The sequence below is a fragment of the Exiguobacterium sp. UBA1053 genome, assembly GCF_002316465.1.
In the GTDB taxonomy this organism is placed as follows: domain Bacteria; phylum Bacillota; class Bacilli; order Exiguobacteriales; family Exiguobacteriaceae; genus Exiguobacterium_A; species Exiguobacterium_A abrahamii.
Genome location: NZ_DCDO01000013.1, coordinates 692,059 through 749,729, shown reverse-complemented (window position 1 = coordinate 749,729; position 57,671 = coordinate 692,059). Strand labels below are relative to the sequence as shown.

The window sequence follows — 57,671 nt, the reverse complement described above, 5'->3', positions numbered from 1 at the left end:
TCCAAAGTGCCTACGACTTAAAGGACGGTAGTGATTTGAAGTTGACGACGAACAAATGGCTGACGCCGGACGGCAACTGGATTCACAAAAAAGGAGTCAAGCCGACGATCGAAGTCAAACAACCAGATTACTTCAACGTGACGAAGATCCTGACTGATCAGAAGTCGCTTGAAGTCGGTGATTATGGAAAATCGGTCGAAAACGCTCACTTAGTCCTCGAAGCGATCGGTTACGAGCCAAAAGGACAGGATGGGTATTTTGGTGACACGATGAAGCAAGCCGTTGAAGCTTTGCAAAAGGATGCGAAACTCGACGTCACTGGAAAAATCGATCAGCAGACAGCGGGTGAGATGGAGACGCGTCTCCTGAAGAAACTCGAGGACGACAAAAATGACGTCCAGCGGAAAAAAGCACTCGAGGTCGCTGCTCAATAATAAGGAATGGAAAGAGGTCTGAATGCGCGTGGAATTACTCGATGAAATTGGTTGGACCGCGATTAGTCTCATCGCCAGTCCGACCTTGTGGTTAGCACTCCTTGTCAGTTGGGTCATCGGCATCCGGCGTGTCAAACGGGAACGTGGACTATTTCGCTCCCGGACACACGGTAAACGAAGCGATGTCCTCGAAACACTTTTACCTGGGTTACTAATTGGTCTCGTCTTATCGGTCGTCAGTGGCTGGCTCGGATTGACGCTGACGCCGCAATACGCTCTGTTGTTACTCGGACTCTCGAGCGTCCTGTTGTTGGTCGGGATCGTTCGCTTGAACGTACCGCTCTGGCCGATCGTCTTGCTTGGACTTGCCGGCTGGTTCCTAATGGATTCACGTCTTGATCCGGTTCGAACGGTTGAGTCGAAAATGATTTTATTGCTTGCGACGTTAACGCTCGTCGCGGAATGTCTCCTCGTCTGGTGGCGCGGAAAGCGACGCCTGTCACCGTCACTCGTCGTTTCGAAGCGTGGTCGCTTCATCGGTGGGCTGTCAGCGAATAAACTTTGGCTATTGCCTTTGCTCGTCTTTGTTCCGGGCGACGTGCTTGAAGCCTGGTGGCCACGTTACAGCTTTCCAGAGCTCGTTCCGATCGTTCTCTGGTTACCAATCGGCTTCAGCTTCCTCTTTACGGGTAAGTTGCCGAAAGAATTGATGCGTCCGCTCGTCCAAGGACGTTTGATTACGAGTCTCGTCGCGATTCTATTGACGGTTCTTGCATACGTCACGGGACAAGCTGAATGGCTGTACGGGATCGTCCTGTTGCTCGTCCTGCACATCCTATTGCATCAGCGGGTCAAACGCTTGAACCGGGCACAGACACCATTGTTCCTCAATGGAACGCGTGGTGCCGTCATACTCGGAACGCTACCTGATAAACCAGCTGCCGAGATGGGCTTGATTCCGGGCGAAGCGATCTATAAGGTCAATGGTGAGAAGGTCGATTCGGAAACATCGTTCTACGAAGCCATCCAAAAACACAAACCGTATCTGCGTCTTGAAGTCATGAACCATAACGGCGACATCCGGTTTGCGCAACGTGCCTTCTATGAACAAGATCATCATGAACTTGGTATTCTGTTCGTCAACGAGCCGGTCCATGGTCGCACTAAAGTGCGGTCCTTGCATTAACGAGTACATCCCTGTCACGGAACAGCCGTGACGGGGATTTTTTTGTCGGCAGAAAAATCGAGGATCAACACTCGAAGCAAAAAGAAACTTTTGCATTTTCGAAAAAAAGGGTAACTTCCTAAAAGGAGCACTTCATAATCGAATGTTTGTTCGTAAAGTGGTACAATAAAAATAGATTTTTTACGTGATGAGGGGGAAGCAAACGATGGATTTTGAACTCGTTTCACCATTTGAGCCAGGCGGTGATCAGCCGACGGCAATCGAAAAATTGGTGACTGGGCTAAAACAAGGCGAACGACATCAGACGTTGCTTGGGGCGACCGGTACCGGGAAGACGTTCACGGTCTCGAACGTCATCAAGGAAATCAAGAAACCGACGCTCGTCCTTGCCCACAACAAAACACTAGCGGGACAACTCTACTCGGAGTTCAAGGAATTCTTCCCGAACAATGCGGTCGAATACTTCGTTAGTTTTTATGATTATTATCAACCGGAAGCGTATGTCCCATCGACGGATACGTTCATTGAGAAGGACTCTTCGATCAACGATGAGATTGATAAACTACGTCACTCGGCGACGTCCGCCCTGTTCGAACGGGAGGACGTCTTGATCGTCGCGTCTGTTTCGTGTATCTATGGTCTCGGTAACCCGGAAGAGTATAACAATCACGTCTTGTCACTGCGTGTCGGCAATGAGATGGGGCGAAACGAGATGCTCCGTCGTCTGATCGACATTCAGTATGAGCGTAACGACATCGACTTCCAGCGCGGACGGTTCCGCGTCCGCGGAGACGTCGTCGAAATCTTCCCGGCGTCACGCGACGAACAGTGTGTCCGGGTCGAGTTCTTCGGTGACGAGATCGAACGGATCCGTGACATGGATCCGCTGACAGGTGAGATCGTTGCGGACCGCGAGCACATCTCAATCTTCCCGGCGTCCCACTTCGTGACGGGGGATACCCGTCTGCAGAAGGCGATCGCGAACATCGAGAAGGAACTAGAGGTCCAGCTTGCGAAGTTACGTGAAGACAATCAGTTGCTTGAAGCGCAACGGCTCGAACAACGGACGAACTATGATCTTGAGATGATGCGTGAGATGGGCTATTGCTCCGGAATCGAGAATTACTCGCGTCACTTGAACTTGATGCCGGAAGGGGCAACACCGTATACGTTGCTCGATTACTTCCCGAAGGACTTCTTACTCGTTGCCGATGAGTCGCACGTCACGCTGCCACAAATTCGCGGGATGTATAACGGGGACCAGGCACGGAAACAAGTCCTCGTCGACCACGGTTTCCGTCTCCCGTCGGCAAAAGACAACCGTCCGTTACGGTTCGAGGAGTTTGAGGAAAAAGTCAGTCAGGCGATCTATATCTCGGCGACACCAGGACCGTATGAACTCGAACATTCAAAAGAGATGGTCGAGCAAATCATCCGTCCGACCGGTCTCGTTGATCCGACGATCGAGATTCATCCGATCACGGGACAAATCGATTACTTGATGGATAACATCCGTGACCGGGTAGCGAAGAACGAACGTGTTCTCGTGACGACACTGACGAAGAAGATGGCAGAAGATTTGACTGATTACTTGAAAGAGAATGGTGTCAAGGTCAACTATATGCACTCGGAGATCAAGACGCTGGAACGGATTGAAATCATTCGTGACTTACGACTCGGAAAATACGATGTCCTCGTCGGGATCAACTTGTTACGAGAAGGACTCGATATTCCAGAAGTCTCACTCGTAACGATTCTTGACGCCGATAAGGAAGGGTTCTTGCGGTCGGACCGCTCGCTGATTCAAACGATTGGTCGGGCGGCGCGGAACTCGGAAGGACACGTCATCTTGTTTGCTGATAAAGTCACCGATTCGATGCAACGCGCGATCGATGAGACGGAACGCCGTCGCGCGATCCAGATGGCGTTCAACGAAGAACATGGCATCACGCCGCAGACGATCAAAAAAGACGTCCGTGGTGTCATCAGTACGACAATCGAGAGCGACGACACTGTCGAAAAACTCGAGAAGTTCAACAAACTCAAAAAATCGGAGCGTGAAACGTTGCTTGAGCAGCTCGACCAAGAGATGCGTCAAGCGGCGAAAGACATGCAGTTCGAACGAGCTGCTGAGCTCCGCGACCTCATATTAGAATTGAAAGCAGGTGCCTAAGTTGGGAGAAAAGAAGAATCAGATTATCATCAAAGGCGCTCGCGTCAATAATCTACAAAACATCAATGTCGAAATCCCCCGCGATCAGCTCGTCGTCTTGACGGGCTTGTCCGGGTCAGGGAAATCGTCGCTTGCCTTCGACACGATTTACGCGGAAGGACAACGACGTTATGTCGAAAGTTTATCAGCCTATGCTCGTCAGTTCCTCGGACAGATGGATAAACCGGATGTCGACACGATCGAAGGACTGAGTCCAGCAATTTCAATCGACCAGAAGACGACGAGTAAAAACCCACGTTCAACGGTCGGAACGGTGACGGAGATCTATGATTATCTGCGTCTGTTGTACGCACGGATCGGTAAACCGATTTGTCCGAATCACGGAATCGAGATTTCGAGTCAGACGATCAGTCAGATGGTCGACCAAGTGATGGAGTTACCGGAGCGGACGCGTCTGCAAATTCTCGCGCCAATCGTTTCCGGACGCAAAGGAACGCACGTCAAGGTACTTGACGATTTGAAGAAGGAAGGTTTCGTCCGCGTCCGTGTCAACGGAGAGACGATGGATCTCGCCGAAGAGATCTCGCTTGAGAAAAACAAGAAGCACTCGATCGAAGTCGTCGTTGACCGTGTCGTCGTGCGACCAGACGTCGAAGCCCGTCTTGCGGACTCACTGGAGACTGCACTTCGCCTCGCGGACGGTCGGGTCATCGTAGATACGATGGACGGCAACGAATTGTTGTTCAGTGAACATCATGCTTGTCCAATTTGTGGCTTCTCAATCGGCGAACTCGAACCACGGATGTTCTCGTTCAACTCACCGTTTGGTGCTTGTACGTCATGTGATGGTCTCGGAACGAAGCTTGAGGTCGATGTTGATCTCGTCGTGCCGCATCCCGATAAGTCATTGAACGAAGGGGCAATCGTGGCGTGGGAACCGACGAGCTCGCAGTATTATCCACAATTACTCAAAGCGGTCTGTGACCACTTTAAGATCGATATGGATACACCGTTCGAACAATTGTCAGAAGAACATCGCGAAACGATCTTGAACGGAAATACGAAGGAAGAGATTCACTTCCGTTATGAGAATGACTTTGGGATGGTCCGAAATACGAACCTCTACTTCGAAGGGGTCCTCAATAACTTACAACGTCGTTTCAAGGAGACGTCGTCTGATTATATTCGGGAACAGATGGAAGGCTACATGGCGAAGAAAGCCTGTCCGACGTGTAAAGGACACCGCTTGAAACGGGAATCGCTCGCCGTCAAAGTATCCGATCACCATATCGGTGAAGTGACGAAGATGTCCGTCAAACAAGCGGTTATGTTCTTCGACGAACTGCCGGAGAAATTAAGTGAGAAGGATCAGACGATTTCGCGGATGATCGTCCGTGAGATTCACGAACGGGCGTCGTTCCTTGAGAACGTCGGTCTCGATTACCTGACGATCTCACGCGCAGCCGGTACGTTGTCCGGTGGGGAAGCGCAACGGATTCGTCTTGCGACACAAATCGGTTCGCGTCTGACGGGCGTCCTCTACGTTCTCGATGAACCATCGATCGGTTTACACCAACGTGATAATGATCGTCTGATCAATACGCTGAAGGCGATGCGTGATCTCGGCAACACGTTGATCGTCGTCGAACACGATGAAGACACGATGATGGCAGCCGACTACTTGATCGATATCGGACCTGGTGCCGGCGATCACGGTGGATTCGTCACGGCAGCCGGGAAACCGGAAGAGTTGATGCAGGATGCGAACTCGTTGACTGGTCAATACTTGTCCGGGAAGAAGTTCATTCCTGTTCCATCAACACGCAAAGAGCCAGACGGTCGGATGCTCCATATCCACAAAGCATCGGAAAACAACTTGAAGAACGTCGATGTCGATATTCCGCTTGGTCTGTTCGTCGCTGTCACCGGTGTCTCGGGATCCGGAAAATCGACGTTGATCAATGAAATTCTCTATAAGACGATTGCGCACGAGATGAACCGGGCGAAAGAAAAACCGGGTGCTCATAAAGGGATCACGGGTCTGGATCAAATCGATAAGGTCATCGATATCGATCAGTCACCAATCGGTCGGACACCGCGTTCGAACCCTGCAACGTATACGGGTGTCTTCGACGACATTCGTGACGTCTTTGCTTCGACGAACGAAGCGAAACTCCGTGGTTACAAAAAAGGGCGTTTCAGTTTCAACATCAAAGGTGGACGCTGTGAAGCGTGTCGTGGCGACGGGATCATCAAGATCGAGATGCACTTCTTACCGGACGTCTACGTTCCGTGTGAAGTCTGTCACGGGAAACGTTATAACCGCGAAACACTCGAAGTGAAATATAAAGGCAAAACGATTGCCGACGTGCTTGAGATGACGGTTGAAGATGCCCTTGCCTTCTTCGAGAACATTCCGAAAATCACGCGGAAACTGCAGACGATCGCTGACGTCGGTCTGACGTACATGCGTCTCGGTCAACCCGCGACAGAACTGTCCGGCGGGGAAGCACAACGTGTTAAACTGGCGTCCGAGTTGCATAAACGCTCGACTGGGAAGACGATCTATATTCTCGATGAGCCGACGACGGGACTCCACGTCCATGATATCGCGCGTCTGTTGAAAGTCTTACAACGACTCGTCGACAATGGTGATACGGTGCTCGTCATCGAACACAACTTGGATGTCATCAAGACGGCCGACTACTTGATTGATCTCGGACCTGAAGGGGGCGACGGTGGCGGAACGATCGTTGCTGCCGGTACACCGGAACACATCGCTGAAGTTGAAGCATCTTATACGGGACGATACCTCGCACCTGTCCTTGAACGCGACGCGGCACGAATTGAATCGTGAAACTTTTGTGGATGAGGATTCGTAGGAAGGAACTAAGGGAACTTAAACGAAAGTATCATGTAACACACGTTTGAGGTTCAAGAATAGGAGGGAACGGTTCATGAAGCAAGATATGCGTCAATTGATATTGGAGCAAGTCAAAGAAGGAAAGTTAACGATTGATGAGGCACTCGATAAACTCGAGCGGCTCGAAGCGATCGACGAACGTGCAACTTCTGCCAGTGAACATAAGTACGTCGATGAACCAGAACAATATGATCGGGTCGACCAGTATTCCGTCGATTCACTGACGACGAAAGTCATGTCAGCGTTCGATAATCTCGTCAGCCGGATCAAGGACAGTGATCTTTCGCTTAACCAGGCGTCCGGACCAAACGTCACCTACGTCAAACAATTCCCGTTCAGCGGTGAGACGGTGCACGTCGATTTGTTCAATGCGAACTTGGTCGTTGAACCGAGTGATCTCGAAGAATGCGAATTGACGGTGACAGGACGTCCGCTCCGCCGCCAACAGGTGACGGAAGAACAGGCGCTTGAGCAACTTCAAGCCGCTGTGCAACACGCAGTCTCAGCGAATACACTCTCGATCCGTTTGAAGGATAAGAGTGTCCGTGCGACAGTCCATCTGAAAGTACCACGCCGTCATTACGAATCATTCGTCTTACAGACGTTGAACGGGGAAATTTCGTTGACGTCGCTCGATACGACATCTGCTCAACTGATGACAGCAAACGGTCGAGTCAACGTCCGTGATCTGTTCAGTGAGGATGTCAAAGTATCGACAGCGAACGGTTCGATCGAAATCGAAGAGTCGGAGTTGAAAGTCTTGAAGGCGAAGACAGCTAATGGACAAATCATCACGACAGGTGTCTTCGAACGTTCAGAACTAAAAACGGCGAACGGAAACGTCCGCTGCGAGCTGAAGACCGTGCAAAACGCGAAGTTCAAAGCGTCGTCGCTTGCCGGAAGCATCGCCTTGATGTTGCCGCATGGTGCTGAAGTGTATGGGGAGCTTGAGACGAACTTCGGTGGTCTCAACTGCAACCTCGATGACATGGAATTAATCCGGGATCAAAAAGAGATCGTCAACCGGAAATTACATTTCGTATCAGGTCGCGGTCGCTCACCAAAAATCGAGGTTGAAGCCGATACGAAGACAGGTACAATTTCGGTCACGCATGGTGTTCACCTCAGCCCACAAGCGTTATAAGAAATAGATAACAGCTACTTGATTCTTAATCGAATCAGGTAGCTGTTTTTGTGTATCCTGCTTTTTACGCGACTCCTGCAGGAAAAAGCGCGGTGATCCGCGCTGTCAGAGACAAACGAGACCCGGCTACTCGTTCGTTCGAACGATGCAGCCGCGGCTCGTGTCTCGCCTGAGGAAAGCAAGTAAAAGAAAAGGATACATCGCTATGTTTTCCTTTAGATAAACAAACACCCATCCTCATAAGAAGATGGGTGTAGCCTACATCAATAATCGTAATCCTGATCCATCATCGGCTCGTCGAAGTTCATGTTCTCGATATTATTCATATCGTAACCAAACGAGAGTAAGGCAATGACACCGATGATTGCAAGAACGATCGAAACGAGAATCAGACCGATTCCGAGCCAACTCTTTCCGCGTGCGCGATTCCAATAGAAGATGATCGCGAGAACGTAGGAAATGAACGAACCACTGATGAAGATTCCGATGATCGAGATGATGAAGAATAAGAGGGCAGTTTGATCCTGATTACGCGAATACGCTTTCCACATATCAATTAGTGAGATGATGAGATAGACGAAACCAGCAATTGCTAGAACCGCAAATAAGATAATGACTAAAATCAATCCGATACCACCGCCTGACATCACGGCAAAACCTCCTTCAAAATATTAACTCTTTATTCCATTCCCAAGAAATCATGCTTCTAATCCAATTCCATGAATCCAATAAAAATATGGTACAATACTTCAAGTGAAAGGGGCTGACGAAGCGTGCAACCAAAAGTGCGAACAGCTGAAATCGTAAAACAATTCAATCTCCACATCGTCACGGGAGAAGAGGGCTTACATCGTCCGATTCTGACGGCTGATTTGTGCCGACCTGGCCTTGTGCTTGCCGGTTATTATGCCTATTACCCGGCAGAACGTCTCCAGATTCTCGGAAAAACAGAATTGACGTTCTTCAATAATTTAACGTACGAGGAACAACGCGAACGAGCGAATGTCCTCTGTACGGATGAAACACCTGGTATCTTGATCACGCGTGGATTCGAAGTACCGGAAGCGATCATCCAAGCCGCGGACGAGACGAACGTGCCACTGTTGACGACAAAAGGGCATACGACATCGGTCGAGTCACAGATCACGAACTTCCTCGAAGCGGAACTTGCGCCAACGACGGCGATGCATGGTGTCCTCGTCGATATCTATGGTGTCGGTGTCTTCATCAAAGGGGCAAGTGGTGTCGGTAAATCGGAAACGGCACTCGAACTCGTTAAGCGGGGTCACCGCTTAGTGGCAGATGACTCAGTTGAGATTCGTCAAACGGGTGACGGGATTCTCGTTGGGACAGCACCGAAGTTGATTCAACATCTGCTTGAGATTCGTGGAATCGGGATCATCGATGTGATGACGTTGTTCGGTGCAGGTGCGGTTCGCTCGCATAAGAAGATCAGCCTCGTCTGTAACCTCGAGATTTGGGATCAATCGAAAGTCTATGACCGCGTCGGTCTGGACCAAGAGACACTCCAAATCATCGATACGGAAATTCCGTTCCTGACGATTCCGGTTCGTCCCGGACGAAACCTTGCTGTCATCATCGAAGTCGCAGCGATGAACTATCGTCTGAAGAACATGGGCATCAACACAGCAGAAGAATTCGCGGGACGTCTCGCGCAAGCAATTGAAGATGGGAATGGTGGTCTTTGATGGGAACTTTAGCCTCTGTACAACCAACGTTTGACCGCGTGGCGATTGAACTCGGTCCTGTACCGATTTACTGGTACGGCATCGTCATCGCACTCGGCGCGGTCGTCGGTCTCCTGATTGCGATCTTCGAGTCGAAGCGGATCGGCTTCAACGAAGAGTACGCGGTCGATGTCGTCATCTGGTCGATTCCGATCAGTATCATCTGTGCCCGGATTTACTACGTCGCGTTCGAGTGGAACTACTATAGTCAACATCTTGACCAAATCATCAACATCCGCCAAGGTGGGATCGCGATCCACGGTGCAATCATCGGGGCGATTTTGACGGTCATCATCTATACGCGTAAGAAAAAGATCTCGTTCTGGCAAATCGCTGATATCTTGGCACCATCGCTCTTGTTCGGACAAGCTGTCGGACGCTGGGGTAACTTCTTCAACCAAGAAGCACACGGTGGCGAGACGACATGGTCGTACTTACAAGATACGCTCCACTTACCGAACTGGATCGTCAATCAGATGTACATTGACGGAACATACTATTTACCGACGTTCCTCTATGAAAGCATCTGGAACATCATCGGTGTCATTCTGTTGATCGTCTGGCGGATGAAGTTCAATCCACGTCGTGGGTATATCTTCCTCGGTTATCTCGTGTGGTATTCGATCGGACGCTACTATATCGAAGGTCTCCGGACGGACAGTCTGTTGATGGGAGATGGACTCCGGACGGCGCAAATCGTCTCAATCTGTTTGATCATCTTCGGTGTGATCATGATGGTCGTTCGCCGCAACGCCGTTCGTTACTTGGACGGTTCAAAAAAGGAGGCGAAGTAATCGATGATTCGCACATTACTGTTTGATTTAGATGGCACGTTGATCGACACGAATCCATTGATCTTAAAAAGCTTCGAGCATACGCTCAGTTACTATTATCCGGACCGGACGTTCACGGAAGCGGAACTGCTTCCGTTCATCGGTCCGACGCTAGAAAAATCGTTCTCGGCGATGAATGCGGAACAGTGGAAAGAGATGGTCGCTTTTTACCGGAGCTACAACATCGCGATGCATGACGCGCTCGTGCTCGAGTATCCAGGTGTGCTCGACGGCTTACGTCGTCTGCATGAAGCAGGCTACAAGATGGCGGTCGTCACGTCGAAGAGTCGTCGTGTCGCTCTCCGTGGTATCGAGTTATTCGGATTGACGTCACTCTTTGACGCGGTCATCGCAGCCGACGACGTAACGGAAGAAAAACCAGCCGTCGAGCCGTTCGAAAAAGCGATGCAGTTGCTTGGATCAACGGCAGACGAAACGATCATGGTCGGCGACAACGATACGGACATTCTCGGTGGTAAGAACGCGGGACTGAAGACAGTCGCGGTCGGTTGGGCGATCAAAGGACGCGCGTACTTAGAAGCCCTCGAGCCGGACGTCATCATTGATTCGATGGACCATCTTGCGGCTTGGCTGGAGGAACAAAATGGCACGGCGAACTGATCGGTTTCAGGTCGGCACGACGAATCCACTCTGGCACATGTACCGGACGGTGTCGTTCTTTAAAGTGATGTGGTGCTTTACGATCATCACGATCGGGCGGTTTGCTCCGTCGCTACGTTTCAAGAACGCGCTCTACCGGACATGTCTTCGAATGAAGATCGGGGAGAAGACGGCACTTGCCTTGATGGTGATGCCGGACACGATGTTCCCGGAGCGGATCACGATTGGTGACAATACGATCATCGGCTTCAATACGACGATTCTCTGTCATGAATATTTGACGACGGAGTATCGTTTAGGTGACGTCGTCATCGGAAGTAACGTCTTGATCGGGGCGAACGTGACGATCCTACCGGGCGTAACGATTGGAGATGGTGCCGTCGTTGGTGCCGGATCAGTCGTTCACCGAGACATTGCACCGAATGAACGCGTCTCAAGTCAGCCGCTTCGCCGGCACGAAATGTGACAAAACTGTGAGAAGGAAGAAGGAAAAAAGATGACGCACATCCGCTTTACGTATAAGACAGGAAAGTATTTCGGAAGATTATTCGCCGAACGTCCACAAGGTCTCGTCGTTGAGGTGTTGGCTGTTGAGAAGCATCCCGTTCAAGGAGATCTTCACCAACCGAACCAAGTCGATGTCCCGCTCTTCCATATCCGGACCGCCTTGCATAAGCACGAAAAGATCACGGTTTCGCCCGCAGTCGTTTATGCGTATGACGGAGAGATTCCGGATTATGCGACGAGCTTACGGCAGGCATATGACAAGGACGTGGCACGTCTTGAAGGACTGAATCCAGAGACGGATGCTTTTGTACGAAAATGCTTAGAGAATTACAAAGAACTGGAATCGATTTATGCGAAACGCTGGGGATGAACTCCGGCGTTTTTTTCTGTTGCATGCCTCCTAGAGATAGGGTATTCTTGTGTCTGCAACTACGAAACCAGTTTACTATTTATGGGGGCTTGAATCATGATGGAATTAACCAAATACAAAGCAGACCCCTTTGCGATAACAGCGCGCCAAGCGGAACTTTTTTATTTCCGCGGACGGAAGGCGCACCGGGAAGGGCGACTGGACGAAGCCGTCTATCATTTAGATGAGGCGACGACACTTCAGCCAGCGGACATCCGTTATTTGCTCCGTTATGCCCGTGTCTTATTCGAGACAGGAGAAATCAATCATGCGAATGATGTCTTGAAACAAGTACGCGCACTCGACGCATCAAATACGGAAGCACTCTTTTATTTAGCGAATAACTACGCACACGTCTCACTTTACGAAGAAGCGCGACAACATGCGATGGAATATTTAGAGCAAGCACCAAACGGCAAACACGCGGAGGCATCGGCCGCACTCGTGGAACTGATTGATCTCGAACAAGAGATGGAAGACGACGAAGAGGACGAATTGATTCGTCTGCACGGTCAGGCACAACGCCAGATCGATAAAGGCATGCTGTTCGCGGCACAGGAGACGCTGACTGGACTGATTGCCCAGTACCCGACGTTCTGGCCTGCCTACAACAACCTTGCGATCGTCGAGTTCTATTTAGGAGAGAACGATCAGGCATTCGCTTCCCTCGAACGGGTCCTTGAAGGGAATCCGGGGAATTTGCATGCCCTCTGTAACACGCTCGTCTTGCTACACGAGATGGGACAGGACGAAGAGGCGCACCGTCTCTCTCGTCAGCTCGAACACGTCCGTTCCGTGCACCTTGAGACACGTTATAAGGTCGCGTCGACATTAGCGATCATCGGACGATACGATATCGCCTATGAAGAGTTGAAGTTGCTTGAGCGTCGCGGTTACCGGGGAGACCCACTCTTTGGTCACTGGTTATCAATCTCTGCCTATAAAACAGGACACGTCGAAGAAGCAGCCGCTTTCTTGAAGTCGGACGAAGCACGAGCGTTAAAGGAAGAGACGGATACGTATGACATCCGCCACAACCTGCAGTTTCGCTCGGCACTCATCCAAGCGCTGAAGACGGAAGATGATGTCTCGCGGATTTTCACGGCACTTCTCCTTGGCAAACTGAACGATGCTGAAGCACGGCTTGCATTGTCGATGATGCCAGAAGTGACAGACCAGGAAGACGTCCTGTTACTGACGGAACAGATTGTCATCGAGATGGAAGGACGGACTGATGTCGTGGATGAACGCATTCACCGGGCATTGCAGACGATCCGTCTTGCGGAACGATTCGTTTCAGACGAAGAACGGATGAGTCTCGAAGGGGATTTTTATGAACGCTTCGCACAGCTCGTCTTAAGTGGGGAATCGTTCGATTCAATCGAAGCATCCGCGGCATCACTGCTTTATCTGTTCCATGATTTACGGGACGGAATGCTGATCGAAGAATGTGCATCACTCGTCGATTGTTCGTTCGATCACGTCGCATCGATGATCCGGACACATGAACGGATGCTGGCACCGCTACAAGCAAAGTGTTAGACGTTTAGGGGATTCTCACCTATACTCAAATTACAACGATTACGATAAATGGGGTGGAATCATGGCGGAAACAGAACAAAAAATTTATGACGTCATCATCATCGGGGCAGGACCTGCTGGGATGACAGCCGCACTTTATGCATCACGTGCGAACCTTTCGACATTGATGATCGAACGCGGGATTCCGGGCGGTCAGATGGCGAACACAGAAGATATCGAGAACTACCCAGGATACGATAGCATCCTCGGACCCGATCTCTCGCAAAAAATGTTCGACCACTCGAAAGCATTCGGCGCAGAATATGCGTACGGAGACGTTCGAAGCATCGAAGACGGTAAAGCATACAAAACGATTCATGCACACAACAAAGATTACTACGCACGGGCGATCATCATCGCGTCTGGTGCACAATATAAAAAAATCGGCGTACCGGGTGAAGAAGAGCTCGGCGGTCGCGGTGTCTCGTACTGTGCTGTCTGTGATGGCGCGTTCTTTAAAGAAAAAGAACTCTTCGTCATCGGTGGAGGCGACTCTGCGGTGGAAGAAGGCGTCTACTTGACACGCTTCGCGAAAAAAGTCACGATCGTACACCGTCGTGACGAGCTCCGCGCTCAAAAGATTCTTCAAAAACGTGCGTTCGACAACCCGAAAATCGACTTCATCTGGAACCATACGGTTAAACAGATCAACGAACAAGATGGGAAAGTCGGCGGCATTGAGCTGATCAATACAAAAACAGCTGACGTAACGACACATCCAATCGATGGTGTCTTCATCTACATCGGGATGAACCCAATCACTGGTTACGTCCAAGATCTCGGTATCTTGAACGACCAAGGCTACGTCGTGACGAACGAAGCGATGGAAACGAACATCAAAGGGATCTTTGCTGCTGGTGACGTGCGTGAAAAAACATTGCGCCAAGTCGTTACAGCAACGAACGATGGTTCGATCGCAGCGCAAAATGCACAGCATTTCATCGAAGCGTTGCTTGAAGAATTACAAGAATCCTCACACGCATAATATCGAACCAGTTTCATTGAAGGAGACTTCAGTGAAACTGGCTCTTTTTTTATGATATACTGAGAAAGAAGTGAAAAATACACACGGAACTGTTGTCTGGAGGGCGAAAAGATGGAACAGAATCAACCGCAACTTGTCATCATCACGGGTATGAGTGGGGCTGGGAAGACTGTCGCAATGAACAGCTTTGAGGACTTAGGCTATTTTTGTGTCGACAATCTACCCCCGACGTTACTGCCGCATCTCATCGAAGTCATTGGACAAGTGCGTCCTAAAATCGCCGTTGCCATCGATACCCGCGCGCGTGATTTCATCGACAGTTTTTTTGTCGTCTATGAGGATTTAAAGAAAACCGACTTACAAATCCGGATGCTGTATCTCGATGCACGAAATGATGTCCTCGTGCGCCGTTATAAGGAATCGCGTCGTTCACACCCGCTCGCACCGACGGATTCACCGTTGATCGGGATCGAACGCGAGCGGACGTTGCTCGAAGGATTCCGTGATAAGGCACAGATGCTGATTGATACGAGTGACATCAAGCCGCTTGCACTGAAAGAACGTCTCTTGAAGGAATTCACGGAAGGCACGCGGATTCCGTTCACGGTCAACGTCATGTCGTTCGGTTTTAAACACGGCTTACCGCTTGATGCCGATCTCGTCTTTGACCTCCGGTTCTTACCGAACCCGTTCTACATTCCAGAATTGCGTCCTAAGACAGGACTCGACGAGGAAGTCGCGTCGTACGTCATGCAGTGGCCGGAAGCGAAGCTGTTCTATAAAAAACTCGTTGACTTGCTCGAGTTCCTGATTCCACAATACGAGCGGGAAGGGAAGTCCCAACTCGTCATCGCCCTCGGTTGTACAGGCGGGAAACACCGTTCGATTACGTTCGCGGAAGCGATTAGTAAAGAATTTGCGACGCAGTATCACATCGAGACGAATCACCGGGATTATGTGCATGCGAAGGAGGAGAAGTGATGAAATGGGAACGTAAAGTCGTCGCCGTCGGTGGCGGGACAGGACTCTCGACGCTTCTTCGTGGACTGAAGCATTATCCGCTCGACATCACAGCCATCGTCACGGTCGCTGATGACGGGGGCAGTTCTGGTCGTCTGCGGACGGAATTCAACATGTTGCCGCCGGGCGATATCCGAAACGTCATCGTCTCCTTATCGAAGTCGGAGACGTTGATGGACCGAATCATGCAGTACCGGTTCGAGACCGGGGAAGGACTGCATGGTCATTCGCTCGGAAACTTGATGCTGACGGCAGCGACCCAGCTCTGTAACGGTTCGTTCGTCGAAGCAATCGGCGTCATGGGACAATTGTTGAACGCAGAAGGAAAGGTATATCCGGCGACGGAACGAACGATCACGTTATGTGCTGAGTTCGAGGATGGGACGATCGTCAAAGGCGAGTCGTTGATCCCGAAGGTCGGTAAGAAGATCGAACGGATCTTCCTCGAGGAACAAGACGTCCGTCCGGTACCGGAAGCGATTCAGGCGATTCTTGATGCCGACGTCATCGTCCTCGGTCCGGGTAGTCTCTATACGAGTATCATCCCGAACGTCCTGATCGATGAGATCCGGGAAGCGATCCAACAATCACTGGCTCCGGTCGTCTATATTTGTAACGTCATGACGCAACCCGGTGAGACGACGGCGTTCACAGCCAATGAACATTTAGCAGCACTCGAGCGCTTCCTCGGACAAGGCGTCGTCGATACGATCATAGTCAATAATGAATCGATCGATGCGAGTTACCTGAAGAAATACCAGAAGGATCACGCTGACATCGTCACCTATAATGAAAAACAATTCGAGCTCGCAGGCGTTGAAGTGCTAGCAGACGATATCGTCGATTACAATCATCACTTCATCCGTCATGACTCAGATGCCGTCGCAAGCCTCGTCATGCGAAAGGTGTTGTCGATTCGACGGATGCGTCAACTCGAAGGAAAGGAGGAGCTGACATGAGCTTTGCCTCAGAAGTCAAAAAAGAATTAACGCAGATTCCGATCACCGATCATGAGATGAAGGCGGAACTCGCGGCGCTTGCCCGGATGAACGGTGCGATCTCGTTCGGTCTCGGACGTGGTCTGACACTCGATATCTCGACCGAGAATGCCTCGATTGCCCGTCGGATCTACTCGCTTTTGAAAAAAGCATACGGGGTCCATCTCGATTTGCTCGTGCGGAAAAAAATGCGTCTGAAAAAGAATAACGTCTACATCGTCCGCGTCAAACAACAGGCGGATAAGATTTTGCAAGACCTCGGAATCCTCGGAGAAGGGTTCACGATGATTCGTTCAATCAGTGACACGATCCTCAACGATGAACGAAAAGCACGGGCGTATTTACGAGGGGCGTTCCTCGCCGGGGGTTCGCTCAACAATCCGGCGACGTCGTCGTATCACTTGGAGATCTTCAGCTTATATGAAGAACACAATGCGGCGCTCCGCGGTCTATCGAACGTCTTTGATTTGAACGCGAAAGCGATTGAACGGAAAAAGGGACACATCCTCTACATCAAGGAGAGCGAGAAGATTTCCGATTTCCTCAAGCTTGTCGATGCGACACAATCGATGCTACGGTTCGAGGATGTGCGGATCTTAAAAGACATGCGTAACTCGGTCAATCGTCTCGTCAACTGTGAGACGGCAAACCTCAACAAAACGGTCGGTGCGGCATTACGCCAAGTCGAGAACATCAAGTTCCTTGAGCGAACGGTCGGGCTCGATGTCTTACCGGATAAGTTGAAGGAGATCGCGATCTTGCGCGTGACACATCAAGACGTCACGTTACAAGAGCTCGGGGAGATGGTCGAAAGCGGCTCCATCTCAAAATCAGGGATCAATCACCGGTTGCGGAAGATTGATCAAATCGCTGAAAAAGTACGGAATGGCGAGTCGATGACAGGGGCCATATAAGAGGGTCGCTTGCGGGATGAACCATAGTCTACTATAATATATAGTCGATGCAACTAAATGTTCGAATTAAGGAGTTTTTGAAATGGCTAACGAAAAGAAACGTATTTCGCTGACAGTCGATGCGAAGTTTGATGAAGTGTTAACAAAAAAAGCAAAATCAATCGGTGTACCGAAAAGCACACTCGTTGCGTTCGCAACATCTTTATTCCTGAAACAATTACAAGCAGAAGAAGAGCTTTCGCCACATGCGAACGCGATCTACTCGCTGATTCGTGAAAACCACGATATCGTTTCAGACATCACAGATTTGATCGACTGATCATCGACCTCTCGTTCTATAAGGAACGGGAGGTTTTTTTGTATGCAACGATAAACGACAAGACTTTATGGATACAAAAAAAAGTGCCTCCCGAAGGAGACACTCTGGATGACTTATGCACGTTCCATGACGCGGTCGATGAGACCGTAATCAGCAGCAGCTTGTGCTGACATGAAGTTGTCACGCTCTGTATCGCGTTCGATGACTTCAAGTGGTTGTCCTGTGTTTTCAGCCATGATTTTGTTGAGGTGCTCACGCATTTTGATGATACGCTCCGCATGGATTTTGATATCTGATGCTTGACCTTGTGTACCACCGAGTGGTTGGTGGATCATGATTTCAGCGTTTGGTAACGCGAAACGTTTTCCTTTTGCGCCTGCTTGGAGCAAGAACGCACCCATCGATGCTGCCATACCGATACAAATCGTTGAGACTTGTGGCTTGATGAAGTTCATTGTATCGTAAATCGCCATACCGGCAGTGATCGAACCACCTGGGCTGTTGATGTAAAGCGAGATTTCTTTATCTGGATCTTCTGCTGCTAAGAACAGAAGTTGGGCAACGACTGAGTTGGCGACGTTGTCGTCAATCGCGCTCCCGAGAAGAATGATGCGGTCTTTTAGCAAACGTGAGTAGATATCGTAAGCACGTTCCCCGCGGTTTGTTTGTTCGATGACTGTTGGAATTAACATAGTCTTTGCCTCCTTATAGTTGGTATGTAGCTTCCTATTCGACTTATTCTTATCATAATCCTTTGGTCAATATTGGTCAAAAGATACGATGCGACTTTTAGGTATTTTTCCATTACAAGGGCAAATGAAACATATCAATATAGAAAAAAGGCAACGCCATTGCTGGCATTGCCTTGTGGTTGAATAAATGGTACACCCGGAGAGATTCGAACTCCCGACACCTGGTACCGGAAACCAGTGCTCTATCCCCTGAGCTACGGGTGCATCTGATGTACTGAACAATTAATAGTATAGCGACATTTTTTCAGAAAAGCAATAGGGAAGGATGACTTTTCTTTTCCTGAGCGGTTCGAGAAAGGTTCAGAGCACGTTTTTCAAAACGTTTCTTCTATAATAAGAAGTGGAGGAGGGGGAATCGATGGATCAACGCCAGGAACAGACGCAACAGATGACGTTATCGGCGTCACAACAATATCAGTTACATGTACTTGAGCAACCAGCAGCTGAGCTCGAGGAGGAATGGCGACGGTTGAAACGACGGTTGCATCGTCATTACCCGAATCAGGTTTCGCTAGAGGTCGAGCAGATGGCAGGACATTTGGCATCCTATGAAGACGAGCTTCTTGCACAAATACGTTTAGAATCAGTCAGACAGGAAATAGGATATATGGCGGAACAACTCATCGTGTATTTAGAAGCGGACGGTTTATTGCGGACATCGGACGAGCAGCTCGCTGCATCCTTCTCGACCGATGTTGCAACGATTACAGAAGCACGGGCACTCTTACAACAATGTGAACCAGTCGGCATCGCTGCCCGCTCGGAGCGCGAGTGTCAATGGTTACAGGCGATCGAGCTAGACGACGCGGAATTGATCGGACTAACGGATCGATTGCGACATGAACCGGCGAGTCAGGTGTTCGCGCAGTTTAGTGAACAGGATCGAGCGCGGTTGCGAAAACGATTGACGCGGCTGAGCCGGACACCGGATCTTCCAAAAGAAGAACGATTGGTCATGGCAGAAGCACGGATTCACCTGTTAGATGGAAAACTTCAGATCGACTGGATGACACTCGACACGGATCAGACGTGGCTCGGATTAAAAGAGGCAACGCCTTTTTTGCGCGCGTACGAACGACGCCGTGTCACGATGCATGCCATCCTCTCGATCTTGCTTGAGCGACAAGAACGCTGGTTCAAGGGAGAACTGCATCTTGAGCCATTGACGAAAAAACAAGTCGCTGAGGCGACGGGACATCATCCGTCAACGATTGGTCGAGCGATTGCTGCGAAGTATGTCGAGACGGTCCATGGTCTCGTTGCTTTAGAAGACTTGTTCGTCTCACGGACGACAACCGGAGATTCGAGTTTTTTAATTAAAAGGCGGATCGCCGAATACATTCAACACAGCGATCGTCCGTTAAGTGATCAGCAATTGACGGATCGCCTGCAAGCAGACGGTCTGACAGTCGCAAGGCGGACGGTCGCGAAGTACCGGGCAGCGCTTGGTTTAACGAAAAAAACGATGCAGCAAAGGAAGGCGCAATCAGAATGGGATTAAAACGACACAGACACTTAACACTCTATTCACGTCCGGGATGTACGCTATGTGAAGAGGCCGCCATCTTACTCGACTTCGTACTCGATGAGTTTCCGGAATGGACGTTCGAGGAAGTCAACATTGATCAGGATGAAGCGCTCAGTCTACGGTTCTTATACGAGATTCCGGTCGTCATGCATGACGAGGAAATCTGGAGTTATGGCAAATTCGAGACGGAAACGATAAGAAACCGCTTACTTCAAAAAACTTGAGAAACGAGACTTGCAAGGCGAGAAACGGACTGTTATGATAACGGTGTACCAAGTGGGACACGTTATGACATGCGGGACAGAAAGCGTCCAGCTACTTGAGAGGAGAGGGAAATACATGATTCGGCAGTTAGTCCAGATCCAAAAACGAATCGTGCCTGATCTGATCGAAGAAATGCAGACACGCTACGACATCCTTCATTACGTACGACTGATGCAACCGATCGGACGACGTACGCTTGCGACAAGCCTTGGCTTGACGGAACGCGTCTTACGGCGGGAAGTCGACTTCTTGAAGCAGCAAGACCTCCTAGAGGTCGCGACGCAAGGGATGTCCTTGACGGATGAAGGACGAAACGTTCTTCGCAGCATGCACAGCATCATGGGAGAACTCGCAGGGATCTCAGACATGGCGAAAGCCTTGAAAGAGAGACTCGGAGTACGGGACGTCGTCATCGTACCGGGTGATTCCGATGAGACCTTCTGGGTACAACGAGACATGGGGCGGGCGACCGTCGCACGACTCAAACGAGAGCTTTCTTCAGACCATCACAATACGATCGCTGTCACAGGCGGTACGACGATGGCTTCCGTCGCGGCGATGATGTCGCCTGATAAGGAACACCGTCCGATGACGTTCGTTCCGGCACGCGGAGGACTGGGAGAAACGCTCGAACTACAAGCGAACACAGTATGCTCACGGATGGCGTCACGCGCTCAAAGTGATTATCATCTGCTTCACATCCCGGACATGGTCAGCACAGAGACTTTCGTCAAGATGATCGAAGAGCCGAGCATAAAAAATGTGCTTCAAATGATTAAAGGTGCTTCAATCGTGGTACATGGAATTGGTGAGGCGAAAACGATGGCAAAACGTCGTCGCGCGTCTGAAGATCTCCTGACCCGACTGGAACATGAACAGGCAGTAGCGGAAGCATTCGGATATTACTTCGACCGAGACGGGAACATCGTGCACCGGGTCAAGACGGTTGGTCTTCAACTGGCTGACTTGAAGCAAGTCGAACACGTCATCGTCGTCGCAGGTGGTCATTCGAAGGCAGAAGCGATCAACGCCTATGTCAAACAGTCGCCGGACATCATCCTGATCACGGATGAAGGCGCAGCAGCTTCGATTTTGAAAGGGTAACCCCCTTTTGAATAATAGATAACTCGCTTTACATTAAAAGGAGGAAAATTATCATGGCAGTAAAAGTTGGTATTAACGGATTTGGACGTATCGGACGTTTGGCACTTCGTCAAATTCTTCAATTCGATGGAATCGAAGTAGTCGCGATCAACGACCTTACAGACACTAAAATGCTTGCACACCTTCTCAAATATGATACGACTCAAGGTCGTTTCGACGGCGAAGTTGAAGTACACGACGGTTACTTCCTCGTCAACGGTAAAGAAATCAAAACACTTGCTAACCGCAACCCAGAAGAACTCCCATGGGGCGAGCTCGGTGTTGACATCGTTCTCGAATGTACTGGTTTCTTCACAGACAAAGAAAAAGCTGAGCTTCACTTGAAAGCTGGCGCTAAAAAAGTCGTTATCTCTGCACCTGCAACTGGCGACATGAAAACAGTCGTCTTCAACACGAACCACGAAATCCTTGACGGAACTGAAACAGTTATCTCTGGTGCTTCTTGTACTACAAACTGTCTCGCGCCAATGGCTAAAGTTCTCCAAGATCAGTTCGGAATCGTTGAAGGTCTCATGACTACGATCCACGCTTACACTGGTGACCAAAACACACTCGACGCTCCACACCCTAAAGGTGACTTCCGTCGTGCACGTGCGGCAGCAGCAAACATCGTTCCTAACTCAACTGGTGCTGCAAAAGCAATCGGTCTCGTTCTTCCAGAACTTCAAGGTAAACTTGACGGATCTGCACAACGTGTACCAGTCGCTACAGGTTCACTCACTGAGCTCGTAACTGTACTCGACAAAAAAGTTTCTGTAGAAGAAGTCAACGCAGCAATGAAAGCAGCTGCTAACGAGTCTTACGGTTACACTGAAGACGAAATCGTTTCTTCTGACATCGTTGGTATCTCTTACGGATCACTCTTCGATGCAACACAAACTAAAGTCATGACAGTCGGCGACAAACAACTCGTTAAAACAGTTGCTTGGTATGACAACGAAATGTCTTACACTAGCCAACTCGTTCGTACACTCAAACACTTCGCAGAAATCGCTAAGTAATTCGAGCAATTAAATAGCAATTGAATAAGAGCGGAAACGATATCAGTCTCCGCTCTTATTGCGGAAAAAAGCGGGAGGGGCATTCGCCCCTCACTATACGTAAGAGACGGAGGACGAATGTATGAATAAGAAATCGATTCGCGACATCGATGTACAAGGAAAACGCGTATTTACACGCGTGGATTTCAACGTACCGTTGGAAGACGGTAAAATCACGGATGACACACGGATCCGTGCTGCACTCCCAACGATCAAACACTTGATCGACGGCGGAGCAAAAGTCATTCTCGCTAGCCACATGGGTCGTCCAAAAGGCGAAAAGAACCCTGAGTTCTCACTTGCACCAGTCGTAGCACGCCTCAGCGAATTGCTTGGTAAAGACATCAAGCTCGTTGAAGAAGCATACGGTCCAGTTGCAGAAGAAGCAGTCAGCAAACTCGAAAACGGCGATGTCGTCGTCTTAGAGAACGTTCGCTTCTACCCTGGTGAAACGAAAAATGACGAAGAGCTCGCTAAAGGATTCGCGAAACTCGCTGACGTCTTCGTCAACGACGCGTTCGGCGCAGCACACCGTGCACACGCATCGACAGAAGGTATCGCACACCATGTCGACACAGCAGTTGCCGGTCTTCTCATCGAAAAAGAACTTCAAGTTCTCGGTAAAGCTCTTTCTAACCCAGATCGCCCGTTCACGGCAATCATCGGTGGTTCGAAAGTAGCGGACAAAATCGGTGTCATCGATCACTTACTCGACATCGTCGATACGTTGATCATCGGTGGCGGCTTATCGTACACGTTCCTCACAGCTCGTGGTATCGAAGTCGGTACTTCACTTCTTGAGGTCGACAAAATCGACCAAGCGAAGGAATTCATGAAAAAAGCAGAAGAAAAAGGCGTTAAGTTCCTCATGCCAATCGACTGTGTCATCACGAAGGAATTCGGAGAAGAAACATATGTCGGACCACGTGACATCACAGAGATCCCAGCAGATCACATGTCACTTGATATCGGTCCAAAAACGGTTGAACTCTATGCAGAGGCAATCAAGAACTCGAAACTCGTCGTCTGGAACGGACCGATGGGCGTATTCGAACTCGATAAATACGCAAACGGTACAAAAGGTGTCGCGCAAGCTCTTGCGAACAGCGATGCGTACTCAATCATCGGCGGTGGCGACTCAGCTGCTGCGGCAGAGAAATTCGGTCTTGCTGACAAAATGAGCCACATCTCTACAGGTGGTGGAGCAAGTCTCGAATTCATGGAAGGGAAAGCTCTTCCTGGTGTCGAAGCGCTAAACGACAAGTAATCTAAGTTCACAAGGGAGTGTTTCTCAATGCGTAAACCAATTATCGCAGGTAACTGGAAGATGAATCTGACGCTCAAGGATGCAGTCGCATTCGTTGAGGAAGTCAAAGGAGCTGTACCTGCTTCGACGACAGTCGACGCAGCCGTCTGTGCGCCAGCAGTATTCTTGGCACACTTGACAGAAGCAGCAGCTGGTACGGATCTTAAGATCGGTGCTCAAAACATGTACGACAAAGAGAGCGGTGCGTTCACTGGTGAAATCAGCCCGCTCATGCTCAAAGAACTCGACGTGACTTACGTCATCCTCGGTCACTCTGAGCGTCGTGAGTACTTCGGCGAAACAGATGCGTTCATCAACAGCAAAGCGAAAAAAGCGTTCGAGCACGGTCTCGTTCCAATCGTTTGTGTAGGTGAAACACTGGAAGAGCGTGAAGGCGGCAAGTTCGAAGACGTCATCCGCGAACAGACAGCAAACAGCCTTAAAGGTCTTACTGTCGACCAAGTGAAAAATCTCGTCGTCGCATACGAGCCTGTCTGGGCAATCGGAACAGGTAAATCAGCGACAGAACAAGATGCACAAGATTCTTGTAAATTCGTCCGTGACGTCGTTGCAGCTGAATTCGGTGCTGAAGCAGCAGAAGCTGTCCGCATCCAATACGGTGGTAGCGTCAAACCGGAAAACATCAAAGAATATATGGCTCAACCAGACATCGACGGCGCGCTCGTCGGCGGTGCAAGTCTTGAGACAGGATCGTTCCTCAAACTGTTGGAGGCGATTTAAATGAAAAAACGTCCAGTCGCACTGATCATCCTTGATGGTTTTGGTATGCGTGACGAGGAGTTCGGAAATGCCGTTACGGCGGCAAACAAACCGAACTTCGACCGTTACTGGGGTCAATACCCGCATACGTTGTTGAATGCGAAAGGCGAATACGTCGGTTTGCCTGAAGGTCAAATGGGGAACTCAGAAGTGGGTCACCTCAACATCGGTGCAGGTCGCGTCGTCTATCAATCGCTATCCCGAATCAACAACGCGATCAAGGATCGCTCGTTCTTCTCGCGTCAAGCGATGAACGATGCGGCAGGTCACGTGAAGAAATACGGTTCAGCGCTTCATATCTTCGGTTTGGTCTCTGACGGTGGAATCCACAGTCACATCAACCACTTATATGCAGTGCTCGAATTCGCGAAACTTCACGAAATCGAAAAAGTCTACCTCCATGCTTTCACGGACGGTCGTGACTGCGACCCACAATCGGGCGCTGGTTTCCTCCGTGACGCGCAAGCGAAGATGGATGAATTGAATGTTGGACAATTCGCGAGTATCTCTGGTCGCTACTATGCGATGGATCGCGATAACCGTTGGGAACGCGTCAAGAAAGTCTATGACGCCATCACGTTCGGTGAAGGTCCAACGACGAAGGATCCAATCGGCATGGTTGAAGCTTCGTACAAACAAGACGTAACGGATGAGTTCATCGAACCAACTGTTGTCGTGCAGGAAGACGGTACGCCAGTCGCACCGATCCACGATAACGATGCGATCGTGTTCTTCAACTATCGTCCTGACCGTGCGATTCAGCTTTCGAAAGTCTACAAAGAAAAAGGTGGCTTCGACGGATTCGAAATTCCAGACAACGCACCGAAGAACCTGCTACTCGTCTCAATGACGAAGTACTCGGATGCGATTGATACGGACATCGTCTTCCCGCCTGAAGACATCAAGAACACGCTTGGTGAGACATTGTCAAAACAAGGTCTCAAACAGCTACGCATCGCGGAAACGGAAAAGTATCCGCACGTCACGTTCTTCTTCAACGGACAACGTGAAGAACCATACGAAGGGGAAGATCGGATCTTGATCCCTTCACCAAAAGTCGCGACATACGACTTGAAACCGGAGATGAGCGTCTATGAAGTCACAGATGCCCTCGTCGACGCAATCAACTCGGACAAACACGACGCTATCATCCTCAACTTCGCAAACCCGGATATGGTCGGTCACTCGGGTATGCTCGAGCCGACGAAAAAGGCGATCGAAGCTGTCGATGAGTGTCTTGGGAAAGTCGTTGACTTGATTCTCAGCAAAGGCGGCGCGGCAGTCATCACGGCTGACCACGGGAACGCGGATAAAGTCCTCAATGCGGACGGCAGTAAGATGACGGCGCATACGACAGAACCCGTTCCATGTATCGTGACGGTCGAGGACGTTGAACTCCTTGAACCACTCACAGGTGCACTCGCTGACCTCGCACCAACGGTCCTTGATCTCCTCGGAGCGGACCAACCAGCAGAGATGACTGGTAAATCGATCGTATTGAAGAAATAATCCCGTCGATCGAAAGAATTACAGCACATATTTCTTACACACAAAAGGAGCGAATTTAAATGTCAATGATTACAGAGATTTACGCACGCGAGATTCTTGATTCACGCGGTAACCCAACAGTAGAAGTAGAAGTTTATACAGAAGATGGCGGTTTCGGTCGCGCACTCGTACCATCAGGTGCATCAACTGGTGAGCACGAAGCAGTCGAACTCCGTGATGGCGACAAAGCACGTTACCTCGGAAAAGGTGTTTTGAAAGCTGTTGACAACGTCAACGAAAAAATCGCACCAGAAATCATCGGTTACGATGTCTTCGACCAAGCTGGAATCGACAAAAAGATGATCGATCTCGACGGTACGAAAAACAAAGGTAACTTCGGCGCTAACGCAATCCTTGGTGTTTCTATGGCTGCTGCACGTGCTGCTGCTGATGAGCTTGGTCTTCCACTTTACACATACCTCGGTGGATTCAACGCGAAAACATTACCAACACCAATGATGAACATCATCAACGGTGGATCACACGCAGACAACAACGTGGACTTCCAAGAGTTCATGATCATGCCTGTCGGTGCTCCAACATTCAAAGAAGCTCTTCGTATGGGTGCTGAAATCTTCCACGCGTTGAAATCAGTTCTTAGCGGAATGGGTCTTAACACAGCAGTTGGTGACGAGGGTGGATTCGCTCCAAACTTGAAATCAAACGAAGAAGCAATCACAGTTATCCTTGAAGCAATCGAAAAAGCTGGCTACAAAGCAGGCGAAGATGTTTACCTTGCAATGGACGTCGCTTCTTCTGAGTTCTACGATAAAGCAGCTGGAACATACAACCTCGCTGGCGAAGGCAAAGTCCTCTCAACAGAAGAGCTTGTTGAATTCTACGCACAACTCGTCGACAAATACCCAATCATCTCAATCGAAGATGGCTGTGACGAAAACGACTGGGATGGTCACAAACTTCTTACAGATCGTATCGGACACAAAGTCCAACTCGTTGGGGATGACTTGTTCGTAACGAACACTGAGAAACTTGCTGAAGGTATCGAAAAAGGCATCGCTAACTCGATCCTCATCAAAGTTAACCAAATCGGTACGTTGACTGAAACATTCGACGCAATCGAAATGGCTAAAAAAGCTGGTTACACAGCTGTCGTTTCTCACCGTTCTGGTGAAACTGAAGATTCAACGATCGCTGACATCGCTGTTGCGACAAACGCTGGTCAAATCAAAACTGGTTCACTTTCACGTACAGACCGTATCGCGAAATACAACCAACTTCTCCGCATCGAAGACATGCTTTCAGACGTTGCTGTCTACGACGGAATCAAATCATTCTACAACCTCAAGAAGTAATTTCAGGTTGATCGTTTGAATAAGCTATAAGCAAAACCTCCTATTCGTGTGATACGTACACACGGATAGGAGGTTTTTATATCAAGCAATGTCAAACATGAAAATCGCTTTTGTCATCAAAACTATGATGAACTGTCAAAAAATTGATTCATCTGAGTAGATGACTAAAATGTTATACTCATAAATAAGTGCAAATTAAATAGTTATAGGGATTAATTACATCTTGCTCGATGCAGATGAAAATACGTCTAAAGGAGACAGGATCATGTTAAATTCAGATTTAGATATCCGTTTAGAACCACGCATTCAAGAGTTATATCGACTACACAAGGAGCGTTCAGCCAATATTGACTGGAGCTATCACGAGTTCATTCCGTGGGATAAGGCGATGTCATTCAAACGTGTTCCTTGGGACGAAAGCCAAGTCACGCTTCCAGAAGGCGTCATCGTAGCGATTGAGACGGCATTGCTGACAGAAGTCAACTTACCGTGGTATACGTCGCACTTAGACTATACGTTCAAGAACTCGATGGAAGTCATCAATGACTTCGTCCGGACATGGACAGCAGAAGAAGATCAGCACTCGAACTTACTCGAGACATATTTACTCGTCACGCGAAACGTCAATCCAACGCGACTTCATCAATTAAGAAGACGCGTCGTTGAAAACGGCTGGTTCCCGGACTTCACGAACCCGCTAGCAACAATGGCGTATACGTCACTGCAAGAGTTAGCGACACTCGTCTTCTATAACAACGTTGCGAAAATCGCAGGGGCACACGACAAAGACTTAGCAACGCTACTCCGTCGTCTAGCGAAGGACGAAGCACTCCATTATGCGTTCTATCGTGACACGGTCAAAGCACACCTAGAGCTTGACCCGAACTTCATCGTCTTCTTCGAAGACGTCATCATCAACTTCTCGATGCCAGGTGCTGTCATGCCGGACTTCACGGAACGGATGAAGACGATTGCTGTTGATACGAACTATGGACCCCTCCAATACTTCGACCAAGTATTAGACGTCGTCGTCAAATTCTGGGGCATCGCTGATTTAGAACCGACAAGCGAAGAAGCGAAACAATCTCAAGCGAACATCATGAAGTATCATGGACGTTTAAAACGTATCAAGGAACGTCAAGAGCGCCAACTCGAAAAAGCGAAGATTGACGCGTAAGGGGGAATGAAGATGAAGTGTGAAATCTGTGGAACTGAAACGAACAACCAAGTCAGTTACTTGGAACTCGACACGTGGGAATTCAACTCATTGAACAAAGAAGCAAAAGATTTTTATCCGATCTGTTTTGATTGCTTCGACAATCATACGAATCAGTTCATTGATCAGGAGATGGATCTCGAATTACGTAAAAAACGTTCGCAAATGGTCAACAAAGAAGTAGAAGCTGAAATCGAAGCGATTCTTGAGGTTGAGAATTAAGTTGTCTTTACCATACGTGAAGGGAAGCAAAACCGGTAGTGCTTTGGCGCTATCGGTTTTTGCATAAAGATAGCGCGTTCTTTCTTCACGTCATCACGTGATCAAAGAACGCGCTATTTTCATCATAAGAGCAGAATCAATCTTCAATGAATGTAACGAGATAATGATGGGCAGAATGAAGCGGTGCACGGGTCACGAAAAAGTCCGGGAGATCGACATCGATTCCTAATTCGCGTAACGTATCGGGATCCAAACATTCCTGAATCAAACGTTTGATGTCTTGTAACAGTTCATCGTGCAAATTCGCTTCTTTTGGAAAGGCACGTTTCGCATCATCGCGCAACAATAGCACGATCGGTGGTAAACCTCTTAAGAGATCGACCTGAAGGGGTTGCTGATGACGTTCGAAATAATCATTCAAACAACTGACGACCTTCATCGAGTGTTCTTCTTTCATCCGATCCCAACTCTCTGTATGTGACTGTAACTCTCTAGCTATTCCCTAATTGAAGCGAGGATATGCAGGGAAACTGAAAATCTAGCATTACGAGGACGCTGTTCGGGGTAGAACTAGAAGGAAGGGGGAATCGACATGCTATTTCGGTTTTTATTTTTAGGGCTTGATACGTCGATTGGTGACATCCCGTTGCGCCTCATCTATTTTACGGAACTCATACTATTCATCGGTTTGTATCAAATCACGAGCCGATTTTCACGTCAGAGTTTGATTTTGGGAACGGCACTCGGAATTGGTGGACTGATTGCCATCTTACCCGGTGCGCTCTATATCATCCGTTATAATCCGGAGGATGCCGTTATTGATGTCACGTTCCTGTTGATTTATTTGTTTGAGCCGCTGGCAATCATTGCGTTTGTTGTTACTTTGATTCGACGTTTGTATACAGAGAAGAAAAATAAAAAGAATCAAAGCGAAGATATTCATTGATTTTCGTCCAAGACGTCGCTTTCCGCGGGCGAAAGGCAAGCCTCCTCGTCGCGTGTGCTCCTGCGGGGTCTTACCTATTCCGCTATTCCCGCAGGAGTCTCCGTCTTTTCTGAAAATCAATCGTCTAGTGCTATCTAATCTGACAATTAATACACCGTAAGCTGGCGTGACGCTGTCTTACGGTGTATTTGCGTATACCTCCAAATACTTTCTTTCAATAGTGTAAGGAAGAGTAACTGGAAGAATATTCTATAATGAAGGAGAAGCGAAATTAGATAGTATTCGGTTTCGTAAAATCCTGGTGATTATAGGAGTGACTTGCATGCATAAAATACTGTTCGGATTGTCCGTCTTAAACAGTGCATACATTACGAATAACTTTTTTACATACTCGGATAGTTTTCTCAATGCGCCACTAGGCGTAACAACAGTAATCGCTATCACATTAATGTTTCTAAACGATAGCGTTAAAAAAGATACACCATCGTTATACACAAAAGCGACGGATGGGTTAGGATTCATTAATATTTTGACGGGTCTGTCGCTGATCGTCTTTATTTGAGGATGATTCAGAACGTTCAAGATATGAAATTATCGTAAGTCTGATGCGGTGTCAGGCTTCTTTTTTATGGGGCAATCTACGCGTTTGAAAAAAATAAAATATATTTTAAATAAAAAAGATTGATGTGTAACCGGTTACACAATATGATGATTCTTGTAAGCGTTATCAAAAGGAAGAGGTGGCGAAACATGTCGACCATCCGGGAAGTAGCGAAAGCGGCACATGTCTCTGTCGCGACGGTCTCACGCGTCATGAACGAAAAGGGTTATGTCAGTGAGAAATCGCGTAAGGCGGTGCTTCAGGCAATCAAACAATTGGATTATCGACCGAACCGGGTCGCGCGATCGTTGTTCCAAAAACGGTCCGGACTGATCGGATTGATCGTTCCAGACATCACGAACCCGTTCTTCCCACAACTCGCACGGGCTGTGGAAGATATGGCACATCAACATGGTTTTCAGGTCATTTTGTGTAACACAGACGAACAGTTTCAGAAAGAACGCGAATATATCAAGTCACTCGAGGCAATGCATGTCGACGGATTGATCATCACGACGAACTACTCGAACAATCCGAACTATGAAGAACTCGAAGTGCCGGTCGTAGCGTTAGACCGTGTGTTACAAGGAGCGATTCCGACGGTGACGTCAAACGGATACGAGGGCGGGAAGAAGGCGGCTTCGCTTTTACTGGAAGCAGGTGCAACTGAACTAGCCGTCATCAGTGGTCCCTCAAAACTCCCGACGATCAAGAAACGGCGGGACGGTTTCGAGGAAGTCGCCGGAACGAATCTCGTCGCAAGCATCGAGTCACCGTTCCACTTTCAAGGAGCGCTCGATGCCGCGAACTATCTCTTTGATCACTATCACTGCAACGGCATTTTTGCCGCGAGCGATGTCATCGCTGCAGCAACGGTGCAGGTCGCTGCAGAGCGCGGAATTACGATTCCGGACGAGCTACAAGTGATCGGCTATGACGGCATCGAACTCGGACAAATGATTTCACCACCGTTGACGACGATTGCGCAGCCAATCTATCAAATGGGAGAACTAGCGGCGAAACTCCTGATTCAACGGATTGAAGGCACACCGATTGCCGCCGTCCATCATGAGTTGACGGTTGAGATCATCGAACGGGAAACGACGAAACGGAAGGATGAGGAAGCATGAAACAAATCAGTGTCATCGGTAGTATCTCGATGGATCTCGTCGTCGAAAGTAAACGCCGTCCAGGTGCAGGCGAAACGGTCATCGGGGATGCCTTTCATACCGTACCGGGCGGAAAGGGTGCGAACCAAGCGGTCGCAGTCGCGCGTCTTGGCAGTACCGTCGAAATGATCGGTTGCGTTGGTAGTGACGCGAACGGTGAAGCGATCCGCGAAAACTTCAAAATGCAAGGAGTGCAGACGACGCACTTACAAACGATTGAAGGTGAACGGACAGGAACGGCACACATCACGCTCGCTGAAGGCGATAACTCGATCGTCGTCGTTCAGTCTGCCAATCAACATGTGAAGTTTGCAAATAACGCACTCGCACCGATTCTCGCAGACAGTGAAATCATCTTACTCCAGCTCGAGATTCCAATCGAAACGGTCGAGACCGTTGCTCGCGAAGCACATGCAGCCGGCATTCCAGTCGTCTTGAATCCAGCACCGGCGATGTCACTCAGTCCGGAATTGATTAAACACGTCACATACTTAACGCCAAACGAACATGAATGTGGTTTGATCTTCGGACAAGACCAACCGATCGAACATTGGCTGATGGAATATCCGAATAAACTGATCGTGACGGAAGGGAGTCGCGGGGCACGCTTCTACGATGGAGAGGCAATCGTGACGATTCCCGCGATCGAAACGACCGTCGTCGATACGACAGGAGCAGGGGACACGTTCAACGGTGCCTTAGCCGTTGCCTTAACGGAAGGACAACCGCTCGTCGAAGCAATTCGTTTCGCGAACCGGGCAGCCGGCTTATCCATTCGTGCGCTCGGCGCTCAAGGCGGCATGCCGACTCGGGAACAGATGGAGGGAGAAGCATGAAGAAGCACGGTATCTTAAACAGTCATATTAGCAAAGTCCTGACCGATCTCGGGCATACCGATACGCTCGTCATCGCCGATTGCGGCTTACCGATTCCAGACGGGGTCGCACGGATTGATTTAGCACTGGAACTCGGCACACCATCATTCCTCGACGTCGTCCGTGTCGTCGCCGGTGACATGGCAATCGAACAGTTGACTCTGGCAACGGAAATCAAAGAAGCGAATCCGGACGTTCTCAAGCAACTGGAAGCCATGCAGATCGAGACGACGTTCGTCTCGCATGAAGAGTTCAAGAAACAGACACAGCAGGCGAAGGTCATCATCCGGACCGGAGAAGCGACACCGTACGCAAATGTCATCTTCCATTCCGGCGTAATCTTTTAAGGGGGTCATGCGATGCGTATCGAGATGACAGGTATCAAAAAAGCATTCGGTCCCGTCCCTGTCCTGAAAGGTGTCGACTTCGAACTCGCTGCGGGTGAGATTCACGCCTTGATGGGAGAGAACGGTGCCGGAAAATCGACGCTGATGAAGATTTTGACCGGTGTCCATAAGGCGGACGCAGGCACGATCCGCGTCGATGGACAGGACGTCGAATATAAGAATCCGAAGCTTGCCGAGGAAGCGGGAATTGCCTTCATCCACCAGGAACTGAACATCCTCCCGGATTTGACGGTGACGGAGAACTTGTTCCTCGGACGGGAGTTGAAGTCACGCTTCGGGATTCTCAAGCAAGGCGAGATGAAGCGGCAGGCAGAACGTGAACTCGCGGAACTAAACGTCTTCATGGACGTCGATCAACTTGCCCGGACGTTATCGGTCGGTCAGCAACAGATGATTGAGATCGCAAAAGCTTTGATGACGGACGCGAAGGTCATCATCATGGATGAACCGACAGCCGCACTGACGGAGCGGGAAATTCGTGCCTTGTTCAGCGTCGCGACGGCACTGCGCAATCAAGGTGTCTCGATCGTCTATATCTCACACCGGATGGAGGAAATCTTCGAGCTTTGTGACCGGATCACGGTCTTACGGGACGGGATCTCCGTCTCGACGCACGCGATTCCCGAGACCTCGTTCGAACAAATCGTCCGAGAGATGGTTGGTCGTGAGATGGGCGAACGGTATCCGGATCGTGACGTGTCGATCGGTGCAACTGTCCTTGAAGTCAAACAGGCGAGCGGGAAACGATTCGACGATGTCTCGTTCTCCGTCAAGGCGGGTGAAATCATCGGCTTCTCTGGTTTGATGGGTGCGGGGCGGACGGAAGTCATGCGCGGATTGTTCGGAGTCGATCGCCTGAAAGACGGGACGATTGAACTGAACGGACAGTCGCTGAAAATCAAGACACCGTACGACGCAATCCGTCAGGGTATCGGCTTTTTGACCGAAGACCGCAAAGGCGAAGGCTTGTTCCTCGACTTTTCACTGCGTGAGAACATCTCGCTGCCGACGATTCGTTCGTTATCAAGATCTGGTGTCATCAAGGATCAGGCAGAACGTGATTTCGCAGAAGGGTACTTGAAGTCGCTCTCGGTCCGGCATAGCTCGATGGACCAGCCGGCGAAGTCACTGTCCGGTGGGAACCAACAGAAGGTCGTCCTCGCGAAATGGCTCGGGACACAACCAAAAGTCTTGATCCTCGACGAACCGACACGTGGTGTCGACGTCGGGGCGAAGAAAGAGATTTACCTCATCATGAACGAACTTGCTGCGGCGGGGGTCGCGATCATCATGGTCAGCTCGGACCTCCCGGAGATTCTTGGGATGAGCGACCGGGTCTACGTCATGCGCGAAGGCAAGATGAGCGGCATGTTGACACGACAGGAAGCGACGCAAGAAAGCATCATGACACTTGCGACAGGAGGACAATGATATGGAATTGATGCAAGGCAAGGTAACGGAAGCAAAACCGAGACGTCTTGGGATTGGACAAAAGCTTGGACCACTCGCAGGATTGTTCGCGATCGTCCTCGTCGTCTCGATCATGGAACCGGACTTTTTAACATTGAATAATTTATTTAACATCTTACGGCAAGTCTCGATCAATGCCTTGATTGCCTTCGGGATGACGTTCGTCATTCTGACAGGTGGGATTGATTTATCGGTCGGCTCGATTCTCGCCCTCTCGTCCGCCTTCGTCGCGGGTCTGATGACGGACGGAACATCAGCGTTGATCGCTGTTCTGGCTGGTTTAATCGTCGGAGCTGTCATGGGTGCGTTAAACGGGATGGTCATCTCGCTCGGGAAAGTCGCACCATTCATCGCAACACTTGCGACGATGACGATCTTCCGCGGATTGACGCTCGTCTATACGGACGGGAAACCAATAACTGGTCTGAGCCAAGGTGGCTGGTTCGAACTGTTCGGACGCGGTTACTTCTGGATTTTCCCGGTACCGGTCCTAACGATGTTAATCGCCTTTGCGGTCCTCTACTTCATCTTGAAGAAGACGACGTTCGGTCGCTATACGTATGCGATCGGTGGCAACGAAGAAGCAGCGAAGTTGATGGGGATTCAAGTCAATAAAGTCAAAATCATGATTTACTCACTCTCAGGGTTGATGGCGGCACTTGCCGGAATCATCCTGACGTCTCGTCTGAACTCGGCACAGCCGACGGCGGGGACATCGTACGAACTCGACGCCATCGCAGCGGTCGTCCTTGGTGGGACGAGCCTCTCAGGTGGTCGTGGCTGGATTGTCGGTACCTTGATCGGTGCCTTGATCATCGGAACACTGAACAACGGACTTAACTTGCTTGGTGTCTCCTCGTTCTTCCAACTCGTCGTCAAAGGTTTAGTCATTTTGTTCGCGGTACTCGCGGACCGGAAACAAGCAGCGTAACCCACACTCAAAAAGGAGGATTTACAGATGAAAAAACTACTTGCAGTCGTCATGATGGCATTAATGGTCTTCGCAGCCGCCTGTTCGACGGAACAACCGGGCAGCAGCAACGGTGATACGAAGAAAAAGACGAAGGACTTCAAGATTGGTCTTTCGATTTCAACCCTCAATAACCCATTCTTCGTCTCGTTAAAAGAAGGGGCAGAACAAGAAGCAAAAGCACAAGGCGCAACTCTTCAAGTCGCGGATGCACAAGATGACGCGGCAAAACAAGCAAGCGACATCGAAGACATGGTTCAAAAGAAAGTTGATCTCATCTTGATCAACCCAACGGATTCAGCAGCAGTTGGTGCAGCCGTCCAAACAGCAAACGATGCGAACATCCCCGTCATTACAGTTGACCGAAATGCAGAAGCAGGCGACGTCGTCGCACACATCGCGTCAGATAACGTCGCGGGTGGGAAACAAGCAGGTGAGTTCATGATCGAACTCGTCGGCGATAAAGCGAAAGTCGTTGAACTCGAAGGAATTCCAGGAGCATCCGCAACTCGTGATCGTGGTAAAGGGTTCCATGAAGCAGTCGATGGTAAACTTGACGTCGTCGCAAAACAAGCAGCAAACTTCGACCGGGCAAAAGGCTTGTCGGTCATGGAGAACATCCTCCAAAACAACAAAGACATCAAAGCCGTCTTCGCGCACAATGATGAGATGGCACTCGGTGCGGTTGAAGCATTAAAAGCAGCGGGTCTCAACGATGTCAAAGTCATCGGCTTCGATGCGACGGATGATGCCGTCAAAGCCGTCAAAGACGGAAAAATGGCAGGAACGATCGCTCAAAAACCGACTGAGATCGGGAAGATGGGTGTCGAGACAGCCATCAAGCACTTAAAAGGTGAAACAGTCGAGAAGAACATCCCAGTTGATCTCGAATTGATCAAACAATAAGGAGACGAGACACCTGAGTCGACGATTCAGGTGTCTCTTTTCGTCAGGCAGGAAAAAGTTCCTAAATCTATTCCTTGTTCCCGTACTTGTTTTTCTCTATAATGAAAGAAGCGTATATTACTGAAGGAGGATCATCGATGATCATTCATAACGTGGCTCTTGTCGGCCTCATCGTCGTTTCCGTTCTTCTCATCATCGTCGTTCTATTGATGTCGGGTCGTACGACCGGACTCGGAGCATTGACGGGTGGAGCAGAACAATTATTTGGTCGCCAAAAAGCTCGTGGCTTGGATGCGGTCCTAAATCGTGTGGCGTCTATCTTAGGGGCATTACTCTTCATCTTGGCGTTACTCGTCGCTTTTTATAAGTGAGCATTGAAACGACAGCCGTATGATCGCGCTGTCGTTTTTTGTATTTCTCGATATTCATTTTTTCCGGATATGGGGTATAGAGTTAGAGGGGGAATCATTTTATGAAAATCACTTTACCAAAACCATTCTTTTTCGAAGCCGGCCCACGTGCCGTTTTACTATTACACGGATTCACGGGATCGAGCGCGGATGTCCGCATCCTCGGTCGCTATTTACAGAAGCAGGGCTATACGTCCCTCGCACCACAATATAAAGGGCACGCTGCCCCACCCGAAGAGCTGACGAAGACCGGGCCAGCCGACTGGTGGCAGGATGTCCTTGCCGGATATCAGGAACTCGTCGATAAAGGCTATGACGAAATCGCTGTTTGCGGACTGTCGCTCGGTGGCGTCATGTCGCTGAAGTTATCGATGAACCGTCCGGTCAAAGCGGTCATCCCGATGTGTGCACCCGCCTACATCAAAAGTGAAGAAGTTATGTATGCAGGAGTCACCGAGTACGCACGAGAATTCAAGAAGCGAGAAGGCAAATCACAAGAAGAAATCGACCACGAGATGGCGTCCTTCGAACCGATGCCGACCTTGAAGGACTTACAGGAACTGTTGCGCGAGACACGCGATTCGCTCGAGGACGTCTACGCACCGACGCTCGTCGTCCAAGCGCGCAACGATCACATGATCAACACCGACTCCGCGAACATCATCCATGATGGAGTCAGTGCCTTCCAAAAAGAGCTGATCTGGTATGAGAACTCAGGTCACGTCATTACGCTCGACAAAGAAAAAGACCAGCTCCACTCTGACATCTTGGACTTCCTGGAGTCATTGAACTGGAGCAAGTAACTGGAGGTGTCACGTTGGAATTACGTGAACGAATACTAACGGTCATCACGACGGAAGAACGTCCGTTGTCGATTGATCAATTAACGAAAAAACTAGAACTAGCGGATACGGAAGCATTCAAGGAATTGATTCGGACGCTGAACGCGATGGAAGACGAAGCGTTGATCGCCCGGACACGCTCGAACAAGTACGGAACGCTTGCGCAAATCGGTCAAGTCGCAGGGAAGATTTCCGTCCATCAACGCGGATTCGGTTTCGTCTCACCGGAAGACGGTTCAGAAGGCGATATCTTCTTGCCGGCACCGGAGCTGAAGAACGTCTATAACGGCGACCGTGTCCTCGTCAAAGTGTTTGCCGAGTCAAACGGCGGCGACCGTCGTGAAGGGAAACTGCTCAAGATTCTCTCACGCGGACCAGCTGATTTCGTCGGAACGTTCGTCAGTCCAAAAGGACGGATCGAATCGATCGCTTATATCGAACCGGATGATACGAAGCTGACGTTTTTACCGGTCGTCGCGAACGACGATACACTCGGTGCCGTCGATGGTCATAAAGTCCTCGCCCGGATCACGAAGTATCCGGACGGTCGCTACGCGGGAACAGCGAAAGTCTTAAAAATCATCGGTCACAAAAATGACCCAGGCGTCGACATCTTGTCGATCGTCCATAAGCACGGCATCAACGTCGACTTCTCACCGGAAGCGATCGCTGAGGCAAATGCTGTACCGGATCAGATCGATGAGAAAGATTTAGTTGGACGCGTTGATCTACGAAACGAATTGACGGTCACGATCGATGGAGCAGACGCAAAAGACCTCGATGACGCGGTTCACGTCAAAAAGTTAGCGAACGGCAACTTCGAGCTTGGTGTCCACATCGCCGACGTCTCGCATTACGTCAAAGAAGATTCAGCACTCGACGAAGAAGCGCGTGAGCGCGGAACGAGTGTTTATCTCGTCGACCGCGTCATCCCGATGATTCCGCACCGTCTATCGAACGGAATCTGCTCGCTCAATCCGCACGTCGATCGGCTGACGCTCAGCTGTATCATGGAAATCGATGCGAACGGTGCTGTCGTCAACCATGAAATCTTCCAGAGTGTCATCAAGACGACAGAACGGATGACGTACACGGATGTCCGGAAAATCATTGAGCGCGAAGACGAAGAAGTGATCGCGAAGTATCAGGATCTCGTCGAGTACTTCGACAAGATGGCGGAACTCGCAGCAATCCTGCGCGAACGGCGCTCGCGTCGCGGGGCGATCAACTTTGACTTCCCAGAAGCGAAGGTTCTCGTCAACGAAGAAGGCAAAACAAGTGAGATCATCCTCCGCGAACGGTCGGTCGCTGAGAAGCTGATTGAAGAATTCATGCTCGCAGCGAACGAAACGGTCGCCGAGCACATCCAGCGTCAAAAACTGCCGTTCATGTACCGGATCCACGATGAGCCAAAAGCAGAACGTCTCGATACGTTCTTCAAGTTCATCGGTAACTTCGGCATCAACGTCGAACGCAAGGGTGAGTCGGTCGCACCGAAGACGTTGCAATCGATCCTCAACGCCGTCGAAGGCGAGCCGGAAGAAGCGGTCGTCAGTACGGTCATGCTCCGTTCGCTCCAACAAGCGAAATACGACATCGAACCGATCGGTCACTTCGGTCTGTCGACGGACTACTACACGCACTTCACGTCACCGATCCGTCGTTACCCGGACTTAATGGTCCACCGTCTGCTCCGTGAATACGTCATCTACAATGACAAGTCGCAAAAGACGCAAGACCGTTACTCGGAGATCCTTCCGGAAATCGCCGATCATTCGTCCAAACGCGAGCGTCGTGCGGTGGATGCCGAGCGGGAAACGAACGCGTTGAAGAAAGCCGAGTATATGGAGCAACACATCGGTGAGACATTTGAAGGCGTCGTCAGCGGTGTCACGAACTTCGGGATGTTCGTCGAATTGCCGAACACGATCGAGGGACTCGTCCACATCCAAGCGATGACGGATGACTTCTACCGTTACGATGAAGCGAACTATCAGCTGATCGGTGAGCGGACGAAGCAACAGTTCCGGATTGGGGACGTCGTTGAGATCAAGGTCACGAACGTCAATATCGATGAACGGACGATCGACTTCAGCGTCGTCGGAATGCCAGAGCGGCAACCGAAGAAACGGTTCGAGTCGAAGACGATCCGTTCAAGCGGTGGACGTCCGGGACAAAAACGCGATGACAAGAAGAAGGACGATCGTCGTGGCAAGAAACGGTCGGGTAAGAGCGACCAAAGCAAGGGAAAAGGATTCTCGTTAAAGAATAAGAAAGATAAACCGCCATTCCATAAGGCGGTCTCGAATAAGAAACGGAAGCGCAAATAAGCGCTTCCGCATCGGAAATGTGGTGAACGAACATGCCAAAGGGAACAGATTCGAAAGTCTTAGCGAACAACAAACGGGCCTCGTTCGATTATGCGATCGAGGATACGATTGAAGCCGGTCTCGTCCTAACGGGAACGGAAATTAAGTCGGTCCGTAAAGGGAAGATCAGTATCGGGGACGCGTTCGTCCGGTTCGACGGGGGAGAAGCGATTCTTTGGAACTCGAACATCGCCCACTTCGAACAGGGGAACCGTTACAACCATGAACAGCTCCGTCCGCGGAAACTATTGCTGCACAAGAAACAGATTGCGAACTTGATCGGAGCGGTCTCACGCGACGGTTATACGATCGTACCGCTCAAGGTCTACATTAAGAATGGGTACGCAAAATGCTTGATCGGACTTGGACGCGGGAAGAAGAAATTCGATAAACGCGATGATCTGAAGAAGAAGGATGCGAAGCGTGATATCGAACGAGCACTACGCGATAAGCAAAAGTATTGAACCCGTAACACTTTTCTGCTAGAATATTAGTATTCGGAAAGCCCCAATTTATTATCTTGGGGACGTTACGGATTCGACGGGGGTAGTTCGGTCTTCTGTGGCGTGTCGAGGGGTCGGCCTCGTTAAAACGCACCAGCCATAACTGGCAAAACTAACACACAACTCGCAGCAGCGTAATTGCCGCTACGGATCCTAGCAGCTGTCGCCTGGTCGGCTGATTTCTAGGGTCTCACTTTAAACAGGCTACGCTTGGACCCTTCCGTCTGGAGGGAAAGAGAAGAGATGGAATCAGACTGGTCGGACGGACGCCTGTCAATTGGCAGCCTGACGACGAGATCCCAATAAATTGACTACACACGTAGAAGCTTAAGTATACGATGCCTTCGGACGTGGGTTCGACTCCCACCGTCTCCATACGACGAAATCAGAGGATTTCAAAAAAGTACTTGAATCTCATTAAATGGGTTCAAGTACTTTTTAGTATAAAAAACTATTTATAAATATATAAAAACAAAATAAAAAAATTAATAAGGAGAACTAAATATGAAATTTGGTCAGACAATTAAAATGTTTTTAATTGATGGTAATTCTGATGGCAGATTAACGTGTGAATTGTCAAATTGGACTGGTCTCGCTTATAGAATTCCACGTACTGAAGTTAAAAAATGTAATGATCGACCTAATTTAAATTCAACTGGAATTTATATGTTGTTCGGTCGAAACGAAGAAGATGAAGAAGCAGTATATATTGGTGAGGCTGAAGAAGTGTATAATCGTCTTCAAGATCATTTACGAGAAAAAGATTTTTGGAATGAAGTGATTGTGTTTATTAGTAAAGATGAGAACTTGAATAAAGCACATATTAAATATTTAGAGAACAAACTGTATCATAGAGCAAAAAAAGCAAACCGTTATAAAATCGTAAACGGTAATATTCCCCCGATGCCTTCTATATCAGAGGCAGATCGTGCTGAGATGAATACTTTTGGTGAGAATGTTGAAATGTTGGTAAATATGCTAGGACATAAATTATTCTCAGAAGTTCAAAAGAATATCGATACTGAGAATGAGAACGTTCTATACTTAAAAGGCCCAAGAGGTGCCGATAGTATGGGAGCTCAAACATCAGAAGGGTTCGTTGTTTTTAAAAACTCTAAAATTGCGTCAGAAGTTGTCAATTCATTCTCGGAACGATTGAAAGTCAAAAGAAAAGAATTAATTGACTCTAATAAAATTCAAATAATTGATGGAGAATACATAGTAATCGAAGACTTATTGTTTTCAAGTCCGTCGTTAGCAGCTGATATTGTTACGGGCAGAAGTGCCAATGGATTGATTGAATGGAAGAATAAACATGGAGTTATCCTAAAAAATTTATCTTAATTTTTACTTTTTATAATGTTGGTGTAGAGTGAAAATAGGTTGTAATATTGTAAGGAAAGGAGCTGACACCTATGATACGACGTGCCACCTTGATGGACGGAAAAGCCTTATCGGACTTGATGCGACGCATTGATCGGGAAACGAAATATATGTTGTATGAGCCGGAGGAACGTGTCCTGTCAACGGAACAGGCCGAGGCGTTCATCGAGAAGTTCGGTCAGGCTGCTAACTCGGACATCTTCGTTGTGGATGTCGATGAGCAACTCGTCGGGTATGTGCTCGTCGTCGGTGGTGAGCCGAGTCGGATTCGTCACCGGGCGAACCTCGTCATCGGCTTGCTCGATGCCTACACGGGTCGTGGGCTCGGTGCGGGACTACTTGAAGCGGTGGATGCGTTTGCGATTGAAGCTGGACTCATCCGACTCGAGTTGACGGTTCGCAAGGACAACTTGCGGGCAATCGAACTCTATCATAAGTTTGGCTTTAACATCGAAGGGACACGGATTGCGTCGCTCTTCATCGATGGGGAATACGTTGATGAACTGGCGATGTCGAAGATTTATACAATGGAAGAATCCTAAAAAAGATGCTCCGTGGACTTATCTCTAAAAAGAGACGAGACCACGAGCATCTTTTTTATGGTGATACTTTTTGTTGTTCAAAATCAATCTCCAAGACATTTTTCGCATAATCCTTACCCCAGTCATACATCGCATCTAAAATCGGCATTAAGCTATGACCGTGTGGTGTCAACGAATATTCAACCTTCGGTGGTACGACCGGATAGACTTCCCGGTGAATGATGTGGTGGTCTTCGAGTTCGCGTAGTTGATTGACGAGCATTCGTTGCGTGATGCCAGGCATCAGACTTTTTAGTTCCCCGAAGCGTTTTGTTCCTTCCTTGCCTAAGTGCCAAAGAATGAGCATCTTCCATTTGCCCCCGATGATCGAGAGGGTCAATTCCTTCTCACAGTTAAACTGACGGTCTTCAAAATGTGGCATCAATCCACCTCCTGCTCCAGTATAGACTTTCTTCCGGTTGACAGTATACTTTTTCGCACTATGTATGAAAAACCGCACTATGTAAATTAAAAGTGCGTACTTCTCAAGAATGCTCCTGCGGATTATATTTAGTCCTGTTCCTTCCTGAACGTCTGAAGGAAGTGTCAGGTACGACAATACAGAGAAGAATGGGAGAGATACAAAATGAAATTACAACTCGCAATTGATTTAGTTGATACAGCAGGTGCGATTGCTTTAGTCAAAGAAATCGGGGAAGACAATTTAGATATCGTCGAGATCGGTACACCGGTCGTCATCAACGAAGGGCTCCGCGCCGTTAAAGAAATGAAAGCCGCGTTCCCGAACTTAACGGTCCTCGCTGACTTGAAAATCATGGACGCTGCCGGCTACGAAGTCAGCCAAGCTGTCGCACATGGTGCCGACATCGTGACGATCCTTGGGGCAGCCGAAGACATGTCAATCAAAGGGGCAGTCGAAGAAGCGAAAAAATCTGGCAAACAGATTCTCGTCGACATGATTGCCGTGAAAGATATCGCAACACGTGCGAAAGAACTCGATGCGTTAGGCGTCGATTACATCTGTGTCCACACAGGTTACGATCTGCAAGCAGTCGGTCAAAACTCGTTCGAAGATCTCGCGACAATCAAATCGGTTGTGACAAACGCAAAAACAGCTGTTGCGGGTGGTATTAAGATGGAGACGTTACCGGAAGTCATCGCAGCACGTCCTGATCTGATCATCGTCGGTGGTGGGATCACAGGACAAGATGATAAACAAGAAACAGCGTCAGCAATGCATCGGATGCTGCAAGAGGCGTAAATGACACACATTCAAACGATTATCGAAGAGCTGACTTCGACGGTCGAAGCAATCGATGCGACCGAGACGAAAGAACTGGCAGATGCTGTCCTTCAAGCGAACCGAATCTTTCTCGCAGGAGCAGGTCGTTCCGGCTTGATGGGGAAAGCGTTCGTCATGCGATTGATGCACATGGGACTCGATGCTTATGTCGTCGGCGAGACGGTCACGGCGAATTTACGCGACGGTGACTTGTTGATCGTCGGTTCCGGATCGGGTGAGACGAAAACGTTGGTACCAATCGTCGAGAAAGCACAGCAACTCGGTGGAACGGTTGCTGTCGTCACGATCAATCCGACATCGACGTTAGCACTACTTGCAGACTTAGTCGTCCAACTGCCCGGAGTTCCGAAAGAAAAAACGGCATCAGCGGACGAGACGGTTCAACCGATGGGCTCGTTGTTTGAACAGACGATGTTGTTGTTCTATGATGCCTTGATTCTGCAGATCATGGAAGAGAAGCAACTCGATTCACAAACGATGTACGGGAAACATGCCAACTTAGAGTGAAACATACGAAACAGATTAGTTCTCTTCAATTGAAGAGGGCTAGTCTGTTTTTTATGTAGATATTTTATGTATGTATACGTATTAATCAGAAATTCTCCTTTCCCTCTTTTCGTAATTTTCTTAAAGACTTAGTCCCACAACGTGAGATACTCAAAGAAAGGAAAAAAGAGGAAAAGGAGGTTGTCATGCGATTTCAACGGATTGGTGTAATCAGTGCTTTACTCGCTACAAGTATTTTGACCGGTTGTGCAGAACCAGACCAAGTTCCGCCTTTGAATCAGCTTCACACGCGATGGATTGATGATAACACTGCTGAGGATGGTGCTGAACCGGATGCCATCGTACAACGCATTAAAGCGAAGGACTTTTCAGAACAGGATTCGTTTGAAGCGGATTTCCGTCGTCACGTGACGTTTTACTTTAAGGATGGAACAAAAACGCATCTGACTGAAGGCGATATCTGGAGTAGTGTCGCCCTCGGGAATCATGCTTACGTAACGCTGCATTACCCAAAAGGAGCAGATCGTCTTGCTGTATTAGAGTATACCAAGCAAGAGAAGAACTGGATTTTAAAAGGCGGTTTACATGATGACGTTCAAAATATTAAAAAAGATGATGATTCGACTCGTGGTTTGAATTTACCGTTCTCAACATTCCAAGCGATTATGAGTAGTTCAACTCCTAATGGAGATGATAGCATCTGGTTCTTCCATACGAAGTCCCAAATGATTCTGCTAACCGTCGTTCCGAAGAAAGACGTTCAAGGCGAGGACTGGCAGGAAACGACGCTTGCGAACGGACAGACGGCTTACTTCCAAGAAAAACAAGAGAGAACGAACCTCTATTACGTCGAAGACAATCAAATCGTCCTCCTGTCCGGTAACGTGTCGCTAGTACAATTAAAAAAATTAGCACGATCGATTGCTCCTGTCGACGCTGCTGATTTCCCGTATTCCTAAACAAAAAAATCCGGATGCTGCGGCATCCGGATTTTTGTTTACCATTTGAAATCGAAATCAGCACCGACATCTTTTGCGAGGTGGGCATCTGATCCGTAAACGAGCGGAATCGATAACGACTGCGTGACTTGCAGGAGTTCCGGGTAAGGATAGGAAAGACCACATAACGGCTTACGGAGTCCTGCCGTGTTGACGTCGAGTGTGAAGTTCGCCTGACGGATTTTCCGTAACGTGTCGTCGAGGTTCGTTGGGTTCGACTCGAGCGGATAGGCTTGGATGAACTTCGTCGGTAACGTCAAGTGACCGAGTCGCTTCGGCTGGTGTGCACCGAGGTCCGTCATGACGAGGGCTTGGATGCCTTCATAATAGCGTTCGTGGACCGCCGTGACGCTTCCGAGTTTCGTGACGATCTCACCAAAGCTTTCCTTGCTGAAGTCGACGCCATAATACTGATCATCAATGTGTAAGTAATGCAGTGAGAGAATGCCGTCGGTCAAGACGTCAGCGTAGCGGGCGATGATGTCACGCGTGCCGTCGACATGCCCTTCCCAGTAGTCGAACTCCATCCCGATTCGGATATCGATTTGATTCTTGTATGTCTCGCGGAGTTGCGTTAATTCCTTCAGGTAGGCATCGGCTGTTGCGAACGACATTCCGGAATCGTTATCTGGCGCAGGATCCGCCACATCTTCAGGTAAAGGGGCATGTTCCGTGAAGCTGATTCGTTCTAAGCCTTGCTCTAAGGCACGCTCGATGTAGGCTTCGAGTGGATCCTTCGTACCGTGTGGACAATATGGACTGTGGACGTGACCGTCCCATTTCAATAATTGCATGAGTAACCCTCCGATTTTTTAGAATTGGCAAGCAAAGCGATTGACAATGTGCCCGAAACGCGGTATCTTATCGTTAAATAATTTAGCGTGGTACAGTGATAATAAGATAAAGGAGTGGGAGTATGCAATCATTTTCTACGATTCGACTCAAGGATGGAGCGACAGATTACGTCGGCGCCTCGGCAACGCGGCTCCAACAGGTCATCCGTCAGCTCGAAGATGGACTCGAACAATCTAACTATACCCGATTAATCACCCCCTTAATTGAGGAAATCGGTGGACGGGAACAGATTCGGATGGATTTTACGACTAGTGTCGCGCGTGCCCTTAGCGAACGGGGTCGCGAACAATATAAACGTGTCTTCTACAGTGGCTCGGTCTTTCAACCGGAAGAGAAGTTCCAAGTCGGATTCGAGGAACGGGGACAAATCGCGGAAGTCGAAGCAATTCAACTCGCGGTCCGACTCGTCGAAGAACTGACAGGAAAAGAAGTCACACTCTCGATCGGCGATGCCGGTCTAATCGAGCATTTGATTGAGACGCGCGTCGGTGATCACCACTTACGCGATCAGGTGACGCAGATGCTCCGTTTACGTAACGTCATCGAACTGAAGCGAATTGCAGGTCAACTCGATGATGCCTTACTTGCGAAACTTCCTTTATTATTCGGACGTGAAGGGGCAGAGATGATCTTACCGTACGTCGACGAGACACGACTCAATGCCGTGCTTGATCTCGCGGAAGCCGTCAATGCCGATCTCGACTTCGGTCAAATGGGCTTACAGACGTACTACGACGGGATCACGATCCACGGCTTCATCGAAGGTGTGACGGAACCTGTCCTCGTCGGTGGACGCTACGACCGGCTTTATGAACAATTCGGACAAGAACAACAGGCGTTCGGCATCGGATTCTCGGTCGAACGGTTGGCGGAGGTGCTCTAAATGCGAATCGGAATTACGAAAGGACGGCTGTCGAAAGCGACAGAACGTTATCTAAAAGAAGCTGGCGTCGAGACATGGGGAGCCATTGAACGCGAACTGATCGTCAAACGGGGCGAGCACGAATTCGTCTTCATGAAAGGATCGGATTTGATTCCGTACGTCGCTCAAGGTGTTCTTGACGTCGCGATCACCGGCAGTGACATCTTACTTGAATCGGATCAAGAATTATCGGAACTGGCGGAATTGCCGTTCGGCGTCTGCCGAATGTCGGTCTGCGCGAAGGAACCTTTGCAATTTGAAGGTGGGCGCCGCGTCCGGATTGCGACGAAGTATCCAGTCATCGCAAAACGCTACTTCAGCGAACTCGGTGTCGACGTCGACATCGTACCGCTGAACGGTTCGGTCGAGTTGGCACCGTTACTCGGACTTGCTGACGCGATCGTCGATATCGTCGAGACAGGTGAGACGTTACGCGCGAACGGACTAAACGAATACGAAAAAATCATCGATATCAGCGCTCGATTCTTTACGAGCGAATGGACGTTAAAACGGAAGCGGGTGGAAGTCATCCGCTTGCTCGAGCAATTGACAGAAGGAGTGACACGATCATGACACCGACAAAACCTTTCAGCATCGATCGCGACACGGAGCTCGCGGTCCGCGCGATTCTCGAACGCGTCGCAACAGACGGTGACGCTGCTGTCCGCGATTATACGAACCAATTCGATCAGGTCGATCTTGAAGATTTCCGCCTCAGTGAAACACGGATCACGCAAGCCTTTGAACAGGCAGACGCCAACTTGATCGACTCGTTGAAGTTGATGGCGACACGACTCGTCGAATGGCACGAACAAGAACTGCCGTCTGACATCGAACTCGTCGAAGCAGACGTGACACGACGTCAACGGTTCGTTCCCGTTGATTCGGTCGGGATTTATGTACCGGGTGGTGCGGCAAGTTATCCGTCGACCGTCTTGATGAACGCGATTCCAGCCAAAGTTGCTGGCGTCGAACGTGTCGTCATGGTGACGCCGATGACGAACTTAAGTGACGAGGTTCTCGTTGCGGCACGAATCGCTGGTGTGACAGAAATCTATACGATCGGTGGTGCACAAGCCGTCGCCGCGCTGACTTTCGGAACAGAAAGCATCCAAGCCGTCGATTTGATCGTCGGACCCGGGAATCGCTTCGTCGCTGAAGCAAAACGCCAAGTCTACGGGATCGTTGGTATCGACTCGGTCGCTGGTCCATCAGAAGTCGTCGTCATCGCGGACGAAACGGCGCATCCGGACCGGATCGCAGCCGATTTACTTGCCCAAGCCGAACACGACCGTGACGCTGTCGCGATCGCCTTCGTGCCAACGGAAGAGATGAAACAAGCGGTGGATGCGGAAATCGAACGACGCTTACAGCAATTGCCGCGTCAAGAGATTGCCCGCCGTGCAATGGAAAACGGTGGTGTCTTCGTCGCTCCAATCGAGACAGCGATCGAAGAAGCGAATCGCCTCGCAGCGGAACACTTGGAACTTGCCGTTGCCAATCCGCAAGAGGTCGTCAAATCGATCCGTCACGCCGGGATGATTTTCCTCGGTCACGAGACACCGGAAACGCTCGGTGATTACGTCGCCGGAACGAACCACGTCTTACCAACGTCCGGTACAGCTCGTTTTGCGTCTGGATTATCAGCGCGGACATTCCTGCGTCACCAGACGATGCTCGAAGCCACACGCGCAGGCGTACAACGTCTCGCGAACGCAGCGAAGACCGTTGCCCGGGTCGAAGGACTCGAAGCACACGCACAAGCCATCGAAGTGAGGGAAGACTAATGCGATTACACCAAAACGAACGATTCACGACCCACAGTCCAGTCGGGATCGAAGCGATCCAGGAATTGATCGCAACGTTCCCTTTAAATGAATATCCTGTCGAGATCATCGATCAAGTCAAGGCATCGTACGCAACATACGCTGGTGTCCGTCCGACACAACTTGTCGCCGGGAACGGCTCGGATGAGTTGATCGGCTACTTATGTGCCCGCTACGGCGGACCTGGTATGCCGGTCATCGCCTCGGAACCGGACTTCGTCATGTACCAGTTCTACGCTGACCGAGCACGGGCACCGTTCGAACGCGTGCCGTTACTCGACGAGATGGCGCTTGACGTTGAGGGATTGATCGCAGCTCCTGGTGAGGTCATCTTCTTGAGTCACCCGCACAATCCTTCCGGTGTCCTCCGGAAGGAAGCGGACGTCCGTCGGTTGCTCGACAGTGGCAAATACGTCGTCATCGATGAGGCGTACATCGACTTCGCGCTCGAACAGTCGATGCTTCACTTACTGGAAGAATATCCGAAAGCGATCATCTTACGGACGCTCTCGAAAGCGTTCGGTCTCGCATCGCTTCGACTTGGTTTTGTCATCGCGAGCGAACAAATCATTGAAGAAATCGAACAGATCAAATCACCGTACAACGTCTCTGGTCTATCAGCAGCTGTCGGAATCGCCATCATGGCAGAACCGGAACTCGATCGGGTCTTAGAAGAAACGTATGCGAGTCGCGAAGCGATCGAGCGGATTCTCGCCCCGATCGGCAAGACGTATCCGAGTGCAGCGAACTTCGTCTATGTCGAGTATCCGGAAGCCGAACGCTTTACGCAGCGTTGTGCTGACGCTGGATTACGGATCCGCTTGTTTGACCAGGCATTCCGTGTCAGTTGTGGATCACCAGAAGCGATGCAAGTATTAGAAACGTGTGTAGAGGAGGAATTACGATGCGGCGTGGCGCAAGCGAACGAGTAAGTGCAGAATCAGACATCAAGGTTGAGGTCGATCTCGCAGGAGGTCCGGTTGAAATCAAGACCGGTGTCGGGTTCTTTGATCATATGTTGACGTTATTTGCCTTTCAGGCCCGGATCGGTCTGAAGGTGACAGCAAAAGGTGATACGTGGATTGATGCGCACCACACGGTCGAAGATACAGCAATCGTCCTCGGGGCAGCGTTGACGGAAGCGCTCGGCGATAAAGCCGGGATTGAACGCTACGGCGAATCGCGTGTACCGATGGATGAGACACTCGCGTCGGTCGTGCTCGATTTCAGCGGTCGTCCGTTCACAGTCTTCCGTGCTAGTTTCAAGAATCCGAAGCTCGGTGACTTTGATACGGAACTCGCAGAAGAGTTCTTCCAAGGCTTATCACGGAGTGCCCGGATGACGATTCATGCCGAAGTCTTATATGGCTCGAACACACACCACATGATCGAAGGGTTGTTCAAAGCACTCGGTCGAGCCGTCCGTCAGGCAGTCGCCGTGACGAGCGAAGGGGTACCGTCTACGAAAGGGTTGATTGATCAATGATAGCAATCGTCGATTATGGCGTCGGGAATATCGCGAATGTCGAGCGGGCGTTAAAGGAGCTCGGCGAAGCAGTCATCGTTACGAGTGACACGGAGTTGCTTGACCAAGCAGAAGCACTCGTCTTACCGGGTGTCGGTGCCTATGCACCGGCAATGGAGCGCCTGAAGGAAACGGGACTCGTTGACTTCTTAAAAGAACAAGCGGAAAAGAAACCGTTCCTCGGGATTTGTCTTGGGATGCAACTGCTCTTTGAATCGAGTGACGAAGATGGACTGACGGAAGGTCTCGGGATTTTACCGGGAACGATCGAAAAATTACCGAATGACGTCCGCTTACCACACATGGGTTGGCACCAACTGACGAACCACGGCGAAGCGGTCTATTTCGTCCATTCGTACGGTGCTGTCTGTGATCGAGAATGGATCGTCGACGCGGTCGAATACGGACGTCTTGTTCCGGCAATCGTCCAAAAAGGACAAGTCACAGGGATGCAGTTCCACCCGGAGAAGAGTGGCGAAGTCGGACTGAAACTACTGAAGGAATGGAGAGAGACGACATGCAACTCTACCCAGCAATCGATTTAATGAGCGGACAGGCGGTGCGCCTGAAGCAAGGAGATTTTGACCAACAGACATTCTTCGGCGATGCGTTGACGATTGCGAAGCGCTTCAAGGAAGATGGGGCGACAGCGATCCACTTGATCGATCTTGATGGCGCGAAAGCCGGCGAACCGTTGCACTTGAACTTGATCGCCGACATCAAAAAGGAGACCGGTTTGTTCGTGGAAGCTGGTGGTGGTGTCCGTAACATTGAGACCGTCGAAGCATACGTTGGTGCCGGAATCGACCGGATTCTCGTCGGCACGGTCGCCCTTGAAGACGAAGCGTTACTCGAGCAGATGATCGCTCTCGCTGGTGATAAACTGGCTGTTGCGTTAGACGCAAAAGAGGGAATCGTTCAAACACGCGGCTGGCTCGAAGCGAGCGGTTGGACGCTTGAAGAAGCGATGACACACTTGATCGGTAAAGGGATCAAGACGTTCCTTTATACGGATATTTCGCGTGACGGAATGATGATGGGACCGGATGTCGATGGACTTGATCGCTTAAAACGGGAAGGGGTCGAATTGATTGCTTCCGGTGGTGTGACGACAGTCGATGACGTCGCGCGCCTGAAAGAAATCGGGATGGACGGAGCGGTCGTCGGTCGGGCGTTGCTCGACGGATCACTCGCCTTAAAAGAGGTGTTACGCGTATGTTGATGAAACGAATCATTCCCTGTCTTGACGTCAAGGAAGGACGTGTCGTCAAAGGGGTCAAATTCCAGAACTTACGTGATCTTGGTGACCCGGTCGCCGTCGCAAAGTATTATTACGAACAAGGGGCGGACGAACTCGTTCTGCTTGATATCTCAGCAACGCAAGAAGGGCGCGAGACGATGCTTGATATCGTCGAACGCGTCGCAGAAGTCATCTATATGCCGTTTACGGTCGGTGGCGGAATCAAGACAATCGAAGACGCGAAACGCTTGATTCGTGCTGGTGCTGACAAAGTCTCACTCAACTCGTCGGCACTCCAAAATCCACAACTGATTCAAGAAGTCAGCCGCCTGTTCGGTGTCCAAGCGACGGTCGTCGCAATCGATGCGAAGCAGACGGGTGACTCGTGGGGTGTCTTCTCACACGGTGGAACCCAACCCGTCGGACGTGACGCGATCGAGTGGGCGCAGGAAGCTGTCGCCCTCGGTGCCGGCGAATTACTCGTTACGTCAATGGACGCTGACGGCACAAAAGACGGCTATGATCTCGCCTTGATCCGTCGTCTGCGTGAAGTCGTCAACGTGCCGATCATTGCTTCCGGTGGAGTCGGAACACTCGATCACTTAGCGGAAGGATTGGAAGCAGGAGCTGACGCAGCCTTAGCTGCTTCGATCTTCCATGAAGCGACGTACACGATGCCAGAAACAAAAGCCTACCTCAAAGAACGAGGAGTCGAAGTCCGATGACGACATTGAATTTTTCAAAAGGACTCGTCGCTGCCGTCGTCGTTGACGAGCAGACGAACGATGTCTTGATGGTCGGCTTCATGGATCAAGCCGCCTATGATAAGACCCTTGCGACCGGTCTTGTTACCTTCTTCTCGCGGACGAAGAATCGTCTCTGGACAAAAGGGGAGACGAGCGGGAACACACTTGAACTCAAACGGATGTGGATCGATTGTGATCAGGATAGTCTCTTGATCGCGGTCAAAGCGAACGGTCCGACATGCCATACCGGAAATCGCAGTTGTTTCTATACAGAAGTGGAGGTACCCGATGTTATACGAACTGGAACAGACCGTCAAAGCGAAGATTGAGGCAAAGGAAGCTGAATCTTATACGAATTATTTGATTGCTTCCGGATACGAGAAGATCGCGAAGAAGTTCGGTGAAGAGGCATTTGAAGTCGTCCTCGCCGGTAACGATACGTTAGCTGAAGAGACAGCAGACTTGTTATATCACTTAACGGTCTTGCTCGCTGAGCGCGGTGTCTCATTCAAAGAAGTCGAAGCCGTCCTTAACGAACGTCACGGTACAAAATCGACGTTCAAGGATCGCCCGGATATTGAACAATGGTAAACGACATCCACATCGCATAGACGGTGTGGATTTTTGTATAAGCGGGAAAAGACAAACAGATGACGGTTGTCATCAAATCGACAGAATCTTTCGATAGGCACGCTGTCGCTTCAGAGCGTATAATCAAAGTGTTAGTCTTGTGTCATTAGAAAGTAGGTGTTCGGTTGGTTACCAAAAAAGAACTTAAGCAAACGATCAAGCAACAATCGAAAGAAACGATCGAAGAGCTACTCGCAAAAGGTGACTCCTTGAAAGAGGAAATCGCCAGTGCCATTACACACGGATTGGGTGTCATTTTCAGTATTGTCGCGCTCGTGATGTTGATCCTGCAGGCGACGAAGTCCGGCAGCGCTTGGAACGTCACGGCTGTCAGTATCTTCGGGGCAACGATGATTCTCCTTTATCTGTTCTCGACCTTGATGCATTCGCTGATGCATACGAAAGCAAACAAGGTTCTTCAAATTTTAGATCATGCTGGCATCTATCTCTTGATTGCTGGTAGTTATACACCGTTCGCCTTGATCACGCTCCGTGGTCCGCTCGGCTGGACGTTACTTGGGATTGTCTGGGGTGTCGGAACGCTCGGTATCATCTGGAAACTCTATTCGACCGGTAAATATGTCTGGATCTCGAATGCGTCTTATCTGATCCTCGGCTGGTGTTGTCTGTTTGCGATCAAGCCGATCTATGAAGCACTCGGGTTACAAGGATTCTTACTGCTCCTCGGTGGTGGACTTGCGTACTCCCTCGGCGTCATCTTTTACGTCTGGGCACGCTTGCCGTATAACCACGCGATTTGGCATCTGTTCGTCCTTGCTGGTAGTGTGTTGATCTTCCTGTCGATTTTCTATTACGTTGCTCCGGCGACGATGTCATGAAGAAATTACGGCTCCGGGACTGGCTCCCGCTTACGCTGTATTTTATGTTTGGACTTGGATTGCTCCTGTACTTCCGGATGTCGGGAATGCTGGAGCAATTCGACATTCAAGCATTATCGGATTGGGTACGGGATCAAGGTCTGACAGGGATGTTGCTTTACGTGCTCGCCTACACCGTCCGACCACTCGTCTTTTTCCCGGCGAGCTTGTTGACGTTATTTGGTGGGTATACGTACGGACCGTGGCTCGGGACATTGCTCGACGTCATTGGTGCCGGTACCGGCGGTTTGCTCAGCTTTTGGATCGCCCGGTTGCTCGGTCGCCGTGGCGTCGAGAAGTTGATCGGGAAAGGGAAGCTGAACGTGCTTGACGAACGGATTGCGACGAACGGCTTTCTCGTTGTGCTCGTCGTTCGATTGATTCCACTGTTTCCGTTTGACGCGATCAGCTACGCGTCGGGTCTATCGAAAATCCGCTTTAAACAGTTCGCTATCGCCAACTATCTCGGGATCATTCCCGGTGCGTTCGTTTACAACAATATCGGCTCAAGCCTGCGCGATCCGTTCTCCTGGCAATTTTTCGTTGCGATCGGACTATATGTCCTATTCTTTGCCGTAGGACTTGTTGCTCAACGGATTCTCAAAAATAAACGAAATAAAGAGCGTATGTAAGCGCTTTATGGCATAATATGAGTGCAGAGATGTGAACCGATACGGTAAAACAGCCTAGCATTTATTTAGGGGGAATCATGAGTGATGGAAAAAGTACTACGGGATGGTTTTATCTTCTTATCGCAAAACAAGACATTGAACGGTCTCGCCAAGCGATACGGGCTTAAATTCGGAGCAAGTCGCTTCGTGGCAGGGGATTCATTGGAAGCATCGAAACGGGCGATCCAGGAATTGAACGCAAAAGGGTTATGCGTCACGATGGACCATTTAGGGGAGTTCATCTCGACGGTAGCGGAAGCAGAGATGATGACACAAGAATGTATTCGTGCGGTTGAGATGATTGCGGAAGAAAAATTAGACTCGCAACTCTCGTTGAAACTGACATCACTCGGACTCGATATCTCGGACGACTTGATTCGCTCGAACATGGAACGGATCTTAACACGGGCGAAAGAACTCGGTGTCTTCGTCACGATCGATATGGAAGATGAGCCACGTTGTGAAAAGACAATTCAATTGTTTGAAGAATTGCGCCAATCTTTCGATAACATCGGAACGGTCATCCAGTCATACCTCTACCGGTCGGAAGATGACATCAAACGTGTCGGGCGTTTCGAAACGAATCTCCGGATCGTCAAAGGGGCATATAAAGAACCGGCAACGGTTGCGTTCCCAGAGAAGGAAGACGTCGACCACAACTACATCAAGCTCGTGAAGTTACAATTATCACTCGGAAACTATGCTGCCGTCGCAACGCATGACGATGCGATGATCGAGCAAGTTATCCGTCACGCTAAAGAAAACGGGATCGAAAAAGACCAGTTCGAATTCCAGATGTTATTCGGTATCCGGGTCGAGCGTCAACTCGAACTCGTCAAGCAAGGCTATAAAGTCCGTGTCTACGTCCCTTATGGACGTGACTGGTACGGTTACTTCATGCGCCGCTTAGCAGAACGACCGGCAAACGTTGCCTTCGTTCTCAAAGGAATGGTCAAAGGATAAGAAGAGAAGGCGATGCAACGCTGCATCGTCTTTTTTGGATTCAGGGAGGAGAGGACGGAATGGTGCGAACAGAACAAGAGTTAAAGGAACTGCTACAACAAGACGCGAATGTAACGCCTGGATTACTCGATGAGTTACTTCTACATATCGGTTCGACGGATTCTGAGTTACGAGATGGATTGATCTATCCGCAGTTAGCGACCTATATCGCATCAGAGTCCTTTACGATAGAAGACATCAATCGAATTTTCGATTTTATTTTAAGCGGGCATGGATTGATGTATAGAATGGGAACAGCGGACACAACAGCTGTTCTGACGCGATCATTTTCAGCATTAGCACTCGCTGAATTGTTAGTGATGGACAAAACCCGACACTTATTGACGCAAAGTCAGTTGGATCGGCTGTCTACTTACTTACAAACTTATCTGGAGCAAGAAAAGGATGTCCGTGGATTCATTGACGGAATGGGGTGGGCACACAGCATGGCACATATCGCAGATGTCTATGCAGTTTGGTTTACGCACCCAGCCAGTCGTCCACAGGAGGAACTCGGAGCGATTGATGCGATGATTCGTCAGTTGACGCGGTCCGATTATCTCTATGTCGATGAAGAAGCGGACCGGATAGTGACGGCATGGTTGCAAGCTTGTCGCCATGGACTGTCGGAAGATGTCCTATTACAACGAATCGAACATAATATTAAGGAGTGGCTTGAGAGTGACGTGACGTGGGGAGATGCGGAGTGGACGACGTATCGTAACGTCAAACAGATGCTACAGACACTCTATTTTCGACTGAAATGGGAAGAACAATCGGATCTTGTCTTAATTGAAGGGTGGTTGCGGCAGGTACATCAGCGAACGCACGGAGGATGAAGCATAGTATACCGGACGTTCCTAGCATCTTCGCTTTCCTCAGGTGGGAAGTAAGCCGCGGCATCTCACATTCCATGTGATTTGCCGTGTCTTCCTCTTCCCTGACGGAAGCATGGTTCATGCTTCCTTTTCCTGTAGGAGTCGAAGATGCCCGGTTCGTCCTGAATGAACTAAACTCAAAAGCGATCGATTTCCGTCAATGGAATCGATCGCTTTTGAGTTCTTTGGATAATAAATGAGTGCGTCCTCCTCACATGTCTTCACCCGACTCCTACAGGAAAAAGTGCGACGTTTTATCTCGCACTGTCAGAGACAAACAAGACCCGGATTCGTTATCCGAAGGATGAGGAAGACTGGCTTGTGTCTCGCCTGAGGAAAGCGGGTGAGAAGACAGTGAGGTGAATAGTGCGTTACATCGATCATTTCGCATCATGGCCAAATGATATTACCTAGAAACACCATCCCAGCAAATAAACCAATCATTAAGAAGACAGTAGTTTGTGGTTGGAAACGTTTCTCCCGATAACGTCGAAATAAACGGTCCCCCAATGCCTGTATACAGAATAAGAGACCAATAAAGAGTAGGAAGAATTGCCATCTTTCTAGAACATCGAGAGCATCAATGTAAAATAAAAAAACAATACATAAAGCTATTAATATAGACGTATAAAAGGTACTGTGTGACATATTTATCTCTCCCTTACAGCCGTCGTCTGAAAAGCAAACAAACACGAGAAAGCATGGGCTTGATCCAGTAACCGATGCCCCGTCATGACGGCACCTTCTTTTTGGATGACCGCTTCATCGAGTAACATCCAGCCTCGTTCTTTCGCCAGCTGCAACAGTTCCCACGGCATCATCGTATTCCCCATCGCAACTTCCTCACCGTAGAGACGACGGTAAGCAAGTTGCCGTGGTGCGGCTGTCGGACCGAGTAGACTGATGACGACAAGCGGGGCGACACGTTCGATTTCTTCTAAAACCTTTACGGGACGTGTCGACCATTCAAGTGAGTTAACGGCGAGGACGACATCAAACGCATGATCAGCGAACGGCAATGCTTCACCCGTTCCAACGATGAACGTCTGCTCGGGTGACTTCTCACGGGCGATTCGGATCATCTCATCTGAGACATCGAGTCCGACTGTCTGAAAGTCCGGTGTCAGTAAGCGACAGGCTGCCCCATCACCGCAACCGAGATCAAGCAAACGACCACCGGTGATCGTTTTCCGTAAGAACGGCAAAACGGTTTTCCGACTGCCGTTCGTCCACATATCGTCAGCGCGATCCGCCCAGTCGGCGGCTTTTTGATTCCATACATGCTCGGTTTGACTCATTTCCATCCACTCCTTTTTATCAGTCTAACAGGAAAATTTGTCCATTGACTGATTTTTTATTGCTACTGAAT

Annotated in this window: 60 protein-coding genes, 1 tRNA gene, 1 other RNA gene and 2 pseudogenes (1 of these 64 running past the window's edge); 57 read left to right on the top strand and 7 right to left on the bottom strand. The window is 49.6% G+C overall.

The genetic code is table 11. From position 1 onward, the window contains the following. The 5 genes from B3G15_RS11540 to B3G15_RS11520 all read left to right on the top strand — a co-directional run. Nucleotides 1–434 carry the 3' portion of a S41 family peptidase gene (locus tag B3G15_RS11540; protein WP_290721085.1) on the top strand. Its footprint begins 991 nt before the window's first position, so only the last 434 of its 1,425 coding nucleotides appear in the window; the start codon falls outside the window, past its left edge; its stop codon occupies nt 432–434. A 22-nt stretch (nt 435–456) separates the two neighbouring features. Next, a complete protein-coding gene (locus B3G15_RS11535) occupies nt 457–1,620 on the top strand; it encodes a PDZ domain-containing protein (protein ID WP_290721082.1) in 1,164 nt (387 codons plus the stop codon). Between the two features lie 205 nt (nt 1,621–1,825). Continuing rightward, entirely contained in the window at nt 1,826–3,793 is a 1,968-nt protein-coding gene (uvrB, locus tag B3G15_RS11530; protein WP_290721079.1) for an excinuclease ABC subunit UvrB, read from the top strand. A 1-nt stretch (nt 3,794) separates the two neighbouring features. Next, entirely contained in the window at nt 3,795–6,650 is a 2,856-nt protein-coding gene (gene uvrA, locus B3G15_RS11525) for an excinuclease ABC subunit UvrA (RefSeq protein WP_290721075.1), read from the top strand. A gap of 100 nt (nt 6,651–6,750) precedes the next feature. Continuing rightward, nucleotides 6,751–7,860: a DUF4097 family beta strand repeat-containing protein gene (locus B3G15_RS11520; RefSeq protein ID WP_290721072.1), complete on the top strand. Its 1,110-nt coding sequence runs from the start codon at nt 6,751–6,753 to the stop codon at nt 7,858–7,860. Nucleotides 7,861–8,123: 263 nt separating this feature from the next. Here B3G15_RS11520 and B3G15_RS11515 read toward each other — a convergent pair whose 3' ends face one another. Next, nucleotides 8,124–8,507, bottom strand: coding sequence for a hypothetical protein (locus B3G15_RS11515; RefSeq protein WP_023469232.1), 384 nt, complete (start codon nt 8,505–8,507; stop codon nt 8,124–8,126). A 126-nt stretch (nt 8,508–8,633) separates the two neighbouring features. Here B3G15_RS11515 and hprK point away from each other — a divergent pair, with 126 nt between their 5' ends. From hprK to B3G15_RS11460, 11 genes are all read left to right on the top strand, one after another. Next, on the top strand, nt 8,634–9,569 hold the full coding sequence (hprK, locus tag B3G15_RS11510; protein WP_035396292.1) for an HPr(Ser) kinase/phosphatase: 936 nt from the start codon (nt 8,634–8,636) through the stop codon (nt 9,567–9,569). Beyond that, complete coding sequence (lgt, locus tag B3G15_RS11505; RefSeq protein ID WP_029342487.1) at nt 9,569–10,402, top strand: prolipoprotein diacylglyceryl transferase; 834 nt, start codon at nt 9,569–9,571, stop codon at nt 10,400–10,402. Before hprK ends, lgt begins: the two co-directional genes overlap by 1 nt. A 3-nt stretch (nt 10,403–10,405) precedes the next feature. Continuing rightward, nucleotides 10,406–11,062 (top strand): pyrophosphatase PpaX, encoded by a 657-nt coding sequence (gene ppaX / locus B3G15_RS11500; protein ID WP_058264666.1) that lies wholly within the window; start codon nt 10,406–10,408, stop codon nt 11,060–11,062. Further along, complete coding sequence (locus tag B3G15_RS11495; protein WP_035396297.1) at nt 11,046–11,528, top strand: acyltransferase; 483 nt, start codon at nt 11,046–11,048, stop codon at nt 11,526–11,528. Before ppaX ends, B3G15_RS11495 begins: the two co-directional genes overlap by 17 nt. Before the next feature lie 30 nt (nt 11,529–11,558). After that, nucleotides 11,559–11,939, top strand: coding sequence for a sporulation phosphorelay system protein KapB (kapB, locus tag B3G15_RS11490; RefSeq protein WP_023469227.1), 381 nt, complete (start codon nt 11,559–11,561; stop codon nt 11,937–11,939). A gap of 96 nt (nt 11,940–12,035) precedes the next feature. Then, nucleotides 12,036–13,520 (top strand): tetratricopeptide repeat protein, encoded by a 1,485-nt coding sequence (locus B3G15_RS11485; protein ID WP_290721061.1) that lies wholly within the window; start codon nt 12,036–12,038, stop codon nt 13,518–13,520. A gap of 61 nt (nt 13,521–13,581) precedes the next feature. Beyond that, complete coding sequence (gene trxB / locus B3G15_RS11480; protein WP_023469225.1) at nt 13,582–14,544, top strand: thioredoxin-disulfide reductase; 963 nt, start codon at nt 13,582–13,584, stop codon at nt 14,542–14,544. Between the two features lie 111 nt (nt 14,545–14,655). Beyond that, entirely contained in the window at nt 14,656–15,525 is an 870-nt protein-coding gene (gene rapZ / locus B3G15_RS11475; RefSeq protein WP_050678698.1) for an RNase adapter RapZ, read from the top strand. Further along, nucleotides 15,525–16,523, top strand: a complete 999-nt coding sequence (locus B3G15_RS11470) for a gluconeogenesis factor YvcK family protein (RefSeq protein ID WP_035409984.1) — start codon at nt 15,525–15,527, stop codon at nt 16,521–16,523. The genes rapZ and B3G15_RS11470 overlap by 1 nt, the downstream gene beginning before the upstream one ends. Then, nucleotides 16,520–17,476 (top strand): DNA-binding protein WhiA, encoded by a 957-nt coding sequence (gene whiA / locus B3G15_RS11465; protein ID WP_035409981.1) that lies wholly within the window; start codon nt 16,520–16,522, stop codon nt 17,474–17,476. Before B3G15_RS11470 ends, whiA begins: the two co-directional genes overlap by 4 nt. A gap of 82 nt (nt 17,477–17,558) precedes the next feature. Then, complete coding sequence (locus tag B3G15_RS11460) at nt 17,559–17,795, top strand: hypothetical protein (protein WP_023469221.1); 237 nt, start codon at nt 17,559–17,561, stop codon at nt 17,793–17,795. 113 nt (nt 17,796–17,908) lie between these two features. Here the strand turns inward: B3G15_RS11460 and clpP are convergent. Together clpP and B3G15_RS11450 are read right to left on the bottom strand one after the other, a co-directional pair. Next, nucleotides 17,909–18,493 (bottom strand): annotated as a pseudogene (clpP, locus tag B3G15_RS11455) (ATP-dependent Clp endopeptidase proteolytic subunit ClpP); the annotation flags it as partial. A 182-nt stretch (nt 18,494–18,675) separates the two neighbouring features. Further along, nucleotides 18,676–18,751, bottom strand: a tRNA-Arg gene (locus B3G15_RS11450). Nucleotides 18,752–18,905: 154 nt separating this feature from the next. Here B3G15_RS11450 and B3G15_RS11445 point away from each other — a divergent pair. The 10 genes from B3G15_RS11445 (at nt 18,906) to B3G15_RS11400 (ending at nt 28,928) form a co-directional block, all read left to right on the top strand. Next, nucleotides 18,906–20,048: an RNA polymerase subunit sigma-54 gene (locus tag B3G15_RS11445; RefSeq protein ID WP_290721052.1), complete on the top strand. Its 1,143-nt coding sequence runs from the start codon at nt 18,906–18,908 to the stop codon at nt 20,046–20,048. Beyond that, the gene (locus B3G15_RS11440; RefSeq protein WP_023469219.1) at nt 20,039–20,299 is read left to right on the top strand and encodes a glutaredoxin family protein; all 261 of its coding nucleotides are present in this window, start codon (nt 20,039–20,041) and stop codon (nt 20,297–20,299) included. Before B3G15_RS11445 ends, B3G15_RS11440 begins: the two co-directional genes overlap by 10 nt. Before the next feature lie 115 nt (nt 20,300–20,414). After that, nucleotides 20,415–21,443, top strand: coding sequence for a sugar-binding transcriptional regulator (locus B3G15_RS11435; RefSeq protein WP_023469218.1), 1,029 nt, complete (start codon nt 20,415–20,417; stop codon nt 21,441–21,443). Nucleotides 21,444–21,496: 53 nt separating this feature from the next. Then, entirely contained in the window at nt 21,497–22,504 is a 1,008-nt protein-coding gene (gene gap, locus B3G15_RS11430) for a type I glyceraldehyde-3-phosphate dehydrogenase (RefSeq protein ID WP_023469217.1), read from the top strand. 121 nt (nt 22,505–22,625) lie between these two features. After that, nucleotides 22,626–23,810 carry a phosphoglycerate kinase gene (locus B3G15_RS11425; protein WP_290721044.1) on the top strand — a complete coding sequence of 395 codons (1,185 nt, stop codon included), beginning with the start codon at nt 22,626–22,628 and terminating at the stop codon, nt 23,808–23,810. Nucleotides 23,811–23,837: 27 nt separating this feature from the next. Next, nucleotides 23,838–24,590 carry a triose-phosphate isomerase gene (tpiA, locus tag B3G15_RS11420; RefSeq protein WP_023469215.1) on the top strand — a complete coding sequence of 251 codons (753 nt, stop codon included), beginning with the start codon at nt 23,838–23,840 and terminating at the stop codon, nt 24,588–24,590. Continuing rightward, nucleotides 24,591–26,138, top strand: coding sequence for a 2,3-bisphosphoglycerate-independent phosphoglycerate mutase (gpmI, locus tag B3G15_RS11415; RefSeq protein ID WP_214852546.1), 1,548 nt, complete (start codon nt 24,591–24,593; stop codon nt 26,136–26,138). A 59-nt stretch (nt 26,139–26,197) separates the two neighbouring features. Further along, nucleotides 26,198–27,490 carry a phosphopyruvate hydratase gene (eno, locus tag B3G15_RS11410; RefSeq protein ID WP_023469213.1) on the top strand — a complete coding sequence of 431 codons (1,293 nt, stop codon included), beginning with the start codon at nt 26,198–26,200 and terminating at the stop codon, nt 27,488–27,490. A 265-nt stretch (nt 27,491–27,755) separates the two neighbouring features. Then, entirely contained in the window at nt 27,756–28,667 is a 912-nt protein-coding gene (locus B3G15_RS11405; protein ID WP_195864535.1) for an acyl-ACP desaturase, read from the top strand. 12 nt (nt 28,668–28,679) lie between these two features. Then, the gene (locus tag B3G15_RS11400) at nt 28,680–28,928 is read left to right on the top strand and encodes a hypothetical protein (protein ID WP_290721038.1); all 249 of its coding nucleotides are present in this window, start codon (nt 28,680–28,682) and stop codon (nt 28,926–28,928) included. A gap of 136 nt (nt 28,929–29,064) precedes the next feature. On the opposite strand, the gene B3G15_RS11395 is transcribed toward B3G15_RS11400, so the two are convergent. Then, on the bottom strand, nt 29,065–29,385 hold the full coding sequence (locus tag B3G15_RS11395; protein ID WP_035409954.1) for a hypothetical protein: 321 nt from the start codon (nt 29,383–29,385) through the stop codon (nt 29,065–29,067). Between the two features lie 135 nt (nt 29,386–29,520). Between B3G15_RS11395 and B3G15_RS15960 the strand changes: the two genes are divergently transcribed. The 15 genes from B3G15_RS15960 to B3G15_RS11320 all read left to right on the top strand — a co-directional run bounded on the left by B3G15_RS15960 (nt 29,521) and on the right by B3G15_RS11320 (nt 42,321). Beyond that, nucleotides 29,521–29,874: a hypothetical protein gene (locus B3G15_RS15960; protein WP_326198609.1), complete on the top strand. Its 354-nt coding sequence runs from the start codon at nt 29,521–29,523 to the stop codon at nt 29,872–29,874. Between the two features lie 322 nt (nt 29,875–30,196). After that, on the top strand, nt 30,197–30,436 hold the full coding sequence (locus B3G15_RS11385) for a hypothetical protein (protein ID WP_290721030.1): 240 nt from the start codon (nt 30,197–30,199) through the stop codon (nt 30,434–30,436). 188 nt (nt 30,437–30,624) lie between these two features. Further along, complete coding sequence (locus tag B3G15_RS11380; protein WP_290721027.1) at nt 30,625–31,605, top strand: LacI family DNA-binding transcriptional regulator; 981 nt, start codon at nt 30,625–30,627, stop codon at nt 31,603–31,605. After that, entirely contained in the window at nt 31,602–32,480 is an 879-nt protein-coding gene (gene rbsK / locus B3G15_RS11375) for a ribokinase (RefSeq protein ID WP_290721025.1), read from the top strand. The genes B3G15_RS11380 and rbsK overlap by 4 nt, the downstream gene beginning before the upstream one ends. Beyond that, a complete protein-coding gene (gene rbsD / locus B3G15_RS11370) occupies nt 32,477–32,866 on the top strand; it encodes a D-ribose pyranase (protein ID WP_290721023.1) in 390 nt (129 codons plus the stop codon). Before rbsK ends, rbsD begins: the two co-directional genes overlap by 4 nt. Before the next feature lie 12 nt (nt 32,867–32,878). Then, complete coding sequence (locus B3G15_RS11365) at nt 32,879–34,357, top strand: sugar ABC transporter ATP-binding protein (protein WP_029342468.1); 1,479 nt, start codon at nt 32,879–32,881, stop codon at nt 34,355–34,357. 1 nt (nt 34,358) lies between these two features. Further along, entirely contained in the window at nt 34,359–35,327 is a 969-nt protein-coding gene (gene rbsC, locus B3G15_RS11360) for a ribose ABC transporter permease (protein ID WP_050678685.1), read from the top strand. Between the two features lie 27 nt (nt 35,328–35,354). Next, the gene (gene rbsB, locus B3G15_RS11355) at nt 35,355–36,272 is read left to right on the top strand and encodes a ribose ABC transporter substrate-binding protein RbsB (protein WP_195864542.1); all 918 of its coding nucleotides are present in this window, start codon (nt 35,355–35,357) and stop codon (nt 36,270–36,272) included. A 137-nt stretch (nt 36,273–36,409) separates the two neighbouring features. Next, nucleotides 36,410–36,643 carry a preprotein translocase subunit SecG gene (gene secG, locus B3G15_RS11350; RefSeq protein ID WP_023469201.1) on the top strand — a complete coding sequence of 78 codons (234 nt, stop codon included), beginning with the start codon at nt 36,410–36,412 and terminating at the stop codon, nt 36,641–36,643. A gap of 101 nt (nt 36,644–36,744) precedes the next feature. Then, the gene (locus B3G15_RS11345) at nt 36,745–37,485 is read left to right on the top strand and encodes an alpha/beta hydrolase (protein ID WP_023469200.1); all 741 of its coding nucleotides are present in this window, start codon (nt 36,745–36,747) and stop codon (nt 37,483–37,485) included. A 14-nt stretch (nt 37,486–37,499) separates the two neighbouring features. Then, entirely contained in the window at nt 37,500–39,854 is a 2,355-nt protein-coding gene (gene rnr / locus B3G15_RS11340) for a ribonuclease R (protein WP_023469199.1), read from the top strand. Between the two features lie 32 nt (nt 39,855–39,886). Continuing rightward, nucleotides 39,887–40,357, top strand: a complete 471-nt coding sequence (smpB, locus tag B3G15_RS11335) for an SsrA-binding protein SmpB (protein WP_023469198.1) — start codon at nt 39,887–39,889, stop codon at nt 40,355–40,357. Between the two features lie 58 nt (nt 40,358–40,415). Then, nucleotides 40,416–40,774, top strand: a transfer-messenger RNA (tmRNA) gene (gene ssrA / locus B3G15_RS11330). 126 nt (nt 40,775–40,900) lie between these two features. Next, on the top strand, nt 40,901–41,740 hold the full coding sequence (locus tag B3G15_RS11325) for a GIY-YIG nuclease family protein (RefSeq protein ID WP_214858222.1): 840 nt from the start codon (nt 40,901–40,903) through the stop codon (nt 41,738–41,740). A 71-nt stretch (nt 41,741–41,811) separates the two neighbouring features. Further along, the gene (locus tag B3G15_RS11320) at nt 41,812–42,321 is read left to right on the top strand and encodes a GNAT family N-acetyltransferase (protein WP_290721010.1); all 510 of its coding nucleotides are present in this window, start codon (nt 41,812–41,814) and stop codon (nt 42,319–42,321) included. A 55-nt stretch (nt 42,322–42,376) separates the two neighbouring features. On the opposite strand, the gene B3G15_RS11315 is transcribed toward B3G15_RS11320, so the two are convergent. Beyond that, nucleotides 42,377–42,742 (bottom strand): winged helix-turn-helix transcriptional regulator, encoded by a 366-nt coding sequence (locus tag B3G15_RS11315; RefSeq protein WP_075643057.1) that lies wholly within the window; start codon nt 42,740–42,742, stop codon nt 42,377–42,379. A 204-nt stretch (nt 42,743–42,946) separates the two neighbouring features. Here B3G15_RS11315 and hxlA point away from each other — a divergent pair, with 204 nt between their 5' ends. From hxlA to B3G15_RS11300, 3 genes are all read left to right on the top strand, one after another. After that, nucleotides 42,947–43,582 (top strand): 3-hexulose-6-phosphate synthase, encoded by a 636-nt coding sequence (gene hxlA / locus B3G15_RS11310; RefSeq protein ID WP_290721006.1) that lies wholly within the window; start codon nt 42,947–42,949, stop codon nt 43,580–43,582. Continuing rightward, entirely contained in the window at nt 43,583–44,131 is a 549-nt protein-coding gene (hxlB, locus tag B3G15_RS11305; RefSeq protein ID WP_290721002.1) for a 6-phospho-3-hexuloisomerase, read from the top strand. A gap of 185 nt (nt 44,132–44,316) precedes the next feature. Continuing rightward, nucleotides 44,317–45,090 carry a hypothetical protein gene (locus B3G15_RS11300; protein ID WP_290720999.1) on the top strand — a complete coding sequence of 258 codons (774 nt, stop codon included), beginning with the start codon at nt 44,317–44,319 and terminating at the stop codon, nt 45,088–45,090. Between the two features lie 38 nt (nt 45,091–45,128). On the opposite strand, the gene hisJ is transcribed toward B3G15_RS11300, so the two are convergent. After that, complete coding sequence (hisJ, locus tag B3G15_RS11295; RefSeq protein ID WP_290720996.1) at nt 45,129–45,923, bottom strand: histidinol-phosphatase HisJ; 795 nt, start codon at nt 45,921–45,923, stop codon at nt 45,129–45,131. A gap of 122 nt (nt 45,924–46,045) precedes the next feature. On the opposite strand from hisJ, the gene B3G15_RS11290 reads away from it, so the two are divergent. The 13 genes and pseudogenes from B3G15_RS11290 to B3G15_RS11230 all read left to right on the top strand — a co-directional run bounded on the left by B3G15_RS11290 (nt 46,046) and on the right by B3G15_RS11230 (nt 56,263). Then, nucleotides 46,046–46,867, top strand: a complete 822-nt coding sequence (locus tag B3G15_RS11290; RefSeq protein ID WP_290720993.1) for an ATP phosphoribosyltransferase regulatory subunit — start codon at nt 46,046–46,048, stop codon at nt 46,865–46,867. Further along, nucleotides 46,868–47,479: an ATP phosphoribosyltransferase gene (hisG, locus tag B3G15_RS11285; protein WP_023469189.1), complete on the top strand. Its 612-nt coding sequence runs from the start codon at nt 46,868–46,870 to the stop codon at nt 47,477–47,479. Then, entirely contained in the window at nt 47,476–48,693 is a 1,218-nt protein-coding gene (gene hisD, locus B3G15_RS11280; RefSeq protein WP_290720988.1) for a histidinol dehydrogenase, read from the top strand. The genes hisG and hisD overlap by 4 nt, the downstream gene beginning before the upstream one ends. Continuing rightward, the gene (locus tag B3G15_RS11275; protein ID WP_290720985.1) at nt 48,693–49,664 is read left to right on the top strand and encodes a pyridoxal phosphate-dependent aminotransferase; all 972 of its coding nucleotides are present in this window, start codon (nt 48,693–48,695) and stop codon (nt 49,662–49,664) included. Before hisD ends, B3G15_RS11275 begins: the two co-directional genes overlap by 1 nt. Further along, nucleotides 49,637–50,218 carry an imidazoleglycerol-phosphate dehydratase HisB gene (gene hisB, locus B3G15_RS11270; RefSeq protein WP_035396348.1) on the top strand — a complete coding sequence of 194 codons (582 nt, stop codon included), beginning with the start codon at nt 49,637–49,639 and terminating at the stop codon, nt 50,216–50,218. Before B3G15_RS11275 ends, hisB begins: the two co-directional genes overlap by 28 nt. Next, nucleotides 50,215–50,802 (top strand): imidazole glycerol phosphate synthase subunit HisH, encoded by a 588-nt coding sequence (gene hisH / locus B3G15_RS11265; RefSeq protein ID WP_290720981.1) that lies wholly within the window; start codon nt 50,215–50,217, stop codon nt 50,800–50,802. Before hisB ends, hisH begins: the two co-directional genes overlap by 4 nt. After that, a complete protein-coding gene (gene hisA, locus B3G15_RS11260; RefSeq protein ID WP_029342450.1) occupies nt 50,775–51,479 on the top strand; it encodes a 1-(5-phosphoribosyl)-5-[(5-phosphoribosylamino)methylideneamino]imidazole-4-carboxamide isomerase in 705 nt (234 codons plus the stop codon). Before hisH ends, hisA begins: the two co-directional genes overlap by 28 nt. After that, complete coding sequence (gene hisF, locus B3G15_RS11255) at nt 51,473–52,222, top strand: imidazole glycerol phosphate synthase subunit HisF (protein WP_023469183.1); 750 nt, start codon at nt 51,473–51,475, stop codon at nt 52,220–52,222. Before hisA ends, hisF begins: the two co-directional genes overlap by 7 nt. Continuing rightward, nucleotides 52,219–52,834 (top strand): annotated as a pseudogene (gene hisIE, locus B3G15_RS11250) (bifunctional phosphoribosyl-AMP cyclohydrolase/phosphoribosyl-ATP diphosphatase HisIE). Before hisF ends, hisIE begins: the two are co-directional and overlap by 4 nt. A 218-nt stretch (nt 52,835–53,052) precedes the next feature. Then, nucleotides 53,053–53,712: a PAQR family membrane homeostasis protein TrhA gene (trhA, locus tag B3G15_RS11245; protein ID WP_035396436.1), complete on the top strand. Its 660-nt coding sequence runs from the start codon at nt 53,053–53,055 to the stop codon at nt 53,710–53,712. Beyond that, on the top strand, nt 53,709–54,383 hold the full coding sequence (locus tag B3G15_RS11240) for a TVP38/TMEM64 family protein (RefSeq protein ID WP_047393377.1): 675 nt from the start codon (nt 53,709–53,711) through the stop codon (nt 54,381–54,383). Before trhA ends, B3G15_RS11240 begins: the two co-directional genes overlap by 4 nt. Before the next feature lie 84 nt (nt 54,384–54,467). Beyond that, complete coding sequence (locus B3G15_RS11235) at nt 54,468–55,385, top strand: proline dehydrogenase family protein (RefSeq protein ID WP_023469178.1); 918 nt, start codon at nt 54,468–54,470, stop codon at nt 55,383–55,385. 59 nt (nt 55,386–55,444) lie between these two features. Beyond that, nucleotides 55,445–56,263 (top strand): DUF2785 domain-containing protein, encoded by an 819-nt coding sequence (locus B3G15_RS11230; RefSeq protein ID WP_290720972.1) that lies wholly within the window; start codon nt 55,445–55,447, stop codon nt 56,261–56,263. A gap of 689 nt (nt 56,264–56,952) precedes the next feature. Here the strand turns inward: B3G15_RS11230 and B3G15_RS11225 are convergent. Beyond that, on the bottom strand, nt 56,953–57,600 hold the full coding sequence (locus tag B3G15_RS11225) for a class I SAM-dependent methyltransferase (protein WP_290720970.1): 648 nt from the start codon (nt 57,598–57,600) through the stop codon (nt 56,953–56,955). Nucleotides 57,601–57,671 lie beyond the last annotated feature (71 nt).

Coding starts and splice junctions, on each gene's coding strand:
- eno (WP_023469213.1), top strand. CDS start 26,198: ATGTCAATGATTACAGAGATTTACGCACGCGAGATTCTTGATTCACGC.
- B3G15_RS11405 (WP_195864535.1), top strand. CDS start 27,756: ATGTTAAATTCAGATTTAGATATCCGTTTAGAACCACGCATTCAAGAG.
- B3G15_RS11520 (WP_290721072.1), top strand. CDS start 6,751: ATGAAGCAAGATATGCGTCAATTGATATTGGAGCAAGTCAAAGAAGGA.
- B3G15_RS11225 (WP_290720970.1), bottom strand. CDS start 57,600: ATGAGTCAAACCGAGCATGTATGGAATCAAAAAGCCGCCGACTGGGCG.
- B3G15_RS11275 (WP_290720985.1), top strand. CDS start 48,693: ATGCGATTACACCAAAACGAACGATTCACGACCCACAGTCCAGTCGGG.
- B3G15_RS11445 (WP_290721052.1), top strand. CDS start 18,906: ATGGATCAACGCCAGGAACAGACGCAACAGATGACGTTATCGGCGTCA.
- hisD (WP_290720988.1), top strand. CDS start 47,476: ATGACACCGACAAAACCTTTCAGCATCGATCGCGACACGGAGCTCGCG.
- B3G15_RS11320 (WP_290721010.1), top strand. CDS start 41,812: ATGATACGACGTGCCACCTTGATGGACGGAAAAGCCTTATCGGACTTG.
- B3G15_RS11230 (WP_290720972.1), top strand. CDS start 55,445: ATGGTGCGAACAGAACAAGAGTTAAAGGAACTGCTACAACAAGACGCG.
- hxlB (WP_290721002.1), top strand. CDS start 43,583: ATGACACACATTCAAACGATTATCGAAGAGCTGACTTCGACGGTCGAA.
- B3G15_RS11395 (WP_035409954.1), bottom strand. CDS start 29,385: ATGAAAGAAGAACACTCGATGAAGGTCGTCAGTTGTTTGAATGATTAT.
- rbsD (WP_290721023.1), top strand. CDS start 32,477: ATGAAGAAGCACGGTATCTTAAACAGTCATATTAGCAAAGTCCTGACC.
- B3G15_RS11470 (WP_035409984.1), top strand. CDS start 15,525: ATGAAATGGGAACGTAAAGTCGTCGCCGTCGGTGGCGGGACAGGACTC.
- ppaX (WP_058264666.1), top strand. CDS start 10,406: ATGATTCGCACATTACTGTTTGATTTAGATGGCACGTTGATCGACACG.
- hisB (WP_035396348.1), top strand. CDS start 49,637: ATGCGGCGTGGCGCAAGCGAACGAGTAAGTGCAGAATCAGACATCAAG.
- rbsB (WP_195864542.1), top strand. CDS start 35,355: ATGAAAAAACTACTTGCAGTCGTCATGATGGCATTAATGGTCTTCGCA.
- B3G15_RS11315 (WP_075643057.1), bottom strand. CDS start 42,742: ATGCCACATTTTGAAGACCGTCAGTTTAACTGTGAGAAGGAATTGACC.
- secG (WP_023469201.1), top strand. CDS start 36,410: ATGATCATTCATAACGTGGCTCTTGTCGGCCTCATCGTCGTTTCCGTT.
- hxlA (WP_290721006.1), top strand. CDS start 42,947: ATGAAATTACAACTCGCAATTGATTTAGTTGATACAGCAGGTGCGATT.
- B3G15_RS11425 (WP_290721044.1), top strand. CDS start 22,626: ATGAATAAGAAATCGATTCGCGACATCGATGTACAAGGAAAACGCGTA.
- B3G15_RS11240 (WP_047393377.1), top strand. CDS start 53,709: ATGAAGAAATTACGGCTCCGGGACTGGCTCCCGCTTACGCTGTATTTT.
- B3G15_RS11385 (WP_290721030.1), top strand. CDS start 30,197: ATGCATAAAATACTGTTCGGATTGTCCGTCTTAAACAGTGCATACATT.
- hisH (WP_290720981.1), top strand. CDS start 50,215: ATGATAGCAATCGTCGATTATGGCGTCGGGAATATCGCGAATGTCGAG.
- hisA (WP_029342450.1), top strand. CDS start 50,775: ATGCAACTCTACCCAGCAATCGATTTAATGAGCGGACAGGCGGTGCGC.
- gpmI (WP_214852546.1), top strand. CDS start 24,591: ATGAAAAAACGTCCAGTCGCACTGATCATCCTTGATGGTTTTGGTATG.
- B3G15_RS11535 (WP_290721082.1), top strand. CDS start 457: ATGCGCGTGGAATTACTCGATGAAATTGGTTGGACCGCGATTAGTCTC.
- hisF (WP_023469183.1), top strand. CDS start 51,473: ATGTTGATGAAACGAATCATTCCCTGTCTTGACGTCAAGGAAGGACGT.
- B3G15_RS11435 (WP_023469218.1), top strand. CDS start 20,415: ATGATTCGGCAGTTAGTCCAGATCCAAAAACGAATCGTGCCTGATCTG.
- gap (WP_023469217.1), top strand. CDS start 21,497: ATGGCAGTAAAAGTTGGTATTAACGGATTTGGACGTATCGGACGTTTG.
- smpB (WP_023469198.1), top strand. CDS start 39,887: ATGCCAAAGGGAACAGATTCGAAAGTCTTAGCGAACAACAAACGGGCC.
- B3G15_RS11345 (WP_023469200.1), top strand. CDS start 36,745: ATGAAAATCACTTTACCAAAACCATTCTTTTTCGAAGCCGGCCCACGT.
- rapZ (WP_050678698.1), top strand. CDS start 14,656: ATGGAACAGAATCAACCGCAACTTGTCATCATCACGGGTATGAGTGGG.
- B3G15_RS11325 (WP_214858222.1), top strand. CDS start 40,901: ATGAAATTTGGTCAGACAATTAAAATGTTTTTAATTGATGGTAATTCT.
- kapB (WP_023469227.1), top strand. CDS start 11,559: ATGACGCACATCCGCTTTACGTATAAGACAGGAAAGTATTTCGGAAGA.
- B3G15_RS11485 (WP_290721061.1), top strand. CDS start 12,036: ATGATGGAATTAACCAAATACAAAGCAGACCCCTTTGCGATAACAGCG.
- whiA (WP_035409981.1), top strand. CDS start 16,520: ATGAGCTTTGCCTCAGAAGTCAAAAAAGAATTAACGCAGATTCCGATC.
- B3G15_RS11515 (WP_023469232.1), bottom strand. CDS start 8,507: ATGTCAGGCGGTGGTATCGGATTGATTTTAGTCATTATCTTATTTGCG.
- B3G15_RS11495 (WP_035396297.1), top strand. CDS start 11,046: ATGGCACGGCGAACTGATCGGTTTCAGGTCGGCACGACGAATCCACTC.
- lgt (WP_029342487.1), top strand. CDS start 9,569: ATGGGAACTTTAGCCTCTGTACAACCAACGTTTGACCGCGTGGCGATT.
- trxB (WP_023469225.1), top strand. CDS start 13,582: ATGGCGGAAACAGAACAAAAAATTTATGACGTCATCATCATCGGGGCA.
- B3G15_RS11290 (WP_290720993.1), top strand. CDS start 46,046: ATGCAATCATTTTCTACGATTCGACTCAAGGATGGAGCGACAGATTAC.
- uvrB (WP_290721079.1), top strand. CDS start 1,826: ATGGATTTTGAACTCGTTTCACCATTTGAGCCAGGCGGTGATCAGCCG.
- B3G15_RS11365 (WP_029342468.1), top strand. CDS start 32,879: ATGCGTATCGAGATGACAGGTATCAAAAAAGCATTCGGTCCCGTCCCT.
- hisJ (WP_290720996.1), bottom strand. CDS start 45,923: ATGCAATTATTGAAATGGGACGGTCACGTCCACAGTCCATATTGTCCA.
- hisG (WP_023469189.1), top strand. CDS start 46,868: ATGCGAATCGGAATTACGAAAGGACGGCTGTCGAAAGCGACAGAACGT.
- B3G15_RS11400 (WP_290721038.1), top strand. CDS start 28,680: ATGAAGTGTGAAATCTGTGGAACTGAAACGAACAACCAAGTCAGTTAC.
- B3G15_RS11380 (WP_290721027.1), top strand. CDS start 30,625: ATGTCGACCATCCGGGAAGTAGCGAAAGCGGCACATGTCTCTGTCGCG.
- rbsC (WP_050678685.1), top strand. CDS start 34,359: ATGGAATTGATGCAAGGCAAGGTAACGGAAGCAAAACCGAGACGTCTT.
- B3G15_RS11300 (WP_290720999.1), top strand. CDS start 44,317: ATGCGATTTCAACGGATTGGTGTAATCAGTGCTTTACTCGCTACAAGT.
- rbsK (WP_290721025.1), top strand. CDS start 31,602: ATGAAACAAATCAGTGTCATCGGTAGTATCTCGATGGATCTCGTCGTC.
- B3G15_RS11235 (WP_023469178.1), top strand. CDS start 54,468: ATGGAAAAAGTACTACGGGATGGTTTTATCTTCTTATCGCAAAACAAG.
- B3G15_RS11460 (WP_023469221.1), top strand. CDS start 17,559: ATGGCTAACGAAAAGAAACGTATTTCGCTGACAGTCGATGCGAAGTTT.
- B3G15_RS11440 (WP_023469219.1), top strand. CDS start 20,039: ATGGGATTAAAACGACACAGACACTTAACACTCTATTCACGTCCGGGA.
- tpiA (WP_023469215.1), top strand. CDS start 23,838: ATGCGTAAACCAATTATCGCAGGTAACTGGAAGATGAATCTGACGCTC.
- B3G15_RS15960 (WP_326198609.1), top strand. CDS start 29,521: ATGCTATTTCGGTTTTTATTTTTAGGGCTTGATACGTCGATTGGTGAC.